At 70.4% G+C, this 54,343-nt stretch carries 62 protein-coding genes and 4 pseudogenes (1 of these 66 cut by a window edge); 31 read left to right on the forward strand and 35 right to left on the reverse strand.

Translation table 11 applies throughout. From position 1 onward, the window contains the following. Positions 1-378 precede the first annotated feature (378 nt). Entirely contained in the window at positions 379-534 is a 156-nt protein-coding gene (locus ACZ60J_RS05430) for a hypothetical protein (protein WP_469679122.1), read from the reverse strand. A 272-nt stretch (positions 535-806) separates the two neighbouring features. On the opposite strand from ACZ60J_RS05430, the gene ACZ60J_RS05435 reads away from it, so the two are divergent. Continuing rightward, the gene (locus ACZ60J_RS05435; protein WP_469679123.1) at positions 807-1,391 is read left to right on the forward strand and encodes a DUF4360 domain-containing protein; all 585 of its coding nucleotides are present in this window, start codon (positions 807-809) and stop codon (positions 1,389-1,391) included. A 496-nt stretch (positions 1,392-1,887) separates the two neighbouring features. Next, complete coding sequence (locus ACZ60J_RS05440; RefSeq protein WP_469679124.1) at positions 1,888-2,478, forward strand: hypothetical protein; 591 nt, start codon at positions 1,888-1,890, stop codon at positions 2,476-2,478. 5 nt (positions 2,479-2,483) lie between these two features. Here the strand turns inward: ACZ60J_RS05440 and ACZ60J_RS05445 are convergent, their stop codons facing one another. Continuing rightward, positions 2,484-2,750, reverse strand: a complete 267-nt coding sequence (locus ACZ60J_RS05445) for a hypothetical protein (RefSeq protein ID WP_469679125.1) — start codon at positions 2,748-2,750, stop codon at positions 2,484-2,486. 480 nt (positions 2,751-3,230) lie between these two features. Between ACZ60J_RS05445 and ACZ60J_RS05450 the strand changes: the two genes are divergently transcribed. Both ACZ60J_RS05450 and ACZ60J_RS05455 read left to right on the forward strand, forming a co-directional pair. Beyond that, on the forward strand, positions 3,231-3,593 hold the full coding sequence (locus tag ACZ60J_RS05450) for a hypothetical protein (protein ID WP_469679126.1): 363 nt from the start codon (positions 3,231-3,233) through the stop codon (positions 3,591-3,593). Between the two features lie 104 nt (positions 3,594-3,697). Further along, positions 3,698-7,441, forward strand: a complete 3,744-nt coding sequence (locus ACZ60J_RS05455; RefSeq protein WP_469679127.1) for a tetratricopeptide repeat protein — start codon at positions 3,698-3,700, stop codon at positions 7,439-7,441. Between the two features lie 512 nt (positions 7,442-7,953). Here the strand turns inward: ACZ60J_RS05455 and ACZ60J_RS05460 are convergent. After that, the gene (locus tag ACZ60J_RS05460) at positions 7,954-8,088 is read right to left on the reverse strand and encodes a hypothetical protein (protein ID WP_469679128.1); all 135 of its coding nucleotides are present in this window, start codon (positions 8,086-8,088) and stop codon (positions 7,954-7,956) included. Between the two features lie 145 nt (positions 8,089-8,233). Then, on the reverse strand, positions 8,234-9,169 hold the full coding sequence (locus ACZ60J_RS05465) for an alpha/beta hydrolase (protein ID WP_469679129.1): 936 nt from the start codon (positions 9,167-9,169) through the stop codon (positions 8,234-8,236). 99 nt (positions 9,170-9,268) lie between these two features. On the opposite strand from ACZ60J_RS05465, the gene ACZ60J_RS05470 reads away from it, so the two are divergent. Beyond that, positions 9,269-9,712 (forward strand): MarR family winged helix-turn-helix transcriptional regulator, encoded by a 444-nt coding sequence (locus ACZ60J_RS05470; protein ID WP_469679130.1) that lies wholly within the window; start codon positions 9,269-9,271, stop codon positions 9,710-9,712. Between the two features lie 58 nt (positions 9,713-9,770). On the opposite strand, the gene ACZ60J_RS05475 is transcribed toward ACZ60J_RS05470, so the two are convergent. Then, the gene (locus tag ACZ60J_RS05475) at positions 9,771-10,010 is read right to left on the reverse strand and encodes a hypothetical protein (RefSeq protein ID WP_469679131.1); all 240 of its coding nucleotides are present in this window, start codon (positions 10,008-10,010) and stop codon (positions 9,771-9,773) included. 388 nt (positions 10,011-10,398) lie between these two features. On the opposite strand from ACZ60J_RS05475, the gene ACZ60J_RS05480 reads away from it, so the two are divergent. Both ACZ60J_RS05480 and ACZ60J_RS05485 read left to right on the forward strand, forming a co-directional pair. Further along, positions 10,399-10,686 (forward strand): isoamylase early set domain-containing protein, encoded by a 288-nt coding sequence (locus tag ACZ60J_RS05480; protein WP_469680235.1) that lies wholly within the window; start codon positions 10,399-10,401, stop codon positions 10,684-10,686. Between the two features lie 68 nt (positions 10,687-10,754). Beyond that, a complete protein-coding gene (locus tag ACZ60J_RS05485; protein WP_469679132.1) occupies positions 10,755-11,087 on the forward strand; it encodes a hypothetical protein in 333 nt (110 codons plus the stop codon). Positions 11,088-11,142: 55 nt separating this feature from the next. On the opposite strand, the gene ACZ60J_RS05490 is transcribed toward ACZ60J_RS05485, so the two are convergent. The 3 genes from ACZ60J_RS05490 to ACZ60J_RS05500 form a co-directional block, all read right to left on the reverse strand. Then, positions 11,143-11,643, reverse strand: coding sequence for a hypothetical protein (locus ACZ60J_RS05490; RefSeq protein ID WP_469679133.1), 501 nt, complete (start codon positions 11,641-11,643; stop codon positions 11,143-11,145). 136 nt (positions 11,644-11,779) lie between these two features. Then, complete coding sequence (locus tag ACZ60J_RS05495) at positions 11,780-12,385, reverse strand: P-loop nucleotide/nucleoside kinase family protein (RefSeq protein WP_469679134.1); 606 nt, start codon at positions 12,383-12,385, stop codon at positions 11,780-11,782. A 53-nt stretch (positions 12,386-12,438) separates the two neighbouring features. Further along, positions 12,439-13,296, reverse strand: coding sequence for a maleylpyruvate isomerase family mycothiol-dependent enzyme (locus ACZ60J_RS05500; RefSeq protein ID WP_469679135.1), 858 nt, complete (start codon positions 13,294-13,296; stop codon positions 12,439-12,441). A gap of 675 nt (positions 13,297-13,971) precedes the next feature. Here ACZ60J_RS05500 and ACZ60J_RS05505 point away from each other — a divergent pair. Further along, positions 13,972-14,739, forward strand: coding sequence for an ArsR/SmtB family transcription factor (locus ACZ60J_RS05505; RefSeq protein WP_469680236.1), 768 nt, complete (start codon positions 13,972-13,974; stop codon positions 14,737-14,739). An 800-nt stretch (positions 14,740-15,539) separates the two neighbouring features. Here ACZ60J_RS05505 and ACZ60J_RS05510 read toward each other — a convergent pair. Further along, positions 15,540-16,199: a response regulator gene (locus ACZ60J_RS05510; RefSeq protein WP_469679136.1), complete on the reverse strand. Its 660-nt coding sequence runs from the start codon at positions 16,197-16,199 to the stop codon at positions 15,540-15,542. Next, positions 16,196-17,449, reverse strand: a complete 1,254-nt coding sequence (locus ACZ60J_RS05515; protein ID WP_469679137.1) for a sensor histidine kinase — start codon at positions 17,447-17,449, stop codon at positions 16,196-16,198. Before ACZ60J_RS05515 ends, ACZ60J_RS05510 begins: the two co-directional genes overlap by 4 nt. A gap of 133 nt (positions 17,450-17,582) precedes the next feature. On the opposite strand from ACZ60J_RS05515, the gene ACZ60J_RS05520 reads away from it, so the two are divergent. Both ACZ60J_RS05520 and ACZ60J_RS05525 read left to right on the forward strand, forming a co-directional pair. Further along, positions 17,583-18,491 (forward strand): ABC transporter ATP-binding protein, encoded by a 909-nt coding sequence (locus tag ACZ60J_RS05520; protein ID WP_469679138.1) that lies wholly within the window; start codon positions 17,583-17,585, stop codon positions 18,489-18,491. Then, entirely contained in the window at positions 18,488-19,333 is an 846-nt protein-coding gene (locus tag ACZ60J_RS05525; RefSeq protein WP_469679139.1) for an ABC transporter permease, read from the forward strand. Before ACZ60J_RS05520 ends, ACZ60J_RS05525 begins: the two co-directional genes overlap by 4 nt. A 78-nt stretch (positions 19,334-19,411) precedes the next feature. Here the strand turns inward: ACZ60J_RS05525 and ACZ60J_RS05530 are convergent. The 5 genes and pseudogenes from ACZ60J_RS05530 to ACZ60J_RS05550 all read right to left on the reverse strand — a co-directional run. Then, positions 19,412-19,643 (reverse strand): annotated as a pseudogene (locus ACZ60J_RS05530) (Tn3 family transposase); the annotation flags it as partial. A gap of 131 nt (positions 19,644-19,774) precedes the next feature. Beyond that, entirely contained in the window at positions 19,775-20,260 is a 486-nt protein-coding gene (locus tag ACZ60J_RS05535; protein WP_469679140.1) for a hypothetical protein, read from the reverse strand. A 16-nt stretch (positions 20,261-20,276) separates the two neighbouring features. Then, entirely contained in the window at positions 20,277-21,251 is a 975-nt protein-coding gene (locus ACZ60J_RS05540) for a site-specific integrase (protein WP_469679141.1), read from the reverse strand. A gap of 62 nt (positions 21,252-21,313) precedes the next feature. Continuing rightward, the gene (locus tag ACZ60J_RS05545) at positions 21,314-22,081 is read right to left on the reverse strand and encodes a hypothetical protein (RefSeq protein ID WP_469679142.1); all 768 of its coding nucleotides are present in this window, start codon (positions 22,079-22,081) and stop codon (positions 21,314-21,316) included. Further along, positions 21,991-22,377 carry a hypothetical protein gene (locus ACZ60J_RS05550; protein WP_469679143.1) on the reverse strand — a complete coding sequence of 129 codons (387 nt, stop codon included), beginning with the start codon at positions 22,375-22,377 and terminating at the stop codon, positions 21,991-21,993. The genes ACZ60J_RS05545 and ACZ60J_RS05550 overlap by 91 nt, the downstream gene beginning before the upstream one ends. Before the next feature lie 693 nt (positions 22,378-23,070). Here ACZ60J_RS05550 and ACZ60J_RS05555 point away from each other — a divergent pair. From ACZ60J_RS05555 to ACZ60J_RS05570, 4 genes are all read left to right on the forward strand, one after another. Further along, positions 23,071-23,748, forward strand: a complete 678-nt coding sequence (locus ACZ60J_RS05555) for a response regulator transcription factor (protein WP_469679144.1) — start codon at positions 23,071-23,073, stop codon at positions 23,746-23,748. Next, positions 23,741-25,210 (forward strand): sensor histidine kinase, encoded by a 1,470-nt coding sequence (locus tag ACZ60J_RS05560; RefSeq protein WP_469679145.1) that lies wholly within the window; start codon positions 23,741-23,743, stop codon positions 25,208-25,210. Before ACZ60J_RS05555 ends, ACZ60J_RS05560 begins: the two co-directional genes overlap by 8 nt. 1,634 nt (positions 25,211-26,844) lie before the next feature. Then, a complete protein-coding gene (locus ACZ60J_RS05565; RefSeq protein WP_469679146.1) occupies positions 26,845-27,096 on the forward strand; it encodes a hypothetical protein in 252 nt (83 codons plus the stop codon). Next, positions 27,083-27,547, forward strand: a complete 465-nt coding sequence (locus ACZ60J_RS05570) for a hypothetical protein (RefSeq protein WP_469679147.1) — start codon at positions 27,083-27,085, stop codon at positions 27,545-27,547. The genes ACZ60J_RS05565 and ACZ60J_RS05570 overlap by 14 nt, the downstream gene beginning before the upstream one ends. A gap of 117 nt (positions 27,548-27,664) precedes the next feature. On the opposite strand, the gene ACZ60J_RS05575 is transcribed toward ACZ60J_RS05570, so the two are convergent. From ACZ60J_RS05575 to ACZ60J_RS05585, 3 genes are all read right to left on the reverse strand, one after another. Then, entirely contained in the window at positions 27,665-28,372 is a 708-nt protein-coding gene (locus ACZ60J_RS05575; protein WP_469679148.1) for a Fic family protein, read from the reverse strand. Next, positions 28,359-29,081, reverse strand: a complete 723-nt coding sequence (locus ACZ60J_RS05580) for a hypothetical protein (RefSeq protein WP_469679149.1) — start codon at positions 29,079-29,081, stop codon at positions 28,359-28,361. Before ACZ60J_RS05580 ends, ACZ60J_RS05575 begins: the two co-directional genes overlap by 14 nt. Positions 29,082-29,220: 139 nt before the next feature. Then, entirely contained in the window at positions 29,221-29,460 is a 240-nt protein-coding gene (locus tag ACZ60J_RS05585) for a hypothetical protein (protein ID WP_469680286.1), read from the reverse strand. On the opposite strand from ACZ60J_RS05585, the pseudogene ACZ60J_RS05590 reads away from it, so the two are divergent. The 3 genes and pseudogenes from ACZ60J_RS05590 to ACZ60J_RS05600 form a co-directional block, all read left to right on the forward strand. Next, a pseudogene (locus ACZ60J_RS05590) lies at positions 29,416-29,552 on the forward strand (transposase); the annotation flags it as partial. The gene ACZ60J_RS05585 and the pseudogene ACZ60J_RS05590 overlap by 45 nt on opposite strands. Before the next feature lie 252 nt (positions 29,553-29,804). After that, on the forward strand, positions 29,805-30,242 hold the full coding sequence (locus tag ACZ60J_RS05595; RefSeq protein ID WP_469680287.1) for a hypothetical protein: 438 nt from the start codon (positions 29,805-29,807) through the stop codon (positions 30,240-30,242). A gap of 10 nt (positions 30,243-30,252) precedes the next feature. Then, on the forward strand, positions 30,253-30,597 hold the full coding sequence (locus ACZ60J_RS05600) for a hypothetical protein (protein WP_469679150.1): 345 nt from the start codon (positions 30,253-30,255) through the stop codon (positions 30,595-30,597). A 188-nt stretch (positions 30,598-30,785) separates the two neighbouring features. Here the strand turns inward: ACZ60J_RS05600 and ACZ60J_RS05605 are convergent, their stop codons facing one another. Beyond that, positions 30,786-30,965, reverse strand: a complete 180-nt coding sequence (locus ACZ60J_RS05605; RefSeq protein WP_469679151.1) for a hypothetical protein — start codon at positions 30,963-30,965, stop codon at positions 30,786-30,788. Positions 30,966-31,428: 463 nt separating this feature from the next. On the opposite strand from ACZ60J_RS05605, the gene ACZ60J_RS05610 reads away from it, so the two are divergent. The 3 genes from ACZ60J_RS05610 to ACZ60J_RS05620 all read left to right on the forward strand — a co-directional run bounded on the left by ACZ60J_RS05610 (position 31,429) and on the right by ACZ60J_RS05620 (position 33,100). Beyond that, the gene (locus ACZ60J_RS05610) at positions 31,429-31,758 is read left to right on the forward strand and encodes a hypothetical protein (protein WP_469679152.1); all 330 of its coding nucleotides are present in this window, start codon (positions 31,429-31,431) and stop codon (positions 31,756-31,758) included. A 19-nt stretch (positions 31,759-31,777) separates the two neighbouring features. Further along, positions 31,778-32,350 (forward strand): hypothetical protein, encoded by a 573-nt coding sequence (locus ACZ60J_RS05615; protein WP_469679153.1) that lies wholly within the window; start codon positions 31,778-31,780, stop codon positions 32,348-32,350. A gap of 573 nt (positions 32,351-32,923) precedes the next feature. After that, positions 32,924-33,100: a hypothetical protein gene (locus tag ACZ60J_RS05620; RefSeq protein ID WP_469679154.1), complete on the forward strand. Its 177-nt coding sequence runs from the start codon at positions 32,924-32,926 to the stop codon at positions 33,098-33,100. Here the strand turns inward: ACZ60J_RS05620 and ACZ60J_RS05625 are convergent. After that, positions 33,087-33,680, reverse strand: coding sequence for a class I SAM-dependent methyltransferase (locus tag ACZ60J_RS05625; RefSeq protein ID WP_469679155.1), 594 nt, complete (start codon positions 33,678-33,680; stop codon positions 33,087-33,089). The two genes, ACZ60J_RS05620 and ACZ60J_RS05625, sit on opposite strands and share 14 nt — an antisense overlap. Positions 33,681-34,888: 1,208 nt before the next feature. Here ACZ60J_RS05625 and ACZ60J_RS05630 point away from each other — a divergent pair. Beyond that, entirely contained in the window at positions 34,889-36,265 is a 1,377-nt protein-coding gene (locus ACZ60J_RS05630) for a DUF7927 domain-containing protein (protein WP_469679156.1), read from the forward strand. Between the two features lie 86 nt (positions 36,266-36,351). Further along, entirely contained in the window at positions 36,352-36,723 is a 372-nt protein-coding gene (locus tag ACZ60J_RS05635) for a ClpX C4-type zinc finger protein (protein ID WP_469679157.1), read from the forward strand. 678 nt (positions 36,724-37,401) lie between these two features. Here ACZ60J_RS05635 and ACZ60J_RS05640 read toward each other — a convergent pair. The 3 genes and pseudogenes from ACZ60J_RS05640 to ACZ60J_RS05650 all read right to left on the reverse strand — a co-directional run. Continuing rightward, positions 37,402-37,643: pseudogene (locus tag ACZ60J_RS05640) on the reverse strand (hypothetical protein); the annotation flags it as partial. A gap of 747 nt (positions 37,644-38,390) precedes the next feature. Beyond that, positions 38,391-38,804, reverse strand: a complete 414-nt coding sequence (locus ACZ60J_RS05645) for a hypothetical protein (protein WP_469679158.1) — start codon at positions 38,802-38,804, stop codon at positions 38,391-38,393. Positions 38,805-38,918: 114 nt separating this feature from the next. After that, the gene (locus tag ACZ60J_RS05650) at positions 38,919-39,365 is read right to left on the reverse strand and encodes an HPP family protein (protein ID WP_469679159.1); all 447 of its coding nucleotides are present in this window, start codon (positions 39,363-39,365) and stop codon (positions 38,919-38,921) included. Positions 39,366-39,476: 111 nt separating this feature from the next. On the opposite strand from ACZ60J_RS05650, the pseudogene ACZ60J_RS05655 reads away from it, so the two are divergent. Next, a pseudogene (locus ACZ60J_RS05655) lies at positions 39,477-39,644 on the forward strand (transposase); the annotation flags it as partial. 31 nt (positions 39,645-39,675) lie between these two features. On the opposite strand, the gene ACZ60J_RS05660 reads toward ACZ60J_RS05655, so the two are convergent. Further along, positions 39,676-40,035, reverse strand: coding sequence for a hypothetical protein (locus ACZ60J_RS05660; RefSeq protein WP_469679160.1), 360 nt, complete (start codon positions 40,033-40,035; stop codon positions 39,676-39,678). A gap of 242 nt (positions 40,036-40,277) precedes the next feature. Between ACZ60J_RS05660 and ACZ60J_RS05665 the strand changes: the two genes are divergently transcribed. Continuing rightward, the gene (locus tag ACZ60J_RS05665; RefSeq protein WP_469679161.1) at positions 40,278-40,463 is read left to right on the forward strand and encodes a hypothetical protein; all 186 of its coding nucleotides are present in this window, start codon (positions 40,278-40,280) and stop codon (positions 40,461-40,463) included. Between the two features lie 145 nt (positions 40,464-40,608). Here ACZ60J_RS05665 and ACZ60J_RS05670 read toward each other — a convergent pair whose 3' ends face one another. From ACZ60J_RS05670 to ACZ60J_RS05685, 4 genes are all read right to left on the reverse strand, one after another. After that, positions 40,609-41,217 (reverse strand): hypothetical protein, encoded by a 609-nt coding sequence (locus ACZ60J_RS05670; RefSeq protein WP_469679162.1) that lies wholly within the window; start codon positions 41,215-41,217, stop codon positions 40,609-40,611. A gap of 99 nt (positions 41,218-41,316) precedes the next feature. Beyond that, a complete protein-coding gene (locus ACZ60J_RS05675) occupies positions 41,317-41,544 on the reverse strand; it encodes a hypothetical protein (protein WP_469679163.1) in 228 nt (75 codons plus the stop codon). Between the two features lie 89 nt (positions 41,545-41,633). Continuing rightward, a complete protein-coding gene (locus ACZ60J_RS05680; protein WP_469679164.1) occupies positions 41,634-41,774 on the reverse strand; it encodes a hypothetical protein in 141 nt (46 codons plus the stop codon). Positions 41,775-41,924: 150 nt separating this feature from the next. After that, a complete protein-coding gene (locus ACZ60J_RS05685) occupies positions 41,925-42,425 on the reverse strand; it encodes a hypothetical protein (RefSeq protein WP_469679165.1) in 501 nt (166 codons plus the stop codon). Between the two features lie 1,290 nt (positions 42,426-43,715). On the opposite strand from ACZ60J_RS05685, the gene ACZ60J_RS05690 reads away from it, so the two are divergent. Further along, complete coding sequence (locus tag ACZ60J_RS05690) at positions 43,716-44,648, forward strand: hypothetical protein (RefSeq protein WP_469679166.1); 933 nt, start codon at positions 43,716-43,718, stop codon at positions 44,646-44,648. Between the two features lie 372 nt (positions 44,649-45,020). Here ACZ60J_RS05690 and ACZ60J_RS05695 read toward each other — a convergent pair whose 3' ends face one another. Together ACZ60J_RS05695 and ACZ60J_RS05700 are read right to left on the reverse strand one after the other, a co-directional pair. Then, positions 45,021-45,692 carry a response regulator gene (locus ACZ60J_RS05695; protein ID WP_469679167.1) on the reverse strand — a complete coding sequence of 224 codons (672 nt, stop codon included), beginning with the start codon at positions 45,690-45,692 and terminating at the stop codon, positions 45,021-45,023. Beyond that, the gene (locus ACZ60J_RS05700) at positions 45,667-46,836 is read right to left on the reverse strand and encodes a sensor histidine kinase (protein ID WP_469679168.1); all 1,170 of its coding nucleotides are present in this window, start codon (positions 46,834-46,836) and stop codon (positions 45,667-45,669) included. Before ACZ60J_RS05700 ends, ACZ60J_RS05695 begins: the two co-directional genes overlap by 26 nt. 181 nt (positions 46,837-47,017) lie before the next feature. Here ACZ60J_RS05700 and ACZ60J_RS05705 point away from each other — a divergent pair, with 181 nt between their 5' ends. Together ACZ60J_RS05705 and ACZ60J_RS05710 are read left to right on the forward strand one after the other, a co-directional pair. After that, complete coding sequence (locus ACZ60J_RS05705; RefSeq protein ID WP_469679169.1) at positions 47,018-47,233, forward strand: hypothetical protein; 216 nt, start codon at positions 47,018-47,020, stop codon at positions 47,231-47,233. Positions 47,234-47,237: 4 nt separating this feature from the next. Then, entirely contained in the window at positions 47,238-49,424 is a 2,187-nt protein-coding gene (locus tag ACZ60J_RS05710; protein ID WP_469679170.1) for an MMPL family transporter, read from the forward strand. Positions 49,425-49,589: 165 nt separating this feature from the next. On the opposite strand, the gene ACZ60J_RS05715 is transcribed toward ACZ60J_RS05710, so the two are convergent. Continuing rightward, positions 49,590-50,210 (reverse strand): hypothetical protein, encoded by a 621-nt coding sequence (locus ACZ60J_RS05715; RefSeq protein WP_469679171.1) that lies wholly within the window; start codon positions 50,208-50,210, stop codon positions 49,590-49,592. 53 nt (positions 50,211-50,263) lie between these two features. Then, complete coding sequence (locus ACZ60J_RS05720; RefSeq protein WP_469679172.1) at positions 50,264-50,671, reverse strand: hypothetical protein; 408 nt, start codon at positions 50,669-50,671, stop codon at positions 50,264-50,266. Positions 50,672-50,922: 251 nt separating this feature from the next. Between ACZ60J_RS05720 and ACZ60J_RS05725 the strand changes: the two genes are divergently transcribed. Continuing rightward, a complete protein-coding gene (locus tag ACZ60J_RS05725; protein WP_469679173.1) occupies positions 50,923-51,483 on the forward strand; it encodes a helix-turn-helix domain-containing protein in 561 nt (186 codons plus the stop codon). Between the two features lie 27 nt (positions 51,484-51,510). On the opposite strand, the gene ACZ60J_RS05730 is transcribed toward ACZ60J_RS05725, so the two are convergent. The 3 genes from ACZ60J_RS05730 to ACZ60J_RS05740 are packed head-to-tail and all read right to left on the reverse strand — an operon-like array spanning position 51,511 to position 53,026. Then, positions 51,511-51,837: a hypothetical protein gene (locus ACZ60J_RS05730; protein WP_469679174.1), complete on the reverse strand. Its 327-nt coding sequence runs from the start codon at positions 51,835-51,837 to the stop codon at positions 51,511-51,513. Further along, the gene (locus tag ACZ60J_RS05735) at positions 51,834-52,454 is read right to left on the reverse strand and encodes an Asp23/Gls24 family envelope stress response protein (RefSeq protein WP_469679175.1); all 621 of its coding nucleotides are present in this window, start codon (positions 52,452-52,454) and stop codon (positions 51,834-51,836) included. The genes ACZ60J_RS05730 and ACZ60J_RS05735 overlap by 4 nt, the downstream gene beginning before the upstream one ends. Next, positions 52,445-53,026: an RNA polymerase sigma factor gene (locus ACZ60J_RS05740; protein WP_469679176.1), complete on the reverse strand. Its 582-nt coding sequence runs from the start codon at positions 53,024-53,026 to the stop codon at positions 52,445-52,447. The genes ACZ60J_RS05735 and ACZ60J_RS05740 overlap by 10 nt, the downstream gene beginning before the upstream one ends. Positions 53,027-53,197: 171 nt before the next feature. Here ACZ60J_RS05740 and ACZ60J_RS05745 point away from each other — a divergent pair, with 171 nt between their 5' ends. The 3 genes from ACZ60J_RS05745 to ACZ60J_RS05755 all read left to right on the forward strand — a co-directional run. After that, positions 53,198-53,677, forward strand: a complete 480-nt coding sequence (locus ACZ60J_RS05745) for an Asp23/Gls24 family envelope stress response protein (protein ID WP_469679177.1) — start codon at positions 53,198-53,200, stop codon at positions 53,675-53,677. A gap of 62 nt (positions 53,678-53,739) precedes the next feature. Beyond that, a complete protein-coding gene (locus ACZ60J_RS05750) occupies positions 53,740-53,922 on the forward strand; it encodes a hypothetical protein (RefSeq protein WP_469679178.1) in 183 nt (60 codons plus the stop codon). Positions 53,923-54,323: 401 nt separating this feature from the next. Then, a protein-coding gene (locus ACZ60J_RS05755; protein WP_469679179.1) for a DUF6286 domain-containing protein crosses the window boundary here: on the forward strand, positions 54,324-54,343 show its 5' end (the start). The gene runs 499 nt beyond the window's last position; 20 of the gene's 519 nt are visible here — the first part of the coding sequence; its start codon is at positions 54,324-54,326; the stop codon falls past the right edge of the window.

Here is a 54,343-nt window from a genome sequence, read left to right on the forward strand (position 1 = left end):
CCCGCGGAGCGGGTACCTGAGCGCTGCGCGCTCAGGAGAGAACGCACCCGCTTCGCGGGTGCGGGGGCCCTTCGGGCCCTGCCCTGCGCTTCGCTCCGGGAGCCGTGGCTTCGCCACGACAGGTCCGGGCTCCGCCCGGACCATGGCCGGCCCTTCGGGCCGGGGTGCTGCGCTTCGCTGCGCCCCTGCTCCGGGTCCGCTGCGCTCCCCCGGAGCTGACCCCGTTTCACGGGGTCCGGGCCTTCGACCCGTTGGGGGGTTCCGCTGCGCTCCCCCACCCGGGTCCTTCCGGCTCCGCCTCCAGGACCAGCCCGCTCCGCGGGCGCTGGCAGCAGCGGACGGGGCTCGGGGATCTTGGCCCCGTCCCCCGGTGCCTCGTCAGCCGAGCGGGCTGTCCGGGGCGTGCGCAGCGTGATCGCTGGAGGTCACCACGTCCAGACTGCCGAACGCACTGTTCGACTGGTACTGGTCCGCCCCCGCCGGCAACTCCTCCGCCGACTCCTCCACGATCCCGTTCTCTTCCGACTCCGACATGGCAAGCACTCCCCTTTGCACGATGATCAAGACTCCACCAGCCTCACCCCGAACCCTGCCCACCCAGAACCCCTGACCTGTCCAAACAACCCCGTTCCAGCCACCCCCAACCAGGAAACGGCTCAACACCACCCCGGCAGCCAGCAGGCAGAAGACCCCGCACCGCTGCCACCCGAACGGCCGTCCTGCCGGTCACCCCACCCGACAACACTCAAAAACTACGATAACGCCCTTAACGGACACACCAGTGGCCGTCACCCAAGGGAGAACACGTGAACCTCCGCCGCACCGCGATCGCCGCCGCGCTCACCGCCACCGCCCTCGCCACCGCGGTACCGGCCACCGCCGCACCCACCCAGGCAGCACCCACCACCCGCATCAACACCGTCACCCTCGGCGGATCCGGCTGCGCCCCCGGCAGCTACGACGTCTTCCTCAGCGACGACCACCGCACCGCCACCGTCCAATTCAACAACTTCACCGCCGCAGGCGGCCCCGGCACCACGGCCGCAGACCACCGCCGCAACTGCCGCGTCACCCTCAACATCAACACCCCCACCCTCACCACCTACACCCTCCGCACCATCATCCGCGGCTACAGTGGCATCGGCGCCGGCGCCACCGGCCACGTCGACAACACCACCGCCGGCACCCTCACCCCCGCCAACATCAACACCACCTTCCCCGCAGGCACCGACACCAACTACGAACGCACCTTCATCACCCCCAGCCTCCTCGGCGTCCTCGGCGGCACCCAGCCCGCCTACATCAACACCACCGCCAACATCACCCCCATCAGCAACCCGAGTGAAAGCCTGGTCACCGTCGACACGATCGACTACACCATCGTCAACTAGACCAACCCACCCAGCCGCAGTCGTGCGCCCCGCCCCTCCCCGGAGCGGGCCACACGACCCCACCCGGACGTGAGCCACTTCGACCCCACGGGAGACCCCCGCGCACCGCGCGGGAGGACCCCGTCTCACGGGGTACGGGCCTACAGCCCGGTGGGGTGTCCGCTCCGCTCCCACCCCGGGCCCTTACGGCTGCGCCTCCAGGGCAGGGCCCTCTTCGCGGTCCCGGCTGGCAGCAAGAAGAGCCTGGGGGTGCTCGGCTGACGGTCGATGAGGCCCCTCGCGGCAGCTGCTGGGATGGCGCTCCCTGAGAGGAGTGCACACTCCGGGGTGATCCTTTTCTACCGGTACGCTTCAATTTGGAGGGCGGATAAGCTCTGGAATCAAGGGGTTGGTGCGGATTGAGTCGAAGTATCTATATAGATAGAGAGGGCCGGCTGTGCGAAGAGGGCCGGGGGGATCGGGTTGTTGGCCCCGTCTCCCAGGGGAGGATGGGGCCATGGCACACCTCATGGTCGTAGCGGTCTCCCCCTCCGACCTTGACCGGCTCGACGCCTTGGTCCAGGAGCAGCAGGTCGCCGAGACCCGCTGGCAGGCCGGCGCCGAGCAGGACGTGAACCTCCTCGCGCTGCGCGGAGGCGAACTGCGTGCGGCTCGCGTGCGGATCCGTGCCGAGCGGGAGCGGCTCCGCGAGAGCGGCCGACATCGCGTCAGCCGGCTCCACGCCCTCGCCCCCGCGCTCCGCACCGAGCTCGAGCACCGCGGCCTGCTACGGGAGTGGGAGCCGATCCCCGAAGGCGCCCAGCGGGCCGGACAGACCCTCGGAGGCGCCGGACCCAACTCGGGTGCCGGGCTCACCGCCAGGCTCGTCGTGAGCCTCCCGCAGGCCCTCTGGACGCCCCTCCAGTGCGGGGTCTACTGGACCAACCAACCCCACGTCCAAGCCCTGGAGAGCTGGAAGGACGCGTGGCCCACCGGATCCGCCGCACCCCCCGAAGCCCTCACCGAACGCACCCGGATCACAGCCCACATCACCACCACGGGCGAGATCATCCGCACCGCCCTCCACCACACCCTCCACCACCGCTGAGTCGATCACCCCTTCGCCCACCAACCCGGCCCCCTCCACGGCCGCCGAGGAGGCGAACCGGACAGCCCGGGACCGGACGGCGTGACCTCCTCGACGAGCAGGTGCGGGTTCTGGGCCGGGATCTGCGGCTCGGCGGCCGCCCCGGCCGCCGGGTCGGCTGCCAGGAGAGCCATCGCCAGAGCCGTGACGTCGGCGACGCTGCGCGTCCCCGCCGCCTCCCCCACGATCCGCGCCGCGAACTCCTCCTCCCCCAAACCCCGCAGACCCGCCACAAGATCCGCTATCTCAGCCGGCGGCCGGGACACAACAGCCCGGATGGACACCTCCACGAGCGACGGCCACGCCGTACCCGGATCCGCCACGCAGCCCGACCCGGACTCCACCTCGGACTCGCACTCGAGCTCAGGCTCCACCTCGGGCTCGGGCTCGGGTCCGGGTCCGGACGGCGTCTCGGGCCCCGGTCCGGACGCCGTCTCGGGCCCGACCTCGCGCTCGAACTCGGGCTCGCGCTCGTACTCGGGCTCGGGCTGGAGCCCGAGTACGCCCTCAGGCGCGGGGTCGGAGAACGAGGACCGGTCCGCGGCCTCGTCCTGTGCCTCGGGGGCCGCGCGCTGCGCTTCCCGGTCCTGTTCCAGGACGTACAGCTGGCGCAGCCGGAACCGTGCGTTCCCGCCGCCAGAGGGGTAGGTGACGCAACAGGTACGGCCAGACAGGTATGGCCAGCGGCTGGACGGTACGGCGGGAGGGTGAGCATGTCGGTGGGCGTGAAGATCACGGTGATGGTGGTCGCGGTGGCCGGAATCATCTCGACACCGTTGATCTGGCTCTTGGACGGTCCGGACGCCGGCCAGCTGGTCGGCGCCGTGATCCAGGCCGCCACCGGCATCGCCGCCCTGTTGTGGGCATTGTTCCAGCAGCCGACGAGGCCGGCTCCGGGGCCGGTGGACGTCGCCGTCGACACCGGGAAGGCCGAGGCCGCCGGAGGTGCCACGGCCCGGACTGGTGTAAGGCGCCCGGCCGGTGCGGGCTCCGGGTCGGCGACGGCGGAGCGCACGGGGGACGCGACCGCCACCGGCGAGGGCAGCAGTGCCACGAGCGGGGTCGACTACGGCTGAGCGGCCGGCCAGGCGGGCATGACGAGGGGGAACGTCGCAGGATGAGGTGGCACAGACGCAAGGGTGGGCCCGACAGCCACACAGACGAGGCGCAGGCCGACATCGTGGTGGAAGACACCGGCGACGCTGAGGCCGAGACCGGCGGGACGGCGGTGACCGGCTATCGCCGTGGACCGGTGTCAGGCCCGGCCGCCGCTGCTGATGTCCCCGTCCGTGTGAGTGGGACCGGCGATGCCAGAGTCTCGGGGGGCGCGTTCGCCAACACCGGCTACATACACGAGCTGACCCTGTTACAGCCAGGCAGAGCACGCGCCGCGTGGCCGCACCAGGTCGGTGTGATCCCACACCGGGTCAGGTCCTTCCAGAAGCGTGCCGAAGCCCAGCGGCTGCGAACGGCGACGACGGATGACAGCGGAGGACCCGAATACCCGTGCCAGGTCCTGACAGGCATGGGCGGGGTCGGAAAGACCCAGCTCGCCGCCGACTACGCACGGACCGCCTGGCAGGACGGCGATCTGGACGTCCTCGTATGGATCACGGCGAGCAGCCGCCCGGGCATCGAGTCCGTGTACGCCCAGGCCGCGGCAGAGCTCTGCGCCGTCGATCCAGCAGACACCACCACGGCCGCGGAGCAGTTCCTGGCCTGGCTCCACCCGAAGGCCGACCGAGCGGTGTGCCGTTGGTTGATCGTTCTGGACGACGTGTCGGATCCCGCCGACCTGCGCGGTCTGTGGCCCCCGGCGAACCCGCACGGCAGGACGTTGGTCACCACGCGTCGTCGCGATGCCGCCCTGGCCGGCGCGGACCGCCGTCTGGTGCCCGTGGACCTGTTCACCCTGCCCGAGGCGACCGACTACCTGCGCTCGTCCCTGGACGCGTACGACCGCCGGGAAGACGGCCGGCAACTCGAGGGTCTGGCCAGTGACCTGGGACGCCTTCCGCTCGCCCTGGCGCAGGCTGCTGCGTACCTCGTCGATGCCGGGCTCGACGTCGCCTCCTACCGACAGCTCCTGGCCGAACGGACGCGCCGGCTGTCCGACCTTCTCCCGGAGTCCGAAGCCCTGCCCGACGACCAGAGCGTGGGCACGGCCGCCGCCTGGTCACTGTCCATCGAGCGCGCCGACCGGCTCCGCCCCGAAGGGCTCGCGAGGCCCCTGCTCCAGCTGGCCTCCATGCTCGACGCCAACGGCATCCCACAAGCCGTCATGACCGGGCCACCGGCACTCGCGCTCCTCACCGGCCGGACCGTGCAAGGACGCGGCGGGGGCGCGGTTCCGGAGGAGCAGGCGATCGGTGCGTTACGCGTCCTGCACCGTCTCAGCCTGATCAACCACACACCCGAGAGTTCCCATAACGCCGTACGCGTCCACCAGCTCCTCCAGCGCGCCGTACGCGATCACCTCCCGGCCGGCCAGTACGACAGGTTCGCCCGTGCCGCCGCCGACGCCTTGCTGGAGGCCTGGCCCGATATCGAAAGCGACATCGTCCTCGTCCAGGCACTGCGCGCCAATGCCGTATCGCTCGCGGGCCACGGTGAAGGCGCCCTGTGGGAATCCGGTATCCATCCAGTGCTCCTGCGGACCGGGCGAAGCCTCGAAGAAGGTGGGCAGGCCGCAGCGGCCGCCGACCACTACCAGAGACTGACGGATACCGCGCACAGGCTCCTGGGCGCCGACCACCCCGACACCCTGACCGCCCGGAGCGGTCTGGCCAGGGCGAGAGGATCGCTGGGGAGTCCGGCCGGCGCGGTCAGCGCATTCACCGCACTGCTGCCCGACGTCGAGCGGGTACTGGGCCCCGCCCATCCCATCACCCTGAACGTCCGCAGTGACCTCGCCGGCTGGCGGGGATCGGCGGGGGACCGGGCAGGCGCGGTCAGCGCCCTTGCCGAGGTGCTACCGGACCTGGAGCGGGTGCTGGGCCCGGACCATGACGACACACTGGCCGCCCGGAGCCGCTTCGTCGGTTGGCGCGGAGTGACGGACGATCTGACGGGTGCGACCCGTGAGAACGAGCGGCTGCTGACGGACCTGGAGCGGGTCAAGGGTCCGGACCACCCCCGTACCCTGTCCGCCCGGATGGGTCTGGCCCGCTGGCGGGGGACCGCGGGCGACTGGGCAGGTGCGATCAGCGAGACCGCACGACTGGTGACGGACCTGGAGCGGGTAAGGGGTCTGGACCACCCCATCACGGTGAAGGCTCGTGCCAACCTCGCGGTCTGGCGTGGGATGGCCGGGGACGCGGCAGGTGCGGCTGCCGCCCTCGCTGAACTGGTGCCCGTCATGGAACGGATCCAGGGTGCCGACCATTTGGACACCCTCATGGCCCGGAAACTTCTCGCCGAGGCACGAGGAATGGCGGGAGAGGTGGCCGGCGCGGCCGCAACCTATGCCGAACTGCTGCCGCATCTGGTGCTACTACTGGGCCCTGATCACCCCGACACCCTTCTCGCCCGGAACAGCCTCGCCCGCTGGCGTGCGGCGGCCGGAGACGTGGCCGGTGCCGCCGCCGCTCTCGACGAACTGGTGCCCGTGCTGGCGCGTGTACTGGGACGGGACCACCCAGATACCCTCATGGCCCGGAGCAACCTCGCATGGGTGCAGGGCCAGCTGGGGGACGAGGCAACCGCGGCCGCGGCTTCGGCTGAAGTGCTGGCCGACCGGCAGCGGGTGCTGGGAGCCACGCACCCTTCCACCCTGGCCACCCACGCCAACCTCATCGACTCACGCGGGCGGGCGGGGGACGAGGCAGGTGCAGCCGCCGCTCTCGCCGAACTCCTGCCTGTGCTGGAGCGGGTGCTGGGAGCGGACCACCCCGACACCATGACCGCCCGGGGCAACCTCGCTGGCTGGCGCGGGCGCCTCGGGGATGCCGGTGGTGCGGCGGCGGCCTACGCCGAGTTGCTCACCGCGCGCCGGCGAGTGCTGGGAGCCGACCACCCCGACACCCTCCGAAACCGGAACAACCTGGCCCTGTGGCGTGCGGAGGCGGGGGACGAGGCAGGTTCGGCCGAAGCCTTGGCCGCGCTGCTGCCCGACATGGAACGGCTATTGGGCGCAGACCACCCGGACACCCTGACGGCCCGCGGCAACCTCGCCACCATGCGGGGCCGCCTCGGAGATCACGCCGAAGCAGACGCTGCCTTCTGTGCGCTGTCCTCGGACATGGAGCGGGTACTGGGACCGGACCACCCCAACACCCTCCGAAACCGGAACAGCCTCGCCGTCTGCCGTGGGGACGCCGGGGACAAAGCCGGTGCGGCCGAGACCTTGACCGGACTGCTGCCCGACATGGAACGGGTCCTGGGAGCAGACCACCCGGACACCCTGACGGCCCGGAGCAACCTCGCCGAAGTTCGGGGCAGCCTCGGAGATCACACGGAAGCAGTCGATGCCTTCTGTGCGCTGTCCTCGGACATGGAGCGAGTGCTGGGACCGGACCACCCCGAAACCCTCATGGCCCGGGGCAGCCATGCCTTCTGGCGTGCGGTGGCGGGGGACGAGGCCGGTGCGGCCGTCGCTCTTGCCGAACTGCTGCCGGACGCAGAGCGTGTATGGGGGCCCGACCACCCGGATTCGTTGGCGATCAGGAGCGACCTGGCCGACCACCACGGAACGGCCGGTGACAGCGCGGCTGCGGTCGCTGCCTTCGAGGAGCTGGTGCCGGACATGGAACGGGTACTGGGACCGAACCACCCCGACAGCCTGGCTGCTCGAGAGTCCCTTGCCCGCTGGCGAAGGGCAGCTGGCATGCCGGCCGCTGCGGAAGGCACGACCCGTTGGGGTGTCACCTCACTGTGGCACGGCCTTCGAGGCTACCTGCACGGGCGAACGGGCAAACGGCCTTGAGCCCGCTCGAAGCGATCGCCAGCCCGTGAGGCCGTCCGCTTCCGGGATGAAGGCCGACTCTTCCTCCGCGAGTCAGTGCGAGCCCACAAGTCCCGAGGCCGTACGAGAACCGCCTGGCCATCCGAAGGCGCCACTTGTCGGACCCCGGTGTCAGCGTCGCCACCATGGCTAACCCGGGGCGACGTCATTCTCGCGGAGTGCCCGGTTTGATCACGTGATGCCCAGGGCGGTGGTGTCGCGGGGGCGGTGGCGGAGACTAGTGGCGATGTTGGTGCGGCCGGTGGGCCGCAGTGGCGGCGGGTCTGCTGGTCGGCTGTCACGCCAGCAGTGGTGTGAGGGTGCGGCGCAGCTGGTCAATGTGCTGGTAGTGGAGGCCGGTTTCCGGGCCGCTGTCACGTGACCGGGTGTGTCGTCGATGAACAGGTATCTGTGCAGGTCGGTCGCCACACTGCGGGCAGCGGCCTCGAAGACGCGGCGGTCGGGTTTGGCCACCCCGATACGGGCGGTGTTGATCACGCGTCGAAGGCGTCTGCCAGGCCCAGAGCGGCGCGATCGTCTTCCAGCCGCGTGGTGGCGTTGGAGACCAGGACCACCGGCACGCGGCGGCGGACCGCGCTCCCGTCGGGCTGCGGGGTGTTGTCGGTCATGAGCAGGTCTCCAGCATCTCGGCCAGCTTCTTCTTCTCGCCCTCGGTCACCGTGAGCTGGTAGCCCGGTGCCGGCAAGGCCACCGTCCCAGGACGCCCGGCGTGTCCCTGAAGCCTGAAATCCTCAAGGGTTGGCTGTGGGTTCCTCAGCGCTCCACGCCCTGACCGGCTCCGATGATGGCGGGGAGGTGGGCGGTGAGGAAGTGGGCGGCGCGGTCGAGCGCGGCGTCCGCCTCTTCGAGGCGGCCGTGCTCGCCCTGGTAGACGTGCGGGAGCTCCGGCGCGATCTCCAGCGTGGCCTCGACGTCGGCGGCGCCCGCACGGGCGGCCAGGCGGACCGCGTCGTCGAGGAGCACCTCGTTGGCGCCGACCTGCACGAGCAGCGGGGGCAGACCCGTGAGATCGGCGAAGACCGGGCTCGCGAGGGGGGCGCGGGGGTCGCCGTCGCCGATGTAGAGGTCCGCGAAGGCGCGTACGTCGGCTTCGGTGAAGATCGGGTCGGCGTCGGCCTTGGTGCGCATGCTCTCCCCGGAGAGGGTGAGGTCGACCCACGGGGAGAAGACCACCACGGCGGCCGGCTGCGGCAGTCCCGCCTCGCGGGCGGCGAGCAGGGTGGCGATGGCGAGGCCGCCGCCGGCCGAGTCGCCGGCCAGGACGAGCTCTCGCGGGTCGGTACCGGCTTCCAGCAGGTCGCGGTAGGCGGCGAGCCCGTCGTGGACCGCGGCGGGGAAGGCGTGCTCGGGGGCCAGGCGGTAGTCCACCGAGGTGGCGCGCAGCCCGGTGCGGTCGGCGAGTTCGCCGGCCAGGCCGGTGTGGGTGTCGGGTGAGCCGACGACGTAGCCGCCGCCGTGGAGGTAGAGCAGCCGTCCGCGCTCGGCTGCTCCGGCCGGCTCCAGGTCCAGGGCGGGTCTGCCGCCCACGACCGTCCTGCGGGTGGTGACGCCGTCCGGTGCCGGTCGGGTCAGGGCCGCGGCGAATCCCGCGCGCTGCTCGGCGGTGGTGAGCGGCGCCTTGCTGCGCGGGATGGAGCGGAGGAGGCGTCCAGGGCTTGGCGCTGCTGTGCGGACATGGTGGGCCTCCATCGGGTGGGTCGGATGCGAGGATTGATTCCTCGGAATCGATCTGCTTCCATCTAAGCACATTCCAGGGAAGATGATTCCTGGGAATCTATTGGAGGTTCTGTGAGCCACGCCACTCCGCTGTTCCTCGACCTCGTCCGCGTGGAGACCCGGCTCTACAACGCGGTCGGAGCCCGCCTGCGCGCCGAGCACGACCTAGCGCTGGGCCAGTTCGAGATCCTGCAGATCATCGACCGGGTGGACGGGTGCCGGGTACTCGACATCGTGGGCGACCTCGCGATCACGGTGGGGGCCGTCAGCAAGGCGGTCGACCGGCTGGTGGCCGCGGGCTGGTGCGTGCGCGTCGCGCACCCGCAGGACCGCCGCTCCTCCGTCCTGCGCCTGACAGCCGACGGCGAGAAGGTACTGGCAGCCACCCGACCCGTGGTCGAAAGCACGCTCGCCTCACTGACCGGCGGGATTCCCGCCGCCGACCTCGCGCACCTCGCCAACACCCTGGCCACGCTCCGCGCGAACCTCGAGGCCGACGGCCAGGGCCAGCTTTAGGGGCCGGTACGCGTCCCCGGCAGGCTGGAGTGTGGGAGCAGCGGTGCGGCGCAGCTCGTTAGGCGTCGGGGTCGATACCGGCCTGGCGGGCCGCGTGACGACGGACTTCCTCCGAGACAGGGACCCGTGGCTGCGGGAGCCGTACGAGAGCCAGACCGTGGAACACGGTGCGGCAGGCCGTGACGAGTATGAGGAGCAGGCTCAGGGTGAAGGCCAGATGGGCGGTGCGGCCGAAGCCGTAGTACGCGGCACCCCAGCCGGCCGGGGCGACCCCGGCGGCGAGGAGAAAGCCGTCCAAGGCGATCCGTTCCCGCCGGCTCAACCTCACGCCCTGTCCCTCCGACGTGTTTGGCCCGGTCCGGCCTGCGGCCGGTGGGCCAGAACGGCCTCGCCTGCACTTCCTGGGCCGACGGACTGGGCTGCTACTCCATCCGGCCGATACCTCGGGCGCAGACAGCGGGCCCGTGTCACGGTGATGGGGCGACGAGAGGTCCACGCATGGCGGGGCCCGGCCGGTCGAAAGCCACCCCGGCCGGGCCCCGCTGCGGACAGCCCGGCCTCCGGCGCGTTCAGCGCGCGGCCGGAAGATCCGGCCGCCTGGCCTGCGTGCCGTCGCGCGGCGCATCCCGTCGGAGCCGATCTGCGCACCGGCGTGGATACCCGAACCTCTCGACAACGCCCTCGTGATGGAGCCCCTCGTGCTGGAACGCAAGCGGTACAACGGCCAGACCAAGGTCACCTTCGTCCTGCCCGAGGACACCCCCGTAGGGCCTGTCAGTGTGGTCGGGGACTTCAACCACTGGAACCCCGCCGCCCACCCCCTTGAAAGCCAGGGCGACGGCACCCGTAGCACCACCGTCGCCCTGCCCGCCCACAGCGCCCACTCCTTCCGCTACCTCGCCGCCGGCGACTACTGGTTCAACGACGACACCGCAGACAGCCAGCACGGCCTCAACAGCCGCATCCGCACCTGAGCCGGAGGCACGGCCGCTGGCACCCCCCGCGCCCTGATCCGGGGGGGGGCGGGCTCTAGGGTTCGCGCATGAATGATCAAGGCGAGGCGCTGCTGGCCCGCGTCCGAGCGGTCCTGACGGAGGCCGGGTTCGAGGAGATCACCACCGGCGCCGAAGGCGTCCACCTCATCCGACACGCCCGCGGCGTCATGGTCGGCTGGATGCCCCAAGAACTCGCCCAAACCAGCCGACACCGCGGCCCCCGCCGCAGCCGCCGACCCGCCACCGCCGAGCTCCCCGGGCTCCGCTACGCCTTCGCACTGGCCATGGCCGCAGCACTCCGCGCAGCCGGCCTCACCGTGGAAGTACGCGGTGACGAATGGCTCCTCGTCGTCTTCGAGCGTGCGGCCGGCACCGCCTGAGAGGGCGCCGGCCTTCGCGAGCCGGGGGTGCCGGCGTGTGATCGTCACGGAGCGGCTAGCGCGGCTGCATCCCGTCGGCCCAGGCTGCGAGTGCAGCCACCGTCTCGGCCGGGCTGCGGCCGGTCGTAGAGAATTCCCGGGCCACCACCGTGCGCAGTTCCGCCGCGTCAGTATGCGCCTCTTGCACTTGCTGCGGTGTCCACCCGCGGGCGGTGAGGCGGCGTCGGCGGTCTGTGTCCGTGCAGTCGAGCCTCGCCCACACCGCGTCGGGTAGTCCCGGAACACCGACAGCCGCCTGTTCCCATTCCGCGGGCGTCAGCGGGCACAGCAGCAGGACCGGGCGGCCGCCGCGCAGCATCATCGCTACCACCCGTGTCCAGAGCCTGTTGTAGAGAGGCCACACGCCGCTGGCCGAGGGGGAGGTGATGTCGATCCCCAGCAGGGTACCGTCGGGCTCCGGCAGCTCGTCGAAGTCCGCGACGGCGAACCCGTATCGGGCCAGGTTCGCTCGTAGGATGGACTTCCCCGCTCCGGGCGCACCCGTGATCACGTACAACCCCGGCATTGCCACCTCACGATTGGTTTCTGGTCCGAGCCCTGGGGTGTTCGCGGTCGGCCGGCATCCTGGTGTCGCCGATGCCGCCACGCCAGCGTGTATGCCCTGTTGCATATGCGGGAGGGCGGTGGGCCGTTCAGCGGGAAGGGATCCATCCTGTGCTGTCCAGGACGGCCTGTGCAGCTGCGGTGGGCGTCAGGTGGGTGGTGTCGATCGTGGTGTCCGCGAGCGCGGCCCACTCAAGGATGCGGTCGAGTTCCTCGGCCCGTGCCAGGTGCCATGGCAGCGAGGCGGTGTCGTGATCGCGTTCGTGGCGGCGCTGCAGGCGGCTGTGGAGGACAGGAAGGTCCGCGGTCAGCCTGCACACGCGCAACGGGATCCCGAGCGCGGCACGGAAGCCGTCGCGCTCGCGTGCGTTCTCGGCGACGCCGGCCAGGAGCAGGTGCCGTGCACCGGCGGCCAGGTAGTTGGCGGCCACGGCTGTGAGATTGGCGAGCAGCAGGCGGTGCTGGAAGGGGTCGTCCTGGGGCGCGGGCCATGCGCGGCACAGTCCGTCGAGGTCGAGCACGGCGTGGGGGATGTCGGTGTCGGCCAGGAGGTCGCCGACGAGTTCGACGACCGTGGACTTGCCGACACCGACGGTGCCGGTGATCAGCAGGGCGCTCGGCCCGGTCGTGGACGGATCCGTCTGCGCATGGTCGTCAGCGTGCTGGGCGGGGTGGGGGCGACTGGTGGAGCGCACGTTGATCTTCCTGTGGTGATGTGCTGGGGAGCACCCTGTCGGTGGCCGTCGGGTCAGCGGATGATGGAGAGGACCTGGCAGGTGGCTTCGGCCAGGTCCCGATCGCCCTCGAGGTGGGCCGCATCCAGGGCGGCCGCGGGGGTGATGGCCCGGGTGCACAGGCGCCAGGCGGTCTCCGGGTCGAGTCCGATCCGGGCTGCGGGCCGCTCGACGGCGGCCGGGGCCAGGGACCACCGGTCTCCGGTCGCGGTGACGCTCCAGCTCCCGCCGGCCGGACCGTCGACCTCCACACGTACCTGCGTACCGGACCGGGCGTCGATTTCTCGCAGGGTGTGGGGCAGGGCCCGCATGAACGTGTCCAGGACCACCGACAGGGTCTGCGGGTCGGGGTCGGTGGGCAGGCCGACGGCGTGGCGGATCTGCTGGCGGTGGGTCCAGAACTCCGTGAAGTCCCGGGCCGTGTCCAACCAGCGCGGCGCCGGATCCACACCGGCCCACGACACCCCCAGCGATCGCCCGCCCGGGTCGGCGCCCTGATAGAAACGGGCCGCCTGCGCGCCGACCGTCTCCAGCATGTCGGTCAGCACGGGCGGGCTCACCCGGCGGTGCGCCTGGACCCACTCCTCGTTGATGCGGTGGATGAACACCTCCAGGGCCTCACCCGGGGCGAAGCCGGGGCCGTCCTGGTGGCCGTCGCGGTCCCGGGCCAGACGCCCCACGCAGTCACCCAGCAGGTGCGCGACCACATCCCGCACGCTCCACCCCGGCACCGCAGCCTTCTCCCAGGCAGCGGGCGCCAGACCGCGGAGCATCGCGATCAGCGCGGCATGCTCAGGAACGAACAGCGGGCGGGCATCAATCGGCGTACCGAGCCAGGCAAGGCCCTGCAGGCCATCAGGGTGGGAACTCATCACCCCACCCTGCCAACCAAACCCCACCCACACCACCAAATAACGCGTTCCAGCAGATCGCGTCGCATTCCGGTTAAACAGCCCTGTGCCCGGCGCCAGTGCCGCCGCCGGGGCCTCCACCGCCGCCCCGCCCCACGCCCGCTGAGCTACCCGGGCTGCGGCACGCATTCGGGCCGGCCATGGCCAGATCCTCGCCGAGGGCGCGCGTCTGACCGAGATCAAGCCCGGGGTGACCCGGCACGGTGAGGACGTCGGGCGGTGGCTCGCCACTCAGCGACGCGACTTCAGCCGCCTCAACGGCGAGCAACGCGAGCGACTCGGGAAACTGGGCGTCACGGCCGGAAGCGTCCGCAAGACCCCTATGAAGAAGCCTGCTGCATCCGCGCCCAGCCGGAGCTCAGGCCGGGGTCGTCAACGCCTGATAGTGCTCAGTGCCTCATTGGGTCCTCTTAAGCGCTGGTCAAGGGTGCTTTGTGAGGCTGATCCGGCTACCAGTACAGCCCTTCCATGCGCGCTCCGGCAGCACCGGCGCACTGCAGCGGAGGTATCCACTGAGCTGCGGCCCAAACCGGCGACCCCTGCCCCTCACGACAAATCACCAGGTCAGAGCACCTACGGTGGGCCCTCTTTTGACATGCAGGTATTTACCTGCATTACTGGAGTGTGAGCAGCGAGATGGATCGGGTCTTCAAGGCCCTCGCCGATCCGACCAGGCGGTTCGTGCTGGACAGGCTGCGCGAGGCCAACGGCCAGACACTGGGTGAACTGTGCGAGAGCGTGCAGATGGCCCGGCAGTCACTCACCCAGCACCTCGGCGTGCTGGAAGCCGCGCACCTCGTCAGCACCGTCCGCAAAGGCCGGGAGAAGTTGCACTACCTCAACCCCGTGCCGCTCCACGAGATCCAGGAGCGGTGGATCAGCGCCTTCGACCAGCCGCGGCTGGACGCGCTGAGCGCACTGAAACAGAAAGCAGAGTCCCTCATGAACACCGAGAACGAGCCCCGCCCCGAGTTCGTCCACACCACCTACATCGCCGCCACCCCCGAGAAGGTCTGGGAGTGCCTCATGGCACCCGAGGCGACAGCGGCGTACTGGCACCACCACAACGTCTCCGACTGGCAGCCCGGCTCCCCCTGGGCGCACCGCCGCCTGGACGCCTCCGGCATCGACGACGTCGTCGGGACCGTGGTGGAGATCGAGGCGCCGCGCCGCCTGGTACTGACCTGGGCCGGGCCCAACGAGGCCCGCCCGCACGGACCGTCCCAGGTGACCTTCGAACTCAAGCCCTACGGCGAAACCGTCCAACTTACGGTGACGCACGTCAATCTGCGCGACGAGCAGGAGCTGCGCCAGATCTCGGGCGGCTGGAACTTCGTCCTGTCCAATCTCAAGACCTACGCCGAAACCGGCAACTCGCTGTCGGTCCCCGCTTGGCGCCCCTGAGTACCTGAACGGATAGCTCCGCCGCAGTGCGACCGTGAGGGTCCGGCGTCCATCCGCCCCGCCCTCGCGGCCGTTCCCTGCGGCCGGGCCCTCGCCGGGCACCCGCCGCAGGAACACCCACACCCGGAGCCGGCAGGCCGGGTCTCGTCGTCAGAGGAGTCACAGGGCCAGAGCGAGGACCGCCGCGACCGGGAGCCGCACCTGCCTGTAGACGATCGCGTCCTCTCCCAAGCCCTGGAAGAACACGTGAATCTCCTCGGTCAGGGCTCGCTGCGGTGACCTGGACCGTAATCGCGGGCACGCCGGAGAGCAGGTGTGAACAAGCACCCCCGTGACAGCCGTTCATCCTCCTGGTGGGCGCCTGACGGCAGCGGCTTGGTCACTTCGTGGCAGCGGAGGGCTTCGCGCAGACGGGCGCCGTCGTCGCTTCCGGGGGTCTTGGCCCGGTCCGGGCTGACGCAGGCGAGCCAGGCAAGGCCTCGTCCAGCAGGCCTTATCGGCGGGGCACTGACGCTGGTCGAGACGATCCGCGATTCGGGGCAGGAGGGACAGGACATCATTGTGATCTGCGATGACCGTGACGCGGTCCAGCCGTTCCTGGACCTGGGTGTGCTGGAGGTCCTCTTGAAGCCCGTGGACCTTCAGGCACTGGAGGCGCGGGTGAAGAAGCAACTCCCCCCTTCAGGAGCGTGAGTACCCGTGCTCGGGCCGGACGGTTCCCTAGGTCTGGCTGGAACGGACTCAGGAGCCGCACGGCGAGGCTGACCGCGGTGTGGTCGCTGTGCGGGGAGTTCGTCCACTCACTGGGATGTTGCCACCAGGCCCGCCTCATAGGCCAGGATCACTAGCTGCACCCGGTCACGGGCACTGAGCTTGGCGAGCAGGCGGGTCAGGTAGGTCTTGGTGGTGGCGATGCTGATGGAGAGCTCCCCTGCGATCTCCGTGTTGGACAGGCCCCTGCCGACGAGCGTCAGCACCTCGCGTTCCCGGGCGGTGATGCCGTCGAGCCCCGACCGCCGCGGCGGTGACGCTGCAGGTCGGGTCGTGAACTCTTTGATCAGCCTGCGTGTGACGGCTGGTGCGATCAGAGCGTCCCCGGCGGCAACGACCCGGATTGCGGCGAGGATGTCGTCCAGGGCCATGTCCTTGACGAGGAATCCGGAGGCGCCGGCGTGCAGCGCCCCGTAGACGTAGTCGTCGTCGTCGAAGGTCGTCAGGACGACGACGCGTGTAGAGCCGGTGCCCGTCGTGATCAGCCGGGTGGCCTCGATGCCGTCCATGCCGGGCATCCGAAGGTCCATCACGACGACGTCGGGGGCGAGTTCCTCCGTCAGGCGTACCGCTTCCGCACCGTCTTCTGCCTCGCCCACCACCTCGATGTCAGCGGTGTCGGTGATGACCATCTGCAGGGCGGCCCGGACTAGGGGCTGGTCGTCGGTGAGCACGACACGGATGGTCATCTGACTCCCGTCTTCGCTTCTGCCTCGGTCCCGGCCGGTACCGGGAGTCTGGCCGCTACCAGGAAGCCGCCCCCGGGACGGGGCCCGGCCGTGAAATCGCCATGCAGCAGGGCGGCCCGCTCGCGCATGCCGATCAGGCCGTATCCGGTGTCCGTGCTGGTGCCGCCGCCTTTCCCTCGGTCCGAGACCTCGACGGCGAGTTCGTCCGCGCGGTAGTCGAGGCGCACCTGGCAGGAATCGGCACCCGAGTGGCGTACTGCGTTGGTCACCGACTCCTGGACGATCCGGAACGCCGCGAGGTCGATGTCGGCTGGCAGCGGGCGACGCCTGCCCTGCCACCGCACCTCCACGCGGACTCCGGCGGCCGTGGTTGTCGCGGCGAGCTGTTCCACGTTCGCCAGGCCGACGGCCTGGCGCAGGGGCGCCGGTTCGTGCGCGCGGCCTTGGCGTTCCTCATCCTGGTCGGCCTGGCGCAGCGCGCCGAGCATCCTTCTCAGGCCGGACAGCGTCTCGCGGCCGGCCATCTCCACGGTGAGCATCGCCTCGCGGGCTTTGGCCGGCTGGGTTTCGATGACCCGGGCCGCGGCGCCGGCCTGCAAGGCGATGATGCCGATGCTGTGGGCGACGGTGTCGTGCATCTCGCGGGCGATGCGCAGCCGTTCGGCGGTGACGGCCTCGGCGGCGGCCCGGGCGTGCAACTCTGCGGTGTGGGCGCGGGCCTGATGCGACGAATTGCCGATGAGCCAGGCGATGACCACGGTCAGGGCCACGAGCGGCTCCTGCGCGATGCTGGAATCATCGCCTGTGGTCAACCGCAGGACGAGGTAGACGGCCAGTGTGCCGAGCGCCGCGGCGGCCGCGGTGAGCGAGGTCCGCCGGGGTCGGGTGGCTGCGAGGTAGCAGAGGGCGATATCCACGGCCAGGAACTGCGTGGGCGGAATCTCATCCTGCCGCCAGGCCAGCGTCGAGATGACCGTACCGACGATCACCAGACCGTACGCCGCGAAGGTCCTGCGGCGCAGCACCGCGCTGCCGGCCAGGATCAGCACGAAGGCGACGGCGAGCAGCGCGCGGGCTCCAAGCGAGTCGAGCCCGTCCTGGGGGTAGTTGAGCGAGTACGTCGGCGCTTGCGGCATCACCACGTACTCCACGATGGGTTCCACTGCTGCCGCGTACCACGCCAGTGCCGTCCACAGGCCCGGCGGTATGCGTTTGAGTAGCGGCAACGGCAGCGGCGGCGAGGCGGACATGCACTGATCGTAGGCACCTGCAACTGACAGCACATCCGACCGTGGCCGTACAACCAGGGTTGACACCCGTTCTCTCCGATTGTCATCGGTGGTCCGATTACGGGCGGGGTCGCCCACCGGCACCGTTGTCACCGTGATCGAAGTCAACGAGCTCACGAAGCGATACGGCGGCACGACGGCCGTCAAAGATCTGACCTTCACTGTGCGGCCCGGCCAGGTGACCGGGTTTCTCGGTCCGAACGGCGCCGGCAAGAGCACCACGCTGCGGATGATCCTCGGCCTCCACGAGCCCACCAGCGGCACCGTCACCGTCGACGGCCGCCCTTTCCGCGACCGGCCCCGCGGCCTGCGTCATGTCGGCTCCCTTCTCGACGCGCACGATGTGCACGGCGGGCGCAGCGCGGTGGCGCAGCTGTCCGCCCTGGCCCGCAGCAACCGCATCCCGCAGCGTCGGGTGGAGCAGGTGCTTCGGGAGGTCGGCCTCGCCGAGGTCGCCCGGCGCCGCATCGGCGGATTCTCGCTCGGCATGAAGCAGCGGCTCGGCATCGCGTCCGCCCTGCTCGGCGAACCACCGGTACTGCTCTTCGACGAGCCGCTCAACGGACTCGACCCGGAAGGCGTGAAGTGGGTGCGTGAACTGTTCAGGCGTCTCGCCGCCGAGGGCCGCACGGTGTTCGTCTCCAGCCACCTCATGTCCGAGATGGAGCACACCGCCGACCATCTGATCGTCATCGGCCGCGGCGAGCTGATCGCGGCCGAGAGCCTCACGGAGTTCTCCGCTCGCGGCACTGGGCAGAGCGTCACGGTGGGTACGCCCGCCACTGCCGTGCTGAGAGATCTGCTGACGGCCGAAGGCGCGGCCGTGGACACGGAGGGCGACCTGCTTGCTGTGACTGGTGTGACCGCGGTCCGGATCGGTGAGATCGCCATGGAGCACCGCATTTTGCTGCATCACCTCAGCACCCGGTCCGCCTCATTGGAAGAGGCGTTCATGGAGCTCACCGCCGACAGCGTTCAATACCTCGCAGGAGACGCTCAGTGACCACGACCTACGCTCCCGTTGGCGGACTTGGCGCCGACGAACCCCGCGCCCGCTTTTACGATCTGGTGGCCGCCGAGTGGATCAAGCTTCGGTCGCTGCGCTCGACCTGGATCGCGTACGGAGCCACCGCCCTGGCCGTCATCGCGTTCAACGCGGGGACCGCCTACGACACCTACAACTACTGGCTGGAGCGGAGCGCGGCGGACCGGGCCGACTACGTCCGGGCCGGGATTCCGCTCCAGGAGGCGTTCACGGCGAACTCCGCCATGGTCATGATGCTCGCCCTCGGTGCCATCGGCGCCGTCGCGATCGTCGGCGAGTACAGCACGGGCACCATGCGTACGACGTTCGCGGCCGTTCCGGACCGCCGTTCGGTGATGGCCGCCAAAACAGTGGTCGTCACCGCGGTCACCACCGTCTTCGGCTCGATCGTCGCGGGGGCCTCGTTCGGCCTGACGCAGACGATCCTCGACGGCCGGGGCGCAGGCATATCGATGAGCTACCCGGGCGCCCTGCGTGTCGTAGTGGCGTCCGCCCTCCTTGCGCCCGTGTGCGCGGTCGTCGGCATGGCCCTCGGCTCCGTCATCAGGCACACCTCGGCCACCATGATCGCCGCGGTGGCGGTCATCCTCGTGCTGCCCATCGTCTTTACCGAGGGCCGCCACTGGTCAGCGGTCGCCGGGCACGCCACGCTCTATCAGGCGTGGTTGCGGCTCGTGGAGGTCGGGCCCCGCCAGACCGACTTCCCGTGGACGACCGGCGGAGCCTGGACCGTCTACGCGGTGTGGGCGCTCACCGCAGCCGTGCTCGCCGTCACCAGCGCACAGCGGCGCGACCAGTGAGAGGCCCGGTCGGCCAACTGCCCGGGTATAGGCACCCCGGCCAAGGTGGCCGCGACCAGGATGACGGGTTGACGACCGCTATTCCTCATCTACGGCATCGGGGTCACGCAGGGACCGCCGGCCACCCGGCAGGTCCGGGAGCTGGAAGGAATACCGGTCGAGCAGGTTGATCTGGTGTCGCATGAACGGCGAGAGGCGGGCCACGTCCTCGCCCCGGACCTCGAAGCCGTCGGCCCGGAGCTGGGTGATGGCGGCATCCATGGAACAGCACCAAGGCGTTGAGGACGAGGCCGAGGGTGCCGATCTGATTTTATCCGAACCAGCCCAGCTCGACGCTGAACTCGTCCGCAAAGTGCGTCCGCCACGGAAAGTAGTCGTGAAGTAGCCGGGCGAAAGGCCGTCCCGGGCGTGTCGCGCGCCGAGGTCGGCCGTTCCGCGGGCCTACTGGGAGAACCCGTAGGTTCGAACTGGGTCGAGATGCAGTTCGTAGGGCCCGAAGCAGTCCGCCGCGAGCGTTGCGACCGCAGCGCCGCAGGGGCAGGCTCGGTTGAGTCCTTCGTTACCGGTCGGCCCGCAGCAGCCAGTGCTGTTCTCATAATTGGGCAGCGGTCGAAGGTCCGGGGCGTCCTCCGGGTGCACCAGCACCGTGCCCTGAACGCCGGCCGAGATAACGAACCCCTCCTCACGGCAGACCAGTGGTCCTCGGGCCTGCGCCGGCTTCGGGTCCTCCTGGTCGTCCTGCACGACGTAGGGAGGCCCCCAGGGCTCGGAATCGATCACGTAGCGGCCCCGCGGAACGGTGGAGGGGGCCCGACGTGTCTCCTTGTCCCGGTCGCGTTCGTCGTCGGAGAAGTTGGGGACGGAGGCCACATCGGCAAGCTCCGGCGTGATCGCGGTGCCGCACTTGGAACAGAGGAAGACGGTCATCCCCTCGTTGTAGTCCTCAGGGCTGCTGGTTCGCACCTTCGTTTGGCTGCTCGGAGTCGAGGTGCCCGACCACACCGCGGAAATCGGGCATGCCGAGGTGGACGGTGGTGTGCCGGGCATCGAGGTCACGCATGGCGGCGAGCTTCTGTTCGGCGGCGGCAAGGCTGGCCTCGATCGCGGCGACTTCGCCGAGCCAGCCCTGTTCCCTGGCCTCGCGGAGCCGGTCGAGCAGGTTGGCATGGATTTCCTCCAACCGGAGCATCTGCGCGGGATCGGGCCGAAGGACCGGGCAGCGGATGCAGTCGTGCTCATGGACGCACGGGGTGCCGAAGTCGCGTGCGCACACGCCCAGGGCGACCTTCCGCAGTTCGAAGTGGTCCAGGAAGTCGCGCCACTCCTTGGCGATGGGTTCACGGTACTCCTGGCTGGGCCGCAGTGAGCGGCGGCGGGCGATGAAGGCCCGGTGGTGGTTGATGACGTCCTCCGCTCCGGGTAGATCGCGGCGTACCCGAGCGTGGTGTCGGCGGTCTGGTGGCCGCAGATGCGGGCGGCGATGTGGGGTGGCAGGCCGGAGCGCAGTGCATCGGTGACGAAGATCCTGCGGCAGTTGTGCGGGGTGTAGTGCAACGACTGGTCGCCGGGGCCGGTCAGTCCGCTCGCGGGCGAGCGCGCCGTTGAGGCAGGTGTAGACCGAGTTGCGGGGGACGGCGCGGTCTTCGGGGCCGACGGGCCGTTGGAGAAACGGCATCGGTGCGCGCCACAGCCGCTCTAGGTTGTCGTAGGCGCAGACCGCCGGCATGGCGGGTTGGCCGCGGCGGACGCCCTGGATGATCGCGGTGAGGACTTGGCCGAGTTCCGGGCAGATCAGCAGCAGCCGCTCCTGGTCGAGCTTTGAGGGGGCGACCTGGATGGGCACGATCTCGCCGGTGGTCGGCAGCTGGTAGGCAACGAAGCTGTGGTGGGTCCGTTCCAGGGCCTCCTCAATGCGCATGCCGGTGTGCCGCAGTACTTCGACGAGCGCCCAGGCCCAGAAGGCTCGTTCCTCCTCGACGGTCAGGTCGCGGCGCCGACCGGTGGCGGGATCGTCGGCGGCCCAGCGGGCGAGGTCCTGGTAGAAGGCGCGGACCCAGGTAAAGACGGAGTGCGCGTTGTCCCGGGGCGGATCGTGGTGCCGTGCCGGTCGCGGATCACGGCCACCCGTTCCCGCCAGCCCGCGACGGTGTCCGTGTCCAGCCGCAGCGAGCTGATGCCGGGGTGGTGGGTCTCCAGGTCGCGCCAGAAGATCCCGGCGAGGGTCCGGGCCAGGTCCTCCAGCGTCGTGTAGTCGACATCGGCGGCGCACTCGGTCAGGTAGTCGACCAGCAGGTCGCGCACCGGCGTGGAGGCGATGGAGTGCCGGTCGACCATCGCCGCCGACGTCTGCTGCCCGGGCAGCATCATGGTCTTCAGCCGGGTCGGGGCGACGGGGCCAAAAGCGCCGGTCTCAGCGAGGAATGCGTAGAAGAGGTGCTTGCCGTGGTGGCCGTTGGCCTGGTGCTCGCCGATGGCGTGCTGCAGCTCAACGCAGTCGCCGATGGTGATGTCCTGGATGGTCCCACCTTTGCGGGCGAGGATCCAGGTGACGCGGTTGAGCGCGTTGTTGCAGTCGTTGGCCCCGGCCCGCCCGGACTGCGCGTACCGGGCCGTGAGCCGAGCGAACCCGTCGGGGTCGGTGGCGTTGCGGATGTGGGTCAGCAGTTGGGAGGGCCGCTGCCGCAGCAGCCAGCGGTAGGTCGGGAGCGGACCGCCTGTCCGCCGAGGAGCGGGATCATGCCGCAGCACAGATCGATGCGGTCGTAGTTGCGGGCGCGCTGACGGTCGGCCAGCCACTGCATGGGCAGTCCGGGCCACTCCCGGCCGGCCGCCTCGGCGCCGCTGGCGAGCCAGCGTTCCTGCCAGGTGCGGCCGGCCTGCAGCCAGTCGAGCAGCTTCACCAGGCCGCGCCAGCAGGTGCGCTGGTTGGCGTCGCTGACGGCGGTGAACGGCAGGGTGAGCATGCGCTCCAGCACGAGCTCGGGCGGCTGCTCGGTCTGCCACCAGGTCGCTGGTGCTTCGCGCGGCTCCTGCCCGGCGGGCACGCGGGCCGACCGTGCCCGGGGCAGCGCGAGGTTGACCGCCGTAGCGGTGGTCGCGCCGGCCCTCCGCTCAGGACGGCGCGGCCGGAGCCGGGCAGGACCGCCGGGGCGGCCGGGGCGGGTGTGGGTGACTGGTTGGCGGCGGCGGCGACGGCTTGGTCGACGCCGGCTCCGGCACGGTTGGCGTCGATGAGGACTCGGGCGACGTCGACTCCCCTGGCGTCGAGCTGACCCATCTTGGCCGCGATGTCGGTCCGGGGAGGAGAGGATCGCGTCGCGGACCACGCCCTCGGGCACCGTCGCCTTCAGGAGGTCGGCCTCTCAGCCGACGTGCACCTCCAGGACCTCGCGGGAGCCCCGCGTCGCGGTGTAGGGAGGGCCGGCCCGCGGGAGGCCGGCGCCGGGCGCAGTCCCCCGTCCCGGTTGCCTGGGACCGGCAGGCCGGGCGGGGGCCGGTGGCGGGTCAGCGCTGGGGGTGCCGTCCCAGGTGCTGGTCAGGTGCTGGCCGTCGGTGTTGATGACGGTCAGGCCGGGCAGGTCGCCGCTCGCACGGCGACGACCCGCCGATCGGCCGCGTCCGAGACTCGCCCAGCGCAGCGGGCCTCATCGCACGGGTCCTTGACCTGCTGAAAAGAGGCTGAAGCTCCCTGAAGATCATTTCAGGGAGGTCTTGGCGTCCCGTGGATACTGACGACCATGAGAATGCTGGTGATCGAAGACGAGGAGCGGCTGGCCGCCTCCCTCAAGCGCGGCCTGGAGGCCGCGGGGTACGCAGTCGACGTCGCCCACGACGGCAGGATCGGTCTTTCGATGGCGGGAGACGAAGTCTACAGCGCGGTCATCCTCGACATCATGCTGCCGGGCCTGAACGGCTACAGGGTCTGCGCCCGGCTGCGCACCGACGGCGTCGACACCCCGATCCTCATGCTCTCCGCCAAGAACGGTGAGTACGACGAAGCGGAGGCGCTGGACACCGGCGCCGACGACTACCTGGCCAAGCCCTTCTCCTACGTCGTCCTGGAGGCGCGGCTCCGCGCTCTGCTGCGTCGCGGCGGCCCGCGGGTGCGCACCCGGCTGCGCCTGGGCGACCTGTGGCTCGATCCCGCCGCGCGCACCTGCGGACGCGGAGAACATCGGGTCACCCTCACCGCCAAAGAGTTCGCGGTGCTGGAGTGCCTGGCCCGCCGGGCGGGCGAGGTCGTCCCGAAGATGGACATCGTGGACGACGTGTGGGACGTGTCGTACGACGGGGACATCAACATCGTCGAGGTCTACGTCAGCACCCTGAGGCGCAAGATCGACGCGCCCTTCCAACGCACAGCAATCGAAACGGTGCGTGGCGGCGGCTACCGGCTGGCGGCCGACGGTGGGTGACGTTCGCGCGGGCCGGGACCGCCTCGCCGCCATAGCAGGCCTCAGCACGCTTGCCGTGCTCGGCGCGGGCCTCGCGTCCTCGCTGTTGATCAGCTTCATGCTGCCGCCGCCGATAGGTGCGGGCTCCGGTCTCCTCGGCCGTGTTCTCGGGCTCATCGAGGAGGCGGCGGCGCCCGGTGCGCTGCTGGCCGCCTCCTTGGTGGCCACTGCCGTATGGAAGTGGGGTGGGAGCGCGCGCAGTCGCAGCTCGGTGACGGCCGCTGCCGCGACTGCGCTGTTGGTGACCTTCGCCAATGCGCGCTGGATGCCCACCGTTCTCATGTCCAGCACCGGTCAGACGTCCCTCTATCTGCCGTGGCTGGTGCTGAGCATCGCCGTCGCGGTCCCCGGACTACTCGTCGCCGCCACCACCTGGGCGAGCGCGCCGCCACGGCAGGAAGGCGCACGGGCCGCGGACCGGGACCGCACGCCTTTCATCCTGCTCCCGTTCTCCTCAGCGACGGCCATGGTGGGCACGGGCGCTTGGTTCATCGCCCTGAGCAGCGCGTATCACGAGTCCACGCGCGCGCTCACCAACTGGCTGTTCGTCATCGGCGGCGGACTCGCCGTCGGCGCCACCGCGTGGGCCGCGACCCGCATCGTTCTGGGGCCGGTCGAGACCCTCAACCGTGAACTGCAGGAGATCACCACCAGCCGTGCCTTCGACCAGCGCATCACGGTCTCCGAGATCGGGACGGTGGTCCCCTGGCTGGCTCGCACCATCAACGTGACGCTCGATCGCATCTTCGCCGGAGTCACCCGCCAGAGGCTCTTCATCGCCGACGCCTCCCATGAATTGCGCAGCCCCATCGCCAACCTCCGTACCTCCCTCGAGGCATCCCTGGCCCATCCCGAGGACGTGGACTGGCCCGGGACGGTACGGGACGCGCTCACCGACATCGAGCGGCTCCAGCGCCTCACCGACGACCTGCTCCTGCTCGCCCGGCTGGACGACGCCGCCCATCCGGCCGGCACGTCCGTCGACCTCGCTGCGCTCGCGCACGACCTGGTCGAAGAGTTCCGCCACCTCCGCATCCACCAGACTCTGAGCTTCACCTTCTACGCCGACGACCCGGTCGTCGTCCACGGCAGCGCCGTGCAACTGGAACGGTTGCTGCGCAATCTCCTCGACAATGCCGCGCGGCATGCCCGCACGGTCACGGACATCACCGTCACCTCCGGCGCCGATGGCCTGGCCCGGGTCGAGGTGCGCGACGACGGCCCTGGCATCCCCAGCGCCGACCGTGAGCGGGTCTTCGAACGTTTCACCCGCCTGGACAGCGCCCGCGCTCGCAACACCGGCGGCACCGGGCTGGGCCTGGCCATAGCCCGCGAGATCGCGACCCGGCACGGCGGCACTGTCCACGCGGCCCCCAACCCATCAGGAGCCCTCCTCATCACCGGCCTGCCCCTTGAACAGTGAGCCATGGACCACCGATGGCGTGGCGCGGCCCGGGCAACGGCCCCGGCCCGACGCTGTCCGGCGCTTTGCTTCCGTGTCAGTGAAACTCCGTACCCGTATGCACTCGTAGTCGATGCCTCGGGCAGGCCGTGTCGTTAGGGCAGGGCCGGATACGAGTACGGGAGGAGCCCACGTGGGAAAGACCAAGAAGGGCCGCAGGCACCGCAGCGTCAACCGGACGCCGCGGCCGGTGAGCAGGTCCGGGGCGGGCGGGGCACCCCCGACACCGCCCTCGGGGGACCAGTCCGCTCCTGATGGACCGGTGCCCGCGCCGGAGCGGTCGGTCTTCGCGAGCAGGACGGAAGGAGGCCTCGGCCACCCCGCACAGCGCACGTGGAACGCTCTTCGGACAGCGGGTGCCCGGGAGAGCACGGTCCAGGAGGTTTGCGGCGTCGTCGGGTTCACCCAGCGCACGGTGCTCCAGCACCTGGAGGGACTGGCCGCGCGCGGAATGGCCGCCCGGGGAGCGGGTGGAGGCTGGACGGCAGCCGGCCCGGCCCGGCCACTTCCTGATCCCCGGCCCGGCGATCCGGCGCGGGCGAGGGCCCTCCTGTAGGAGGCTCACGCGTTCAGGGTGTGCGGCCGGTAGCCAGCTACTGCTTCCTGCCGCGAGCAGGGCGAGTCGTCGGACTTGACGTGTTCCGCGAGGACCTCGCGCTGCAGGCACCCGCAGTAGCCGAGCTCTCCGGAGAACGTGCCCCGGGTTCAGGGACCTTGCACCGGGGGATGTGGGACGGATCGCGGAGATCCGTGGGTGAGGGGACTGCGCTGTGGTCGGTGGGGCTGATCAGAACCTGCCTGAAGGGACCAGCACCTCGCCGGGCCCGGCCGCCTGGTCGTCGCCCTGCACGGACGAGGTTTCAGCTTGGCCCGCCGGTCTCTCGGCTCGGGGATCGTGTGCTTGATCTGATGTCTGCGCAGGTGACGCCGATTACGTCGGCAGGTCCCGCGTCCCCGCTCCCGGGAACACGCCCCGAGGCCCTGTCAGGGCCCGACTGCACCGGAGCTAGCGGGTACCGCCCCGCACCCTTGGCCGGTGCGGTCTGCTGCCGGTGGGCAGGGACGGCGGCGGGTCGCTTCCACGAGACGCGGCGAGGCGACCGGTGCCACCCTGGTCGCGGATCTGGTCCAAGTCGGCGGCCAGCAGCGGCCACCGGCGGGAGCCGACCAGCAGGCCGGCCTCCTTATCGGGGAGGACGTCCTTGACGGTGCCGACGATCGCCGCGTGCGCGAGCCGGTTGAGGCCGCGCCTGCTTCACCGCCTTCGTCCGGTCGCCGAGGTCCAAATCCCTCGGCACAGCGAGGCCCTCGTCAGGGCCGACGACCATGCCGAGGCTCTCGTCAACTTCGGCGCGGGGATACGAGCCGGCCCACCACCCGTTGGAGGACGGCGGCGAAGACGCAGGCACGGAATCCGCGGCGGACGGGGACGAGGGCGAACATGGTGACGACGGCACGGTCCATCTGCCGCTGGACACCGGCCCGTCCTAACGAACCGGACCTACTTGAAAACGACCCGGCCATCCGACAGGACCCTCGTGCGAGGCAGACACTCGTCCGGCGTCAGGTTCCCGCGCATCTACGACTCGCAGAACTTGATACGCGCGCCCAGCTCGGTGAACCCCTCTGCGGCGCTTCGCGGCAAGACCGTAACGCCGGAACGGCTCCGCGTCGACCGCCAGCTCGAAGAAGCCCTCGTCCACGGCCCCGACCCACTCCACCTCGCCGAGGGCTTCGGCCTGGCCGAGAAGACCGCCATCCGCTACGCGGACTCGGCCCGGCGCCTCCTGGAAACCAGTGCCGAGTCGTGGAACATCGTGAAAGCATCCATGGATGATCAACGCTGAGGACCTGGTCGACAGGCACCTTCTGAAGGTGACGACGTCCTGGCACCACTACCAAGAGACTGAACCCTCCCTCCTGCACATGTGGCTGCACATGGACGGCCTCGGCCCCGTCCGGTTCCACACACCGGGCGACGGGTTGTCCCTGGAGATCGACCAGCCTCACGGCCCCTACGACATGGACGAATACGGCCACACCACGATCGAGGACGACCTAACCAGTTTCCCCATGGCCCGGTTCGTCGGCCAGCGGATCCTCTCCGTCCGGGAGATCCGCTACCAGCGCGGCGACTACGACTTCGCCGTCGGCATCACCGTCCAGTTCCCCGGTGGCATCATCCGCATCCTCAACCTCGCGGACGAGATCGTCCTGGCCCATGACCAGCACCTGGGTCCGGTTGAGGAGCATCTCCACGAGGTGATGACGCCCACAAGCGAAGACTCCTCACCGTGAGTCGGAGCGAACCCGCGGGGGTTCCCTCTGAAGAGCCTTCAGTTTCCCTGAACCCACGGGACTCTGGGGGTCCAGCCGAGGTGAGCCCAAAAGCCGCCACGGGATGATCTTGGTGAGTCAGCAGTGCGGTTCGGGGAGGAGGTCTTCGTCCGGTTCGAGCTCACCGTCCTGGCCGTCGTGATCGGCCCAGGTTCCGAAGGGTCCGGGTAGGCCGGGCTCGTAGGTGCCGAGGTTGAGCACCCCGATGAGAGTGGCAAGGTCGGCGGCACCGGCCGGGTCATCTGCGTAGCGGCTGGTCTGGAGGGGGCCGACCTCTGGAAGGACGATGTCCTCCCGCGCCAGGACATAGACCAAGGTCAACAGTGCGGCGCGGGCATTGCCATCGTCGAAGGGGTGGAAGAACGCCACGTCGAGGTAGGCGCGGGCTGCGCGGGCCGCCAGCGGGATGTCCGGGTCGGTCGTCTCGTTCAGGCAGGAATCGAAGTCGGCCTGCGTGTGAAGGGTCAGACCGTAGCGCTCGCGGCCGACCTTCGCATAGGCGTCGCTCACGCGGAACGGTGCCCCTGCTGCAGCGAGGACTTCGCGTTGCCAACGGGCCAGCAGGGCGAAGTTCAGCGGGGTCTGGCGTGCGGCGTCCTCCCGGGCCAGGGTGTGCGCGGCGAGTAGACGCTCAGCGCGAATCGGGTCGCGCCGACGCACCGGTCCCTCGCACCAGGACCGGAACCCGTCGCGGCCAGCCGGAACCCGTTGCAGAGCCGGAGAACGCCGCCAGTCGACCTCGCGGCGCACCCGCAGCCAGACCGAGAGGCTGTCAGTAGCGATCATGGAGCTTCTCCAGCGCTTCCCACTCGCGGTGGTCCCGGTACGGGGCGTGGCCGGTGAGGCCGACGGCGAGGTCCTCGCCGACCGACTCGACCAGACTCCGCTCCGGGTAGACCCAGCTCGTGAACCGGCCGCCGATCGCGCGCTCCACCGCTCGCGCGGCTTCGGCCCGGTCCATGCCGGTGCTGGTGAGGAACCAGCCCAGGACGATCGAGGTCTGGCCACGCCAGGCATTGTCCGCGCCCGAGTCCATGGTGTGGGTCACGAGCCGGACGCAGGCCCGTTCCAGGTGCCAGCTGCGATCCTCGGGCGACGCGTCCGGCGGCGGCGCCAGCTCGGCGAAGCGCTGAGCCGTCCGCTCCAGCCACTCCCGCCACTCCAGCAGCGCGGCCACGACACGTGCCGCGGTCTCGTCGGGGGTCGTCACCGAACTCGGCCCGCCGGTCCAGTTGCCGATGGGCCCACCGCTGTAGTGGTACCAGTTCCATCCCCAGGCCCAGGTGCCGTATCGCTCCCGGATGATCGCGTCCACCTGGCTCTCGCACCAGCGTTCTCCCTGCCACCAGCCGGCCATACCGGAGAGCACAGGTGGCACCCACTCGCGGACCAGCGAGCGGAGGTGCTCCTCCTCGTCCTCGTCCCAGGCGAACGACTGGCGGGCAGGGTCGAACTCTTCCCAGTCCCGAATGCTCTCGTAGGTGATAGGGGGCACGCGGTTGTCGGGGAAGGACAGGATGTCACGGTTGTACGTCAGGGCTGGCCACTCTTCCTGTCCGGTGCAATCGACCCGTCAGTCTCGGCTCAATGCCCCTGGGACCGCTAACGGTTTTCGGACCGTGTCAGCTTGTCCGTCATGCCGCTGCTGCCTTGTCGTCGCCGAGCACGCTGAAGTCGAAGTCCAGGCGGGCATCGTAGGCGTCAGGGGTGATGCCGAGTTCGTGGGTGGAGTACTCGTCGAACCGCTTGATGTGCCCGGTCAGGTACGGGATACCTGGGCGAGGTCGAGTGGGTCGACCGGGCGCCCCTCGGCCTGCAGCTCGCGGACTATGAGCGAACACCTCGGAAACGAACGCGGAGATCTTGCAGGTCACGGGTCAGGGAACTCCCGCAGGGAACCTCGCCCAAAACGGTCCTGACCGACGCCGACGCCGTCACGCTGGCGATTCCGCGCGACCGGAACGGCGTTCCGCCGTCTGGGGGCGTTGAAGGCGCGAGGCATCTGCTCGCTCGCGGGCGTGGGAATGCATGCGACCGGCCGGGCCCGCTCCCTGGTGGACCGGGCCCGGCCCAAGGCGGGCGAGGGGGTCAGCGGCGCCCTGGGGGAAGCGAGCAGCCCCGTGCCTGGCTGGAGGCCGAACGCCCTCAGTGGCTGGCCGCTCTCGCCCGGGCCCAGGACATCGGCCTGCACCAGGAGGTCATCGACACGGCCGAGGCGATGCACCGGGTCTCCGAGGCCACCCAGCACTGGGACACCTGGGCGGAGGTCTTCCAGCGGGCCGTCACCTCCGCCCGCGCCATCGGTAGCAAACGCCACGAGGCCATCCACCTGAACTACCTCGCCTGGGCCAACAACGTGAGCCTCACCGACTACCAGGCCGCGCCGGCGGCCGCGCAAGGAGCGCTGGCCGCAGCCCGCGAGTGCGGCGACCAGCTCGAGGTCGGCTGGGCCCTGGGCTACATGGGCGGCGCCCTGAACCGCCTGGGCCGGCTCGACGAAGCGACAACCCGCCTCCAGGAAGCGGCCGACCACCTCGCCCGACAGCACGGTGCCGACTACCGGATGGCCGAGATCACCACCCGCCTCACCCTCGGCAAGCAACTGCGCGACACCAGACAAGCCGGGCGAGGCCCTGACCGTCCACCGCCGCTGTGAAGCCATCTGCGTGGCCGGCGTGCCGGGCAAGCCCGCAGAGAAGATCCGCCTGTACCTCGCCGTCGCCCACCTGCACATGGGCCACGACCTCATAGCCCTGGGCCACTGGCACGAAGCCGAAGACCCCCTGCGTCACGCCGTCACCCAGCTCGGGGCCGCCGGCATGCCCGCCTGGAGCGAACCCGGCCGCCTCGACCTCGGCATCCTGCTCGCCCGGCTCGGCCTCATCGAAGAAGCCCGCGACACGCTCACCACCGCCCACCGAACCCTCAGCGAGCTCGGCCACCCCCGCACCGCCGAAGCCACCGCAGAACTGCGCCAACTCCCCGACACCACCTCCACCCACCACAGCTGACACACCACAGCTGAAAGAGGCGCCGGTGGCAGGGCCGGCCACCGGCAAATCGCTGAACTCGGCCCGCAGGGGTGCCTCGGGAGCTGTTCGTGGTGGTCACGGCCGGGCCCAGCCGTTGCCACCCACGAATTCCCCGAAGGGGAATTCCCTGAAAGGCCGCCAGGCCTCCGCCCCCGCCGGGGGCGCGCCTACGTCGAGCACACCGCGGCCAGCTCCCGCAGCCGGGCCTCCGCGAGGCGGATCCCGGCTGCGAGGGTCTCGGGCGACTCGCCGATCTCCGCCGCGCGCTGCACAGCGGCCGGGGCATCGGGGTCCAGCAGGAGAACCCGCACCCGTACGTCGCCGCGGATCAAGTGGGCGCGGAACACGCTGTCGTTCAGACCGATCAGCCCGAGCCCCCGTACGGCCAGGACGTCGAGCCGACTCGCGGTGCGGGCGTGGCGCTGGATCTCCTCGCGGGCAGCAGCCTGCTCCTGACCAGGTGTCGTCGATCACCATCGAAAGGGTCTGACCCGGCACGCCCGCGCCATGGCTCCCTACGTTGGAGTCCAGGGCGGTGTAGCTGCCCGGCCGGGTCACGCTTGTCCGGGTCAGGGCTGCAACGGGCAGGTGTGTTGCAGCGGCCGTGTTGCACGGCCGAGCGGGTGCTGGATGGTGGGGCGCAGGGCCCTGCCCGTGTGGCTACCGGGCACCGACCGGGCCCTGCTTGCATGGGGGAACCCGTCGTCCAGTCCCCCACGTGGACCTTCACAACATCTGTGCCCGCTGGCCACCCGGTCGGCCAGGACACCAGGCGAGCCCTATACGACCAGCAGTACGGGGGTGCTGATAATGCCGTTCGATGAAGAGTGGGCCGCTGACAAAACGGCCACATTCATAGAATTAGATAAGGAAGACAGTACGGGCGGATCCTCATCGGCGCTGGGCTCGGTCGGCTATGCCGTCGAGGACGAAGACCTCGGCGAGATTGGCCACGCCGCCAAAGCCCTCTTCAACGGCCTGAAACCCTCCGGGAAACACGCAAACGCTCCGAGCGAGCGCGCAGAGCGCAGCTTCAAGGGTGACGGCCTCGACACCGGTGCCGCGCTCTCGGCGGGAACCACGGCCTCCAGCCCACCGCCCGGAAGTGGTACCAGAACGGCATCAAGGACGCGGACATGAAGAGGAGCCAACGGTACTGATGAACAAGAAATACCTGGCACTTCCCGCCGCACTCGCGGCTGCCGCGGCAGTCCTTGCCGCCATCAAGCTGTGGCCCAGCACGCTCAAAGACCTGCGTGCACAGAACCTCTGCCTCGGCATGCTCACCGAACAGACCGCGGGCCTACTGAATGACGGCAAGGGCGGCAGCCTCAGTGCCGACGAGCACAAGAGCGGAAGATCCCCGGCGGATCCAGTCTTCTCCACCATCTGCTTCATCACCCGGGGCCCGGAAGGCCACACCGCGGACCGAATCCAGTACACCCTCGACGCCAGGCCCGCCGACACCCTCAACGACCCGATAAAGGATGCCACGCGGCTGACCGCCGGCCGTTCGGGATGGGTGAGCCCCCGGCAGAGCGAGGTCCAGCTCCCCGCAGGCTGCCCCAAGAAGATGAAAACGGACGCCGCCTACGTCACCATCACGCTGAAAGTCGCCCCCGGCGTCGTCGTGGCAGAGAACTGGGACGAAACATCCCTTACCACCGACTCCCGCACCCTGATCCTCGAGGCCGCCGACAACCTCGCCAAGCAGTACGACTGCACCGCATGATGCCGACGTCAGCAGTACCCATCGTCTACAGGCCCCACTGACGCAGGCTGATGGGCTGCCTGTCAGGAGACTCCCACGGCCTCGATGGCCTGGCCCAGTCGGGAAGTTCGCCACCGGCGCCGAGCAGCGCACCAAGACCCTCATCGCCGCCGCCTGCGAGCGGCGCGGTGGTGAGCATGGCGGGGCGACGGCCGGGTGGTCTGCGCAGCGGCGGCCGTCCTGGACTGGCCGAGTGGTCGGGGATGTGCGCGAGACGGTCGTGAGGCGCGCGCACGCCACGTGGGCCGAGGAGGAGCGCTTCGCCCACGAGCGGATCCGGCGACCCACACCTGCACCGCGCACCCCCAACAGCACAACCCGCACCGCCGCCAAGGTCAGCGCACATCTGCCCGCTCAGCTCGCCGCGCTCGGCTGCACCGCGCAGCACTGCACCGACCGTGCGGACTCGTACGTCACGATCGTGCGCGAGGACCAGGCCGTCATCACGGTCCGCGGCCTGACCGCCACCAGTCACGACGTCAGCGTCGGCCAGACCGTCGCCGAGTACGCCGGGGTGGCTGATGACCTGCCGCGATGGTCCTCAGCAACGAAGGGGCATGGACCGGTCTGGACCCGGAGCAGGCCCCGCTCGGCCGCAGGATCCGCGAGACGCTGGCCGGTGCTGCGGCGACAGCCCAGCAGCCGTTCGGACCGGGCCCCCAGTACCGCGTCGGTCTCGAAGGCGACCGGGGGTACGTCAGTTCTTCGTAAGGACGGCCACCAGGAAGTCGGCCCCCTCGGCATAGGGCTGCAGGTCCCACGTGGACAGCAGGAGACCGGGGGCCAGACCGGCGGCTTCGGCGTCCTGCAGGAATTCTTCGGGCGGGTAGCCGCGCTCGGTGCCGAAACCGATCACCGCTCGCCCCTCTGCCCGTAGGTGATGCGCGAACCGTTCTAGGACGACGCGGCGCGTGTCGGGGGCGAGGAAGGTCATCACGTTCCCGGCGCACACCAGGACGTCGAAGTCCTTGGCGGGGAGGTCCAGCTCGGAGAGGTCCCCGGTGAGCCATTGCGCTCCGGGGTGATCGGTGCTGGCCGCGGCGACGAGGGCCGGGTCGAGGTCGACACCCGTGACGTCGTGTCCGACCCGGGCCAGGTATCCGCCGACCCGGCCGGGACCGCAGCCCGCGTCGAGGATCCGGGATCCGCGGGGAACCATCGCGTCGATGAGGCGAGCCTCACCATGCAGATCGGCGCCGTCCTCGGCCAGCTTCCGAAAGCGGTCGATGTACCACTGAGAGTGACCCGGGTTCTCCTTGAGAAGGGCGAGCCAACCGTTCTTGTCGTTCACTCTGTCAACTATGCCTGACCTGGCGTAGAAGCATGTGCGGGCCGTTGGTGGGTGAAGGAGAGCTCGTCGGCTGCCCGCACAGAGTCGGCGAAGGAGCCGGCAAGGGCGAGACGGACCTTCCAGGCCCTCGGTCAGCGGGCCCCAGGAGCGCTTCGCGTCCCGGCTCGCGGGCGGCGCCCACGGATCGGCGGCTTCCCGCACCGGCGCCGCCGGAGCGGTGGCGGGCGCGGGAGTCGGCGCGGCGGCAGGTGCGGGCACACGGGCGTCGGCCGAAGCCGAAGCCGAAGCCGACATCGGGGCCGGAGCGGGGGCGGGGGCCGGGGCGGGGGCCGGGGCGGCAGCGGGGGCCGCCGCCGGGGAGGAGAGGATCGCGTCGCGGACCACGCCCTCGGGAATCGCCGCTGTCAGGAGGTCGGCTCACCGGTCGGTGCCCTTCGCCTTCTTGCGCGCCTGGTTGGCCACCAGGAGCGTTCACCGGCAGTCGATGCACGTGAGGGCACGGAAACGGCGCACCTCCCAGCCAAGATCCGCTACCCCACTCCTTGGGGCACCATCCGGAGCGCTCCGCGCGGACGCAGAAGTCCCGCTCAGTCCGGTCGGCCAGGCCGTGCTGGCAGCACTATGTGGAGTCGACCAGGAGACGCTCAGGCACGCGCTGCCATCCTGGGACAGCGACGAGGACGGACTCTCCTCACAGGAGGAAATAGACACCCAACAAGCCCTCTGGCCTGTCGGCGGGGCAGTCATCGGCCGGGTGGCGTTCGTACGGACCGCGCGAACCGGCTGCCCGGTGCGCCGTGCCGTACACAGCTGGCAGGCTGCGAGTCGAGCACACCAGCCGCCGACTCTGCGTCCTACCCGTCCCGCTCACGGATCCTCGCGCGCAGCCGGTCGTGGAACTCCTTCGAGCTGCGCGGGCATCGCCCGGGCGGGACGGCCATTCCTCGGGAGGGAAGCGGCGCGCATCCGGTGCAAGCGAGGGCGGTCCTCTGAAAACGGACGACCTGAGGGCGGTCAGCGGGCTGTCCGGGTGGCGGCGATGCCCCGGAAGGCGGGTTTGCGCCTGCCTCGCGTGGCGGCCCCCACGGATCATGGGAAGGGTGGCGTGCGGCCGGACCGAATCCGGCACTGACACGACCGCCGCCTCCCGGCCCGGTGGTGCAGCACGATCCGTGTTCCCGCGGGGACCGGAAGAAGCGAGGAACTTCATGGGGAACCACCGCCGACGCGCCCTTCGACGGGTGCTGACGAGCGCGGCGATCGGCCTCGTCCTGGCCGTCACGGGTCCGGCCGGACTCGCACAGGCCATCGGGGGTGCGGCTTCTGCCCACACCGGGAGCGCCGCCTCCAAGGCGCGTGCGGTATGCCCACCCACGCCGCTGTGGGCGAACACCGGCGGAGCAACTCGCAACCTCACCCAGTACGACACCGCGGGCAACACGCTCAGCACCGCACCTCTCGTGCGCGACTACGGTGACATCGCGTTCAGCCCGAACGGATCCGCTCTGTACGGAGTCGACTTCCCCGGAGCCTCCGGCGCAACCACGCTCTACACCATCGACCCGGTCACCGGTACGGAGACTGCGGCCACGCCGGTCACCGGTCCCCTCGCCTCGGTCACCCCGACGCCGGCCGTGAACGGCCTGACAGCCCGCGCGGACGGAACGCTCCTCGCCGGCTCGTTCAACACGAGTCAGATCTTCCTGATCAACCCGGCCACCGGCGTCTCCACCCTCTTCCCGGCCTCCTTCCCGGCCGGCATCGTCTCGGCCGGTGACTTCATCACCCTGGACGACGGCGACGTCCTGGCCTTCGGCGCCCCGGACACCACCAGCCCGTCCCCCGTATTCCGGATCCGCCCCGACAACAGCGTCATCCAGATCGGCACGGTCCCCCAGACCTTCGGCGCCGCCAAGTCCGCCGGGACCGTCTACGCGTTCTCCTCCAACGGCGACATCAACCAGATCAACAGCCTTCCCACCACGGCGTCGACCGCGGCACTGCCGGTGACGACCGTCAAGGCGACCGGCAGCGGCTTCTACGGCGCTAGCTCCACCCAGGACGCCGGAACCTGTGTCACGCCCGCCTACACCGTCGCCAAGAAGGCGGCACCGTCGCACAAGGCCGAAGAGGGTGACACCGTCACCTACAAGGTCACCGTCAAGAACACCGGCACCACCGCCGCGAACGGCGACTTCACCGACGACCTGGGCGACGTCTTGGACGACGCCACCCTCGTCCCGGGCTCGGTCTCAGCCACCACCGGCACCGCGACCGTCACCGGCGACACCCTCACCTGGACCGGTACCCTCGCACCCGGCGCCACCGCCACCATCACGTACAAGGTGAAGATCAACACGCCCGACACCGGAGACCACCGCCTGGTCAACACGGCGGTTCCCACCGCCCCGGGCGGCAGCTGCACCAGCACCCGCGCCTGCACCGTCACCATCAAGGTCGACAAGGCCGAGGACTGCGACAAGCCCGGTCACGGCAAGCCCGGCCACCACCACGGCGACAAGCCCGGCCACGGTGACGACGGCTACGGCCACGACGACGAAGACGAAGACGGCCAGCGGATGTAGCAGGACACTACCCGCCACTGACCGACCCACCACCCCGATCCCAGAGCCTGCTCCGCCCACCTCCCTTGGGGGGGCACTCTCTGGTGTTGGACAGCTGCCCCCTTCCCGACCCTGCGGCCGAACCCGCCCGCTGTTCCTTCTACGGCAAGCCCAGCACCGAGGTCGCCAAGCTCATCGCCGGTCCCGGCGGCTACATCTGCAACGACTGCGTCGCCCTGTCGTCCTCGATCATCGACGGCAGCACCAAGGGTCCGCGCGGGCCCATCTGGGACTCGACGGCCGACGACGAGCCGCTGGGCCACATCCCACGCATCGCCGCGCACATCGACCACTCCCAGGCCGAACTGCGCGCCTGGGTCCAAGAACTGCGCCGCCACGGCATCTCCTGGGCCGGGATCGGCGAGGCCCTCGGCATCACCCGCCAGTCCGCATGGGAACGCTTCGCCGACCCGGAGTAGGACCGCTGGACACCGTGGCGGGAAGGGGCTCGGGTCCGGTGACGTCGCTCCAAACAGCCGCGGACCACCGCGCACCACGGATCCAGGCTGACCTGCACGGTGCGTCACCCGGCGCGGCGCCGTCGTGGTTCCTCCAGCCATCCCCGTACCTGCTCGTCGTCGTGCACGTACGGCTCCTCGGGTCCCATCCGTAGATCGATCCCGTACAGGAGCCCCAGCCCCCACCAGGACAGTTCGTCCCGTGCAAGCGTGTCGTCGACAAACCAGTGCCCGGCCCACCGGTCAGCTGCATCCCGGCTCACGCGCACGCTCGACCACGGCAGCAAGGCATGCCTCGAACTCGTCCACGTCTGGCTGACCCCCACCACTCATGGACCCACGGTCTCCAGGACGGGGCGAACGTTGCCTGGTGCGGCACGAGAGACTCATCGGTGCGCGCTCAGTTGGGGGTGCCCGCCGGCGCGGCCGCGAACCCCGGGCCCGACAGAGCTGCGGACACCCGGGGCGCTGTGGACGTCCCGGGCGCTGCTCCGTCCGATGCTGCGGCCTTGGTGCGCGGGCGGCTGCGCGTCGTTGCCGCTCCGGTCAGCAGGGCCGCTCCGGCGACGGCCAGGGTGCGATGCCGCCGTCCGTCAGGATCTGCCGGCGGACACGGTCGGGGGCGGAGTCAGCGGCTGCCCTGCGGGCGTGAGCAGCACTCAGGGCGTCCAGGGAGAGGCGGGGTGTCCCGGCGATCACCAGCGGTGTCCAGGCCATCAGGTAGATCAGGGCATTGCCCAGGTAGTACGGGTGAACGCCCCAGCTGACACTCAGCCACAGCGTCAGGCTGAGGAACACCCCTCCGAGGGCGGCCAACCTCCCCCACAGGCCGAGCAGCGCCCCAGGCCCACCGCGAGCCCGCCGAACGCCATGGCCAGTCCACTGGGTACGGGCGCGGCCGCGGCCCGGTCGAGGTGGGGGGTGCGTCGCTCAGCAGGACCGTGATCCCTCCGAGCGTCCGCTCGGGCACGGACCGCCACCGCTCGACGTCGACCATCTTCTGCTGCACGGGACCCAGTTCGCCCGCCCTGGCGCGGAGTTCGGCCTCCGTGCCGCGCTCGTACCAGCGCCGCGCCAGGCCGAGGAGCCGCTCCTGCTCGGCCTCGGGCAATCGTGCCACCGCGTCGTCCCCGAGCAGGGCGGCGGTGACCGTCGGAGATCCGCCGTCAACCGCCCGCAGCAGCGGAGTCGTTCCGTCCGGCAGCCGCCGGTCCGGGTACGCTCCACCCTCGACGAGTACGGTCGCGACGCCGGCGTCATGGGCGCCGACCGCCAGGCACAGCACGGGCAGCCCGTCCTCCGCGACCGTGTCCACGCCCCCCTCCCCGAGCCGATGGGCCGACACTGCCCGCGACATGATGAGCGCCACCGCGAGGAAGAGGAAGCCCCGGCCAGGTGCCGGGCGGGGTCGATCACCACCCGATCGGCGAACGGACGGAGCAGGGGCTGTTCGCCGAAGCCTGCACCCGCCCCGAGGACTGACTGCAAGTCACTTGGGGCGTGCCTGCAGCTCGGCCAGCCCTGCGTATGCCTGCCTGGCCGCCGCGCGGCGCTCGCGCAGTCGCCTCCGCCGGCTCCGGTAACCCCCGGTGCGCACGACGGACCGGGGGCCGCCGGGCTCCTTGTGGTCAGGTGGTCCAGCGGGCGGCGGTGACCAGGGCGAGGGTGATCGTGACGACCGCGCAGGATCCGTGGGCGACGACGGCCTTGAGGGGGAAGTGCCGCTCGGGAGTAGCCTCCGCCTGGGCGTGGAGACCCGAGCTGGGCATCCAGCGCATCAGCATCATGAATCCGAACGCGGCAACCACCAGGAGCACCGCGCACGCCGCCCACCCCGAAGCCTCGACCGCGCCCCATACGTACAGGCCCCACATCAGCAGGCCGGCGACCGCGAACAGGACGTGGCCCAGGACCAGCCAGAGGGGCAGCCGTGTCACGCCCTGGCCGCGCTGGCGCAGGCCGCCGTTGCGGATCCAGACCGTCGCGAGGTAGGCGCCCAGTGCGGCCGTCAGCAACCACGCCGCCAGGACAACGACTCCCACGGCCATCCCCCTTCACCTGCACCGCCGGTAGGCCGCAGCCCTCCGGACGGGGAGGACTGCGACGCCCAAGAACAACCCACGCCCGCCTTCGGGCACAGCGTATGCGGCCCACGATCACTCGTTCGGATGACAGATTGTTCGATTCTGCACGCGGAGCCGAGACCACGTGTGATCCGTTGCCGTAAGGCAATCGGACCGTCGCGCTGGTTCTCGGAGGACACCACCACGTGCGGGGTAGCGCCGCTGTCCACGCAGCAGACGGGAGGTGAGGTACTGCACCATGACGAGGATCGTCGCGGCACCCGCCAGGAGCGGGATGAAGTGGGCGGGACCGGGAGACTGCAAGGCCACGATGGCGCTGGTTGCACACGCCGGGGCGTGCGCAACCCTCAGCAGTCCGGTCACAGCGAACGTCGTCGGTCCGTCGACGTCGGCCTCGTCAAGCCCCCACGTCTCGGCCTCTGCGCGGGTGGCCTCGGTGTGCACGACCTCCACGTCGGCGAAGGTCTCCAGCACCTCCTGCTCGTACCGGGCGTGGACCCACCACCAGGTGCCGCCCATGCCGTAGTCGTTTAGGACCAGAAAGCGTGTCTTTGATACAGCGTCAGACCGGCCACCCGCATACCCTAGGACGCCATTTCGTCTGGTGTGATCTTGCGGCAGTCTCGTGTGGTGACGACCGGCCTTGTGCAGCGGATGGTGCCGGACGGCTTGTGGGAGTTGTTCGAACACGGGTGCCCGTCGGCACCGGAACATCCTCAGGTCGGCGGCCGGCGTCGGCATGGGGATCGGGAGGTACTGGCTGCGATCATCTCCGTGGCCACCTCTGGGCGCACCTGGATGCCGGGCTGGACGCGCCGGGCGGCTGCTGCTACTTACGGCTGAGGGTTTGATCGTCCCCGTTATCAGGATCTCCCACACTGCGCCGCATCTTCGGATGCGCCTTCGAGCCGCCGAATTCCCATGGGTTGCCGTCGCAGACGGTGGTCCAAACCTGCTGCGCTTCCTTGTCGTCGGGATACGCGCCCCACTTGCCCGTGCCGCTGCACTCCGACACCTTGTCGCCGTCGTTGTTGAACTCGGCAAGGTTCGGAACGACGACGGTGCCGTCGTCCTTGAAGAGCAGGGTCCCGGTATCGCCCTCGGTCCAGGTGCCTACGATGTCGGCCCGAGCCAATGTCTGTGACTGCCCCATGCACCCCGTGGCCAGCGTCAACACCGCGACCGCCACGACCACTCCACGCAACCCCGCAGCGACTCGCCCTCGTTCATCACGCATGACTCCCCCCTTGCGTACGTCAAACCCTGGTTGCTTCGGACACCAGATCGTCAAGCGCTCACGCTGCCACGAAAGCTGAACATGTTCAACTCTACTCGGCGTGCATCGGCAGCCCCGCTCCGCACCGTATTGAGCGGTGCACCTTGGCCGCTCGCCGTAGGACGCCCTTCACGCCCTGGGGGCCGGCCGCGCCGGTGATAGCGAGCAGGTGCCGTGGTCTGCTGCCGTCGGACGGCTCCTACCACTGCACGTACGCCGCGACCTGGGTCGCGACCAAGCTCCGCTGGGACCTGGCCGCCGACGAATCCGAGGTCCAGGCGCTCCTCGGGCTCGCGGAGGACTGCCCGACTGCGACCGTCGTCTATGAGAGGGCCTTGTAGGCCGAGGGACGGGTCTCTCTTCCCGGAGTAGCGTGGCCGCCGCTTGCGGGCGTGCTGGCCTGGGAGGCTGGTGGGTGGAGCTCGTCCGGGTCTTCCTTCGTACGTCGGTCCGGGCGGGCCACCCTCTCCGTCCGGGTGGGCGTGGTCAGTTGTAGGGGCTCCAGCGTCCGAGGCGTGCCAGGAGTTTGCGGGTGGCGTCCTGGTTGAGGCCTAGTTGGGCGGCGGCCTGCTTGGTGTCGAGGTCGTTGGCGGTGGCGCGGGCGGCCCAGTAGCCGACCCGCTCGGCGGTGACTTCCAGGCGGCGGGCCGCCCGTACCGCGGCGACCGGCGCGGTCTTGGTCAGCTGGTCGATCTCCTGCTCCAGCTGCGCCAGCAGCGTGGTGACGGTCTCGGGCAGGGGGACAGTGGTCGCCTCGACCTGGTCGGTGTGTGCGGACCAGTCCCGGTCGCAGGCGTCCGCCTGGTCCTCCCCGGCCTCGGCCAGGTCCTGGTCACCGATCGCCTCCCAGTCCAGGCGGTGTTCGGGGCCGGTCCAGCCGCAGGAGCACACCGCGCGCACTCCGGCGGCCCGGGGCACGTGGGGCCAGCGGCCGTCGTAGACGCTCCACTGGGAGACCGGGTCCCCTCCCCCGCCCGAGCCACTGTCGAAGTACACGGGGTCCGGGACCGTTCCGTCATCCAGGACGGCCTCCGCCGAGCCGGTGTGGGAGGTGCCGAACTCCTCCGTCGTCCAGGTCTCGCGCCTACTCACCACGGTCCCGCCCTCTCCCCTGCCCCAGGTTCAGGCGGCCCGCGGTGTGGGGCTGCCCTGACCACGACGATGCCGCAGCCGGGATGCCGGCCAGGCGGGTTTTCACGAAGTGGTTGCAGGGACCTCAGCAGCACCTCCGGTCTGCACGGCCTCGACGACGTGATGGTGAAGGGCGGCGAGGCCTTCAGGTGGGAGCGGTGCTGGGCTGCCGGTGAGGGTGTACCACTCCTCCGCACCCGTGTACTGGATCCGGACCGAAGCGGTGCCGTCGGGGCCGGCCTCGGTGGTCACGGTGACGTCGCCGGTGATGACGCCGACCTCATCGGTCATCACCCCGCCGGGTCCTGCCTTCACATGGTCGGTCAACGGGACCGAACCATCCGGGACTCCACGCTCGTCAGGATTCGGGGTGTTGTCGGTCATGAGCAGGTCTCCAGCATCTCGGTCAGCTTCTTCTTCTGGGGGCGGGCCAGGTCGTTCGCGAACTGCTTACGCCGCTCCGCCGTCCACGACGCCACGGTGGTCGAGCCCGAGCTCGTCGTGGAGATCAGCGCCGACACCTCAGTGGCTGACGCGTCCGAGTTTCTCCCCGGGTAGGGCGGGCGTCATCGCCCCAAGTCTGCTGAGGTTGAACAGAGGCGTACGCCGGACACAGCGGAGCCCGCCTTCGCGATGCTGGCGGGCTCGGGTACACCCGTGGGATGCGGCCGTCAGAGGAAGTTGTTGGGCCAGATCATGGTGCGCCACATGTGTGCGACGGGCGAGTCGTCGAAGCCGAGGCCGTCAGCTGGCTGGCGGAAGTGGCGACCGACGATGTCTTCGAACTCCTGGAAGTCGACGTCCTCGGCGGGGTCGAAGGTGTAGACGTCGTTGATGGTGACGATCCGCGCGGACATGTACCAGCGGTGTTTGCGGGCGGCCAGGAAGGCGGCCTGGGTGTGTGCGGGGGGCTGGTACTCGATGCCGAAGAAGTCGTCGTACGCCTCGGGATAGCCGTAGCCGACGCTCTCGTCGGGGAAGTAGCGCAGGATCTCGTGCTGGCGGATGGCCCAGGCCACCTCCGGATCCACGTACGGCTCAACGAGTTGCGCGCCCCAATGTCCGTGCTGGCTGCGCAGCAGGCCGGCTACGGCGATGTCGTGGAGCAGGCAGGCCAGCACGATCTTGTCGTCCATGCCCTGCTGGCGGGCTCGGCGGGCGCTTTGCAGCATGTGCCGGGTAGTGAACGGATCTAGCATGAGCCTGAGTTGGAAGAAGTCGGCCAGAGTCGGCTCTGCGGGCATCACGGGCAGCCTGGGGTTGTCGCCCATCATGAACACCTGCCCAGGCCCACGCGATGACAGATGCCGGTCCCCGGAGAGATGACTGTCGGTGCCGAGGGTGGCTGCTGCCGGCGCGCAGATCAGCCGGACTTGATGGTGCTGGCCGTGAGACACGAACTGCCCTCCTGAGGGATACGCCCAGTGGCACTCACTGGGCTTCGATCCCACCAGAGGGGTCAATACCCTCACTTCCAGATCCACTCGTACGGCGGAGCGCGGGGTTCCAGCTGCACTCCCCTCAGTGAACCGGCGCACTGCTGTACTACATGCTGTTTCGTCGTTCCTGCGCGGCCAGGTGGGCGCTCTCCGCCTCGGCGTACTGCGGCCGTCCCGCGAACCCCCGTCTGGATCGCTGACCAGCACGTCGGCCCGCCACGCACCGTCCGGGCCGAAAATTATCGACGAACCGCCGGGAGCCGGGGTGTTCCTTCCGGTGCTGCCTGCCGGTATCCCCGATGATGGGGCCCGCCCGGAGCACCGGGATCAGGCAACGAGGGGAGCGGGTCCATGGTGATGGAGGCCGGTACGCAGGAGGATCGCGTCACGGGGAGGGCGTGGGTGGTACGCCTGGACCCCTACGGCCGCCCTTCCGCCGGCACGGTTCGTCTCACCTGCTCCCGCCCTGCCTGCGCCGAGCAGCGCCTACCCAGCGCCGCCGAGGGCCGTAAAGCCGCGGTCGCGCACGTGAACGCGCACCTTGCCCAGATCCGTACCTGCGGCGGGCCCCGCTCCTCGGCCTGGTGCGCGTGCCGTACGGCCGACTGCGCCTGGCACACCCCCGACCCGGCCACCCTCCCCAGCCGGAAGGCCGAGGCGCGGCCTCCGTGCGGGGGACCGACGGTTCTGGCGGTGTGCGCGGACCGCGCCGGACGGTTGTGGCGGATTGCGGAAATGTGCGCGCGCTGCGCGGCCGCCACCCCCGGCTGCCGTGTCCTGGACACCGCCCCTCCCCCACCCCGCCCACGTCCGGACACGGCCGGCACTCACCGCACAACGGGAGGAGAGCAGGGGCCCGGTGTCCCCACGGCCGCCACGGTGCTGTTCTCCGACCCCGTCACCCTCCCCACCGACGGGGCAGCCCCGGACGGGAGGCCGGCCTCAGTGCCTGGTGCCCGCACCGCCGCCCCTACCGCAGCGCCGCGGCAGGCCAGGCGGTGGGGGAAGATCGCGCAGCGGATCGTGCCCTACGACCTGAAGCCCGACGTGCTGCGCCTGGAGCTCATCGAGCTCGGCGACGCCTTCCGGACCTACCAGAACAACCCCGAACCCGACCTCGCCCTCCTCGCCGACCTTCACGACCGCAAGGCCCGCGCCTTCTCCTCGTGGGCCGACGCCACCGGCGACACCTCGCTGCGCCACGAGGCGAAGCGGGCGGCAGGTGCCGCGCAGGCCACCCGGGACATGAACGCCAACCGCCTCGGACTCCCCGCCGACGGTACGGACGGTCCCGTGGTGGAGCGGCTGCTGACCCGCAACCACGCCGCCCACGCCCGCACCGTCCTCGCCTACGTACAGGCCCACGCCCCCCACCCCACACCGGACGTGCACCTCCTGGTCCTCCTGCTCACCCTGCGCGCCGCCCGGGACGGCACAGGGAACATCACCGGCCAGGACATCACCACCTGGCTCCCTGCCGGCGCCGAACAGAGCCTGGAGCAGCTGGTCGCGGCCGGCTGGCTGCACCTGCCCGGCAGCGCCTCCGAGGCCCTCGCCTCACGGCCCGAGGACTTCACCACGTTCACGGTCCCCGGCCTGCTGCCGGACCAGCCCCGCCCGTTCTTCTTCGGCAAGACCACCCGCGCCAAAATCTCCGGATGGGCCCAGAAGGTGGTCGGCGACCGGAAACTGCGGAAGAAGAAGCTCGGCGCCGCCACCCGGCTCCTGGCCCTGTACGCCGCCGCGCACACGCAGCCCGACGGCCGTCTGGGGCACCCCGAGGACGGACTTGCTCTGCACGAAGTCGCCGCGTTCTGTGCCCTGACACCTGAGGAGGTACCCGAGCACGCCGCGCTGCTGGTCGAGGTGGACTGGCTCACCGACGTCAGCAGCAGCGACGGAAGGCTGTACGGACAGCTCACCGAGCGGGCCCTGCCGCTCAGCGGGCTGCTGTAGCGGTCACAGCCCCGGGGCCGGTGGTTCGGGGTGCGCCGCCACGACCGCCGTGGGCACCTCACCGCGGGACTCGCGCGGCGGTCGGCGGCATGGGGCGGGCCCGGTGCACCGTCGTGGTCGGCGATCCCCTCCGACTGGAGCCGGTGGTGGTCCTCCCGTGGACGGCGCAGCGCGCCCTGCGCGACGGCTTCGGTGCCGCCGAGGAGTGGGCGCCGAGCCGCACCTCGGTGCGGCAGGTAGCCGACCGCCCGACTGGGCCGCGTCCGCGCCCAACCTCCTCAACCTCGCGGTCAGTCGCGCCAAGCGTCGCCTCTTCGTCATCGGCAACCCGGAGGCCGGTCGACTGCGGTTGGTTCAGCGGCTTGGGCGTTCTCAGTCCGTGAGCCAGCCGGGGCTGACCATGCGGTACTCGTAGGCCATGACCACGACCTGGGACCGGTCCCGGGCGCCGAGTTTGGCCATGATCCGGCTGACGTGGGTCTTGGCGGTCAGCGGGGAGACCACCAGCTCCGTGGCGATTTCGTCGTTGGTGCGGCCGGCTGCGATCAGACGCATGACCTCGCGTTCACGGCTGGTGAGGGCGTCGAGGCGCCCGTCGGGTGGACGGGCGTGGTCGGGCCGGTCGGCGAATTCGGCGATCAGACGGCGGGTGATGGAGGGGCTGATGAGGGCGTCGCCGCGCGCGGCGACGCGGACTGCGTGCAGGAGTTCGGCCGGTTCGGTGTCCTTGACCAGGAACCCCGCGGCGCCGGCACGCAGGGCCCCGTACACGTATTCGTCGAGGTCGAAGGTGGTCAGCATCACCACCTTCACTGTTGTCAGGTGCTCGTCCGCGGCGATGCGGCGGGCGGCTTCGAGGCCGTCCATGCCGGGCATGCGGATGTCCATCAGCGCCACGTCGGGGTGCAGTTCGCGGCAGGCGGCAAGAGCGGCGTGTCCGTCGGCGGCTTCCGCGACCACGTGCAGGTCGTCCTCGTCATCGAGGATGCCGCGGATCCCGGCGCGTACGAGGCGCTGGTCATCCGCCAGCAAGATCCTGATCATCAACAGCTCCGTCGATCGGCTCGAGGTCGTCTGGCAACGGTAGTAGGGCCTCTACGGTGAAGCCGCCTGTGGGGCCGGGGCCGGCGCTCAGGGTTCCGCCCAGCGCGCGGGCCCGCTCGGACATACCCGCGATGCCGCTGCCGTGTCCCGGACGGGGCGTCCCCGGGCCGTCGTCGGTGACGCGGAGGGTCAAGATCCGCGGTCCGCGGTGGAGGTCGACGACGACGTGCTGGGCGCCGCTGTGCCGGACGGCATTAGTCAGTGACTCCTGCACGATGCGATAGGCGGCGAGGTCCACCGCGGCCGGCAGCCCAGTGCGGGCTCCGGTGCGCTCGAGGCGGACGTCCACGCCGGCGCGCGTCGCCGTGGAGATCAACTCGTCGATCCGGGACAGTCCGGGTGCGGGCGTGGTGGGAGCGTCTTCGTCAACCTGCCGCAGGACACCGAGGGTGGCGCGGAGTTCTTGCAGGCCGTCCTTGCTGTTCTGTTTGATGGCGGCCAGCGCCTCCGGGGCCAGGTGGGGGTTCTTGGGCAGCCGGTGCAGGGCCGAGGACGCCTGCACGTGGATCATCGACATGGTGTGGCCGACCACGTCGTGCAGTTCGCGGGCGATGCGCAGGCGTTCCTGGGTGGCACGCAGCCGGGCCTGTTCCTCGGCGTAGGCCAGCCGGTCGTGGCGCATCGCTCCCAGGGCCACCACCGCGACCAGCCAGCCGGTCAGCATGAAGACCGCCGTACCGGTGACATCGCCGGTGCCGGCGAGCGCGCCCGCGCCCACCCCGATCACCATGACCGCGGCCATGGCGATGGACGGCTGGATCCGCCCCTGGGCCGCCAGCGTGTACAGGGCGGCGATCGGGATCACCACGAGCGGGCCGTCGACGGTGCTCAGCAGGTAGTAAGCACCGGTGCCCAGCACGGTGAGCCAGCCCACCGCCACCGGATGACGGCGGCGCAGCGGCAGCAGCGCACACACCGCGGCAGCCAGCACCCAGGAGCCGACCACGGAAGCGCTCGCGTCCCGGCTCGCGCCGAGGCGCTGTCCCTCGGCCACGCCGGACAGGGCCAGGACGAGCCCGGCGAGCGCCCAGTCGGCACGAGGGCCCGTAGGCAGGCGGAGGCGGGAGATGTCGAGATGCGGCACTGCTTCATTCTGCCCGCAGCCACGCTCGCTCTAGCCCTGTATGTCCCGATTCGCGTCTGGAGTGGGTGCTGACGCAGTACGCGGTCGCCGGGGATGTACATCCGCTGGTGTACGCCGCGGCCGCGGACTGTCAGCCGGGGGCCGACGCCCGGACACCCTCTCGCCCAGCACGATCGAATGCATGTCGTCGTCCCTCGCCTCCACCCGTACCAGTGCCGCTGTCGTCGGCGCGCTTGTGGGTGCCGCGGCCGGAATCTTGCTGGTCACTGCTGCCGGAACGTTCTCGATCACGGTCAGTGGCCTGTTCGCCGTTCTCGCCATCGGTGTGTCCGTGCTCGCCGGTGCGGTCGTGAGCGCGGCGGTGACTCCCCGTACCAGTCGCACCGACCCGAGGTAGGCACATGTCTTCCCCCCGCGGCTCCGCCGCGCCCCTCGCCCCTCCCCCACCGCGAAACACCCGCACGTCCGCCTCTACCGGCCGGTTCGGCGCCCTGGCGGGCTGGGCGCAACGACACCGCTGGTCCGCCCTCGTCCTGTGGGTGGCGATCGTGGCCGCGATCACGCTGGGCTCGACCGCAGCGGGCTCCGCCTACAAGAACGACTTCACGTTGCCGGGTACCGACTCTCAGACGGCCACTGACCTGTTCAAGGAACACGGCAGTGACCAGGCCGGCGACAGCATCCAGATCGTCTTCAAGGACACGGCGGGCATCCAGGGCGCCAAGGGCCGCATCGAGCCGATGCTGGCCGAGGTAGAGAAGATGGCCGGGGTCGCCGACGTGCGCAGCCCCTTCGCCGACGCTTCGGCGATCTCCAAGGACGGCACGATCGCCTACGCCTCTGTCACCCTGGACGGCAAGACCGAGGAGATTCCCAAGGAGTACGTAGCCAAGGTCATCGACGTCGCGCAGCACATCGCCGCCGGCGGTCTGCAGGTCGAGGTGGGCGGTGAGGCCGCACGCAACGCCGAGGACCAGGCGCCACCGACCGCCGAACTCGCCGGGATCGTGGCCGCCCTGGCCATCCTGGTACTGCTGTTCGGGTCGGTCCTGGCGGCCTCACTGCCGCTGCTCACCGCGCTGTTCGCGGTCGGCGGCGCCGTCGGCTTGATCGCCCTGGCCTCGCACGTCTTCACCGTCGCCGACTTCACCCCGCCCATCCTCATGCTCGTCGGGCTCGGCGTGGGCGTCGACTACGCCCTGCTCATCTTCTACCGCTACCGCCATGAACTCCTGGCCGGGATGCAGCCCGCCGAGGCCGGCCGCAAGGCCCTCGACTCCGCCGGGCGTACGGTCTTCTTCGCCGGCTGCACCGTCATCGTCGCCCTCCTCGGTCTGGTTGCCCTCGGGCTCGGCTCGCTGCAGGGCATCGCCCTGGCGGTGGCCGTCACGGTCCTGGTGACCATGGCCGCCTCCCTCGTCCTACTGCCCGCACTCCTGGCCCTGTTCGGCCGCCGCATCCAACGGCACGTCCTCGAACAGCAGGCCAAGACGGCGGCGAAGGGCAGGACCGAGGGCAACCGCTGGCGGGCGATGGCGCGCGCGGTGCAGCGCCGCCCGATTCCCACTCTGCTGGTCGGTGTCCTCGCGCTCCTCGCCCTGTCCGCCCCGGCGCTCGGAATGCGCCTGGGCTTCGCCGACTCAGGCAACGACCCGAAGGACTCCACCTCCCGGCACGCCTACGACCTGCTCGCCGAAGGCTTCGGCCCCGGCTTCAACGGCCCGCTGATCGTCCTGATCAAGGGCGACGAACAAGCGGGCAGGACCGTTCAGGCCCAGCTCGCCACCACCGACGGCGTAGCCGAAGCCAGCCCGGCCATGCCCTCCGGAGACGGCGCCCTGTCCACCGTCTTCGTCTACCCGACGACCTCGCCACAGGCCACCGGCACCGTCGAGCTCGTGCACCACCTGCGCGACGAGGTGGCCCCGCCGCTGGAACGCACCACCGGAGCCGAGGTACTGGTCGGCGGCGCCACCGCCGCCTCCCAGGACGTCTCCGAAACCCTCGCCGACCGGCTGCCCCTGTTCGTCGCCGTCGTCGTCGGCGTCTCCTCGCTGCTGCTCCTGCTGGTCTTCCGGTCCATCTGGATCCCCGTCAAGGCAGCCGTCCTGAACCTGCTGTCCATCTCCGCCGCCCTCGGCGTCATCACCCTGGTGTTCCAGCACGGCTGGTTCGGCGCCCAGCCCGGCCCCATCGAAGCCTTCATCCCCGCGCTGATCTTCGCGATTGTCTTCGGACTCTCCATGGACTACGAGGTCTTCCTCATCTCGCGCATCCACGAAGAATGGACGCGTACCGAAGACCCCGCACAATCCGTACGCGAAGGACTCGCCTCCACGGGCAAGGTCATCACCGCCGCCGCGGCCATCATGATGTTCGTCTTCGGCGCGTTCGTCCTCAGCTCCGACCGCATGCTCCAGCAGTTCGGACTCGGCCTGGCCGTCGCCATCCTCCTCGACGCCGTGATCATCCGATGCCTGATCGTTCCCGCGGTCATGCAGATGCTCGGAACGTGGGCCTGGTGGCTGCCCGCACCGCTGGCCCGGAAACTGCCCAAGGTGTTCATCGAAGGCCCCGAGGGCACCTGACCGGCAGCCGTACCGATGCTCCGTCCGTCGCCGGGTCGGGCATCAGTACGGCTGGTCCGCGGCGAGATCGCCGCGCCAGGTGCCGTGGTCGGTCTCCGCCGCCCGGCGCTCTCAGGGGTCCGGCTTCGGGTGGTGTGGCTGAGCACCACCCGAAGCCGGACAGCGCTATCCCCAGCCGGCGTAGATGCTGACGTTCCTGCCGTTGTCCGTGGCTCCGACGCACACGTCACGCCAGTCGAGCAGCCAGCCGCTGGAGTGGCACTTCTCCTGCTGGAGGCCCAGTTCGCGGATGATCTCCGGGCGGGACAGGCCGCCCTCGCCGGCGACCGTCGCAACGCGCCAGCAACCGCCCGAGCCGCAGCTGATGCCTTCGTCGACAATGCTGATGCCCGGCGGCATCGAGGGCAGGGCCTTGGACGATGGGGCGTCCGCGCCTTCGGTGAGCATCAGCGCATACAGGAGGCCGACCACGAGGGTGAGGGCGAACTGCATCCCCAGGATGCCGATCGCCGCATTGCGGCGGGGGATCCATCCCGGGGGACGGGAGTCCTCGTGCCGGCCCTCACGTCGCGCCCCGCAGGCGATGAGCAGAGGTGCCAGGACCGTGAACAGGAGGTGGGCATCGGGCCTGGGTGCGCCGATCCAGCTCTGTTGGACGCTGATCAGGAGGCCGGCTCCGATGAGCAGCGCGCCGCCGATCGTGAGGCCGACGGAACGGGTGCGGGTGATCGTCCCCCATATCGCCATGGGCACGACGGCGAAGAGTATCCCCAGAATGGTCAGCATGATCGGGAGACGTGTGGCCCCGAGCCCTTGGTTCCGCCTCCGGCGTGCCTCCGTCAGACGGTGAGCTGACGGACCTGTCCGGGGTCGAGGTGCAACTCGTACGGAGTCGAGCAGTCGCTGATCTCCGTACCCACCGGGGCACCGCACGGGCACCGGCGGTTCATCCCGCCCCGACCCGACAGGCCGCAGCAGCCGACATCGTCGAAGCTCGGAGCGCGGACCGGCTCCAGGCCCGGCGCATCGCCAGGATGAAGCACCAGCGTCCCTCGCGGCCCTGCGGACACCAGGAAATCGTCACTTTCCGGAACCAACACGCACGGGCCTCCCGGGAAGATCGCCACCGGATCCTCGCTCGGCACGAACGGTGCGCCCCAAGGCTCCGGTTCCACCGCGAAGAACCCCTGCGGCACGGTGGCGGAAGCCGTCCGCGTCCCACTGTCCTTCGGATAGCTCTGGTCCATCGGGCGAACGGGGATCTCAGCCAACTCGGTCAACGGCCCTGCGATCGCAGAACCACAGGCCACACACGCAAACACTGTCACCCGGAGTTCCTAACACCCCCCGCCAGACCCGCCAACCCAATTAGCCGGTGTTCCGCTTCTTCCTGGCTTTCTGCCTGCCGGATCCCGGCCCCCGCTGTGCCGTATGGGTGATCGTGCGCAGTCCCGCGTCACGGCGGGCCCGCACGGATTGTCAGACAGGTATGACAACAGTGCGTGAGCAGATGATTCCCCGTCAGGCCGCCTTCCTTGCGAAGCAGGCTTCGATGCGGCGGCCCGACGGTCTGCCTGAGCCGGGCGAGCGGCGCCGGCTTCGCGAGCAGTGGGGCTTGTCGACCCGGCAAGTGGCTGCGGCGTTCGGCGTGACACCGGCGACGGTCCGGTCCTGGGAGCACGGCCGTTCGGCACCCCGGGGCAGCCGCAAGGAGGCCTACCGGCGGTTCCTGGCCGGTCTGGCCCAACACGGCGACGTGGCCCCGGCCGGTGCCGGCGTGCGCGGCGCTGTCCGTGACGGGGCCCCGGCGGCGGGGGTTGCGCGTCCGGCACCCCGCTCGGTCGGCCCGATGGCGACCGGGTTGAGGCAGGGCGTAACGCCCCGCCCGGCGGACCCGGCACCGGCCGTAGTGGGCGGGGCGGTGCGGGTCGTCGCGCTCCGGGGAGGCGCGGACCCGGTGTCGCCGGAGCGCATCCGGCGGCTTCGGATGCTGGGGGCCGCGGCCTGCGTGTGGTCGCTTGCCCTGTGGGTGAGCCTCACCTGCCCGCCGCCCTTCTGACACTGCCCGCCGGGTGCGGTGGGACCGTCACACGATGCCGGTGACGGTCACCCGCACGGCTCCAGGGCTTGTGGCCGCCGCCTCGGCGGCCGCCGCCCGCACGGCGCCGGCGGTGTGTGCGGCCTGGTGCTGTGCACGGACGACGACGTCGATCCGCAGGGCGGCAACCCGGCCTCCCGAGTCGAGGGTGACGCGCACCGCGGAGCCCGGATCCCGCCCGTCGAGGGCGGCCTGCTGTCGTACGCCGAGGTGTAGCAGCGAACGCAGACCTGGGCGAAGGCACGCGACGCCGGGGACGTCCAAGACGGCGTCGGTGACTTTCCGGGTGAGGGACTCGGCACGGTTGCTGTTCACGGCCTGGCCTCCCGAGGCTGGGTGGGGGGATCGTGGAGATCGGTGACGGTGACGTTCAGCTCGCCAAGGTTCAGGCCGAGGTGTTGCCGGGCGGCACGGACAAGGTTTTCGCGCACCGCGCGGTTGGTGTCCGGGAGGTCTTGCCCGTAGGCGACGGTGATGGCGAGGTGGACGGTGGAGGGGCCGCGTGTGGGGTGGGTGCGACTGCCGGGCGGGGTGATGCGGCAGCTTCCGGCCAGCACTCCGGGTACCTGTTCGGCGGCGGTGCGCAGGATGCGGGCCGCCACGGACTCGTAGATCCAGCTGTCCTCGCTTGCCTCGCCGAGCGGCAGGTTGCGGCCGGGTCGCAGCTCCAGGCGGACCGCGTCCATGACGCGCCGTACCACGGCGGCGGTGTCGACGTCGGCGCGTGGTGTGGTGACCGCGGGAAGTACGGCTGCGCGCAGGTGTTCCAGGTCGGCTACGGCATGTTGGCAGGAGGTGCAGGTGGCGATGTGCGGGTCGGCGCCCGGCTGGTCGGCGTGGTCCCACACGCTGGCCAGGTCCCTGCCGCAGGGCAGGAGTTCGAGGTCTTCGCCATCGGGATTCTCGTGGTTGGGGGAAGTGTTCATCGCCATGCGGCCATCGCCTCCGTCAGCATGCGCCGGGCCCGGAACACGCGTGCGCGGACCGCTTCGGGTCTGATGCCCACTGCCTGGGCGATCGTCTCGTAGGACTGACCCTCGATTTCCCGCAGCACCCAGCAGACTTTCTGCTCGGCGGAGAGGGCGCCCATGGCCTGGGCGAGGTCGCGTACGGCGGCCTGTGACTCCGCGGCTCGCACAGGTGAGGACTGGTGTTCCGGTGCGGCCTGTTCGGGGACCGTGTGGAGCTCGGCGGCAAGTCTGCGGCCCCGCAGCAGGTTCAGGCACCGGTTGGTGACGATGCGGTACAGCCACGTGGCGAACCCGGCCTCGCCCCGATACTCCGGAAGGCTGCGCCATGCGCTGACGAAGGCGTCCTGGACGGCATCCTCGGCCTCGGCGCGGCCGCCCATCAGGCGTTCTGCGAGCTGCAGCATGGCCGGGGAGTGACGGTGTACCAGCACCTCGAACGCCTCCTCGTCTCCTTCCGCCGCCCGGACGGCCAGCAGCCTCTCATCCGCTTCAGCTGATTCCTCATCATCGTCCGGGCCCCACCGAGCGTTCAACGCGGGCTCCTTCCAGCCTCCACTGCTTTGACACCGCTTGCCCGACTTTCGTTACGCCGCACTGATCCGCACTGCCGTTCACCCGTTCACCGGTAAGAGATCCGTAACGGAAGGCGGTCTCGCGGTGTCAAAGGAGTACGAGTCTCAGACGAGCCAGTTCAGGGAGAAGCGATGACCGCAACGCAGGAGACGACCCCGGTTCGCCGGGAGCACGCCAACGGCTCGGTTCCGGCGGCAGGGCGCACCGAGGTGAGCGAACCCATGGGCACGCGGGGCAGGACGTCGATCGCGGACGCGGTGGTCGTCAAGATCGCCGGACGGGCGGCCCGGGAGATTCCCGGCGTCCACGACATGGGTGGCGGCCTGTCCCGGACACTGGGCGCCGTACGCGACCGGGTACCGGGCGGGCGCCCCAACCTCGGGCGCGGCGTCAAGGTCGAGGTCGGTGAACGCCAGGCCGCCATCGACGTGGAGCTGGTCGTGGAGTACGGCGTCCCGGTCCCGGACGTGGCCCGCGATGTCCGGGAGAACGTGATCGCCGCGGTGGAGCGGATCACCGGGCTGGAGGTCGTGGAGGTGAACATCGCCGTCACCGATGTCCATCTGCCCGGCGACGACGCGGAGGACGCAGGCGAATCACGGGTGGCCTGAACCTCCCTGACCACGCCTGCGTACGGAGAGGGCATGTCGTCGATGAGGGAAGGAAGGAAGTCATGGGCAAGGACGTACTCGGGCTGGTCGTTGGGGTGGCGCTGGGATTCGCCGGCTGGTTCGGAGGCTTCGGCGCGTTCCTCCTGGTCGCCGCTCTCGGTGGGCTCGGCTATGTGGCCGGCCGCTACCTGGAGCGGGGCGGAGACCTTCGCGATCTCCTGGTCACCGAGCGCAGGCAACGGTGAGCGCCGCGCAGCGGGGCGTCACCACCGTCGCCGACCGAGTCACGGCCAAGATCGCCCGGCAGGCATGCGCTGAAGCCACCGGCCCCATCGGCGGGCATGTCCTGCACAGCTCCGCATCCCGGACCGGACGCTCGGTCGAGGTGACGGTGGAGGTGGACCTGCCTCTCCCGGCGCCGGGCGACCCAGACGAGATGACGCGCCTCCACCGTCATCTGACCCAGCGCACAAGGCATCTGACCGGGCTGTGCATCGCGCCCGCATGCGTCCGGGTCCGCAGGCTCAGCGCCGCCCCACCCCGGCTGCGACCGGAGACCGGCGAGGCGGAGCCGGAGCCGGAGCCGTGTACGGCACGGAGGCCTTGGTCCCAGCGACGGCCCGCCGCCGCACTCGTGGGCATCGCCATGGCCGTACTGTCCGTCCT

The organism is Streptomyces sp. NPDC104226, from assembly GCF_055584085.1.

Bases quoted from the DNA above. Each gene is read 5' to 3' on its own strand.
- ACZ60J_RS05620 (WP_469679154.1), top strand. From the start codon at position 32,924: ATGGTCCTCAGCAACGAAGGGGCATGGACCGGTCTGGACCCGGAGCAG.
- ACZ60J_RS05480 (WP_469680235.1), top strand. From the start codon at position 10,399: ATGGAGCCCCTCGTGCTGGAACGCAAGCGGTACAACGGCCAGACCAAG.
- ACZ60J_RS05540 (WP_469679141.1), bottom strand. From the start codon at position 21,251: ATGCGCATTGAGGAGGCCCTGGAACGGACCCACCACAGCTTCGTTGCC.
- ACZ60J_RS05485 (WP_469679132.1), top strand. From the start codon at position 10,755: ATGAATGATCAAGGCGAGGCGCTGCTGGCCCGCGTCCGAGCGGTCCTG.
- ACZ60J_RS05750 (WP_469679178.1), top strand. From the start codon at position 53,740: ATGGGCAAGGACGTACTCGGGCTGGTCGTTGGGGTGGCGCTGGGATTC.
- ACZ60J_RS05710 (WP_469679170.1), top strand. From the start codon at position 47,238: ATGTCTTCCCCCCGCGGCTCCGCCGCGCCCCTCGCCCCTCCCCCACCG.
- ACZ60J_RS05720 (WP_469679172.1), bottom strand. From the start codon at position 50,671: ATGGACCAGAGCTATCCGAAGGACAGTGGGACGCGGACGGCTTCCGCC.
- ACZ60J_RS05465 (WP_469679129.1), bottom strand. From the start codon at position 9,169: ATGGAGGCCCACCATGTCCGCACAGCAGCGCCAAGCCCTGGACGCCTC.
- ACZ60J_RS05675 (WP_469679163.1), bottom strand. From the start codon at position 41,544: ATGACCGATGAGGTCGGCGTCATCACCGGCGACGTCACCGTGACCACC.
- ACZ60J_RS05745 (WP_469679177.1), top strand. From the start codon at position 53,198: ATGACCGCAACGCAGGAGACGACCCCGGTTCGCCGGGAGCACGCCAAC.
- ACZ60J_RS05440 (WP_469679124.1), top strand. From the start codon at position 1,888: ATGGCACACCTCATGGTCGTAGCGGTCTCCCCCTCCGACCTTGACCGG.
- ACZ60J_RS05570 (WP_469679147.1), top strand. From the start codon at position 27,083: ATGATCAACGCTGAGGACCTGGTCGACAGGCACCTTCTGAAGGTGACG.
- ACZ60J_RS05615 (WP_469679153.1), top strand. From the start codon at position 31,778: ATGAACAAGAAATACCTGGCACTTCCCGCCGCACTCGCGGCTGCCGCG.
- ACZ60J_RS05460 (WP_469679128.1), bottom strand. From the start codon at position 8,088: ATGACCGACAACACCCCGCAGCCCGACGGGAGCGCGGTCCGCCGCCGC.
- ACZ60J_RS05630 (WP_469679156.1), top strand. From the start codon at position 34,889: ATGGGGAACCACCGCCGACGCGCCCTTCGACGGGTGCTGACGAGCGCG.
- ACZ60J_RS05555 (WP_469679144.1), top strand. From the start codon at position 23,071: ATGAGAATGCTGGTGATCGAAGACGAGGAGCGGCTGGCCGCCTCCCTC.
- ACZ60J_RS05595 (WP_469680287.1), top strand. From the start codon at position 29,805: ATGCACCGGGTCTCCGAGGCCACCCAGCACTGGGACACCTGGGCGGAG.
- ACZ60J_RS05705 (WP_469679169.1), top strand. From the start codon at position 47,018: ATGTCGTCGTCCCTCGCCTCCACCCGTACCAGTGCCGCTGTCGTCGGC.
- ACZ60J_RS05500 (WP_469679135.1), bottom strand. From the start codon at position 13,296: ATGAGTTCCCACCCTGATGGCCTGCAGGGCCTTGCCTGGCTCGGTACG.
- ACZ60J_RS05695 (WP_469679167.1), bottom strand. From the start codon at position 45,692: ATGATCAGGATCTTGCTGGCGGATGACCAGCGCCTCGTACGCGCCGGG.
- ACZ60J_RS05450 (WP_469679126.1), top strand. From the start codon at position 3,231: ATGTCGGTGGGCGTGAAGATCACGGTGATGGTGGTCGCGGTGGCCGGA.
- ACZ60J_RS05535 (WP_469679140.1), bottom strand. From the start codon at position 20,260: ATGACCGTCTTCCTCTGTTCCAAGTGCGGCACCGCGATCACGCCGGAG.
- ACZ60J_RS05430 (WP_469679122.1), bottom strand. From the start codon at position 534: ATGTCGGAGTCGGAAGAGAACGGGATCGTGGAGGAGTCGGCGGAGGAG.
- ACZ60J_RS05510 (WP_469679136.1), bottom strand. From the start codon at position 16,199: ATGACCATCCGTGTCGTGCTCACCGACGACCAGCCCCTAGTCCGGGCC.
- ACZ60J_RS05735 (WP_469679175.1), bottom strand. From the start codon at position 52,454: ATGGCGATGAACACTTCCCCCAACCACGAGAATCCCGATGGCGAAGAC.
- ACZ60J_RS05515 (WP_469679137.1), bottom strand. From the start codon at position 17,449: ATGTCCGCCTCGCCGCCGCTGCCGTTGCCGCTACTCAAACGCATACCG.
- ACZ60J_RS05715 (WP_469679171.1), bottom strand. From the start codon at position 50,210: ATGCTGACCATTCTGGGGATACTCTTCGCCGTCGTGCCCATGGCGATA.
- ACZ60J_RS05685 (WP_469679165.1), bottom strand. From the start codon at position 42,425: ATGCTGCAAAGCGCCCGCCGAGCCCGCCAGCAGGGCATGGACGACAAG.
- ACZ60J_RS05575 (WP_469679148.1), bottom strand. From the start codon at position 28,372: ATGATCGCTACTGACAGCCTCTCGGTCTGGCTGCGGGTGCGCCGCGAG.
- ACZ60J_RS05650 (WP_469679159.1), bottom strand. From the start codon at position 39,365: ATGGGCGGCACCTGGTGGTGGGTCCACGCCCGGTACGAGCAGGAGGTG.
- ACZ60J_RS05610 (WP_469679152.1), top strand. From the start codon at position 31,429: ATGCCGTTCGATGAAGAGTGGGCCGCTGACAAAACGGCCACATTCATA.
- ACZ60J_RS05505 (WP_469680236.1), top strand. From the start codon at position 13,972: ATGGATCGGGTCTTCAAGGCCCTCGCCGATCCGACCAGGCGGTTCGTG.